The sequence below is a fragment of the Halobacteriovorax sp. RT-2-3 genome, assembly GCF_047085075.1.
Lineage (GTDB): Bacteria > Bdellovibrionota > Bacteriovoracia > Bacteriovoracales > Bacteriovoracaceae > Halobacteriovorax_A.
Map to the genome: position 1 here is coordinate 1,094,143 of NZ_JBKIYF010000001.1, position 56,515 is coordinate 1,150,657.

Here is a 56,515-nt window from a genome sequence, read left to right on the forward strand (position 1 = left end):
CAGAGACTGCAAAGACAGCTTTAGAACTCGTTAGAAAGAATGTAGAAAATCTACCTGTAACGGCCATTATTTTCACACACTCTCATCTTGATCACTTTGGTGGAGTCTATGGAATTGCCAGTAAACGCGAACTTGAAAGCGGCAAGATTCAAGTTATCGCTTCCAAGGATTTTGTCTATGAGTCAGTAAGTGAAAATGTCATTGCAGGAACGGCCATGAGTCGACGTGCAGAATATATGTATGCTCGAACATTAGACTTCGGGCCTCAAGGCTCTGTTGGGACAGGACTAGGAAGCTACACTGCTAATGGTGAATACGCCATTGCTAAACCCACAACAATAATTGATAGAGATAAAAGCTTAGTCGTAGACGGAGTAACTATTGAGTTCATGTTTACACCAGGAGCGGAAGCTCCAACAGAGATGATGGCCTACTTCCCAAGAGACAATGCACTTTGTGGAGCAGAAATCTTAAGCCATACAATGCATAATATACAAACCTTAAGAGGTGCACAGGTAAGAGATAGTCTAAAATGGTCAAAGCATATTCAAAGAGGGCTTGAAAAGTACAGTAAGGCCGAAGTCCTTTTTAATTCACATCACTGGCCGACCTTTGGAAATGATCGCGTCGTCTCACATATGGCCTCTCAAAGAGACTTGTACAAATTTATTCATGACCAGTCCGTAAACCGTTTAAACAAAGGTCTTTCTGGAACTGAGCTATCAGATAGTATTAAGTTAAATAGAAATCTCGCCAGAAACTTTGCCAATCGTGGCTACTACGGAAGCCTAAGCCATAACACGCGAGCAGTATATGATAAGTATCTTGGCTTCTTTGATGGTAATCCTGCTCACCTAAATCCGCTCCCAGAAGTAGAATCAGCAAAGAGAACAATTGCTTATATGGGAGGAGCTGGAGACGTCTTAGAAATGGCCATCAAAGATTATAAAATTGGGGAGTATCGCTTTGTTGCAGAAGTCTTAAATAAGCTTGTCTTTGCACAACCAAAAAATGTGAAAGCAAAGCAACTTCTGGCAGACACTTATGAACAATTGGCCTATCAATCCGAGAATGCGACTTGGAGAAATTTCTATGTTCAAGCAGCTCAAGAATTACGTTACGGAGTTGGTCGGCCAGCACCGGCAACGGCCTCACCTGCAATTTTATCTCAAATGGATACTGAATTACTCTTAGATTATCTCTCTGTTAGAGTTAATTCTGAAAAGGCCAATGGCACAGACTTAACACTTGAATTAAATATTACAGATAGGAATCAAAGGTACTACTTAACCCTTAGAAATAGTGTTCTTAACTATTCAAAGAAAAGACCTCAAGAACAAAATCGCCAGCTCGCTTCAGATGATAATGCATCAATTAACTTAAAGCATGGACAATTAGTTAAGCTTGCAATGGGAGCAGTTTCCTTTGCTGAGCTTGATGAGAAAAATATTAACTATAGTGGGGATAAGAAAGTTTTCGATGCCCTTAATGAAACATTAGATACTTTTCCTAATACATTTAATATCGTGACACCTTAAAAAAAAAGCCTCTGTTTTACAGAGGCTTTTTATATTCAACGACCATTTTTTCTTCTAGATCTTTATAACAAAAGTTTTCAGGTGTAATAGAAGGTAGAATAACTACTTTGATTTTTCTACGTTTTAAAAAATTCCAACGGATTCCTTTAAAAACACCTTTTCCAGAAAAAGAATAGAAACTTCCCCATAGACCTTTAATAACAATTGGAACGACTTGAGCATTCGTTTGCTCTACAACCTTCTTAATACCAGGCTGATACTTTCTAGGCTCACCATCACGAGTAATCCACCCCTCAGGAAAGAAGCCTACACAGCGCTCTTCATTTAGAGTGCTATTTAGTTTTGAATAAGCTTCATCAAGAACCCTTGGGTCCTCTCTTCTTGTAGCGATCGGAATCAAATGTCCTTGCATAAAGAATTGCTTAAGCCCTGGAATATTATAATAGCGGTGGTCAATTACCCAGCGAATAGGTCTTGGAGAAAGACTCATAACGACACCCCAATCGACAAACGAAGTGTGGTTGGCAGCAATAACAAGCCTTCCTTCTTTTGGAATATTTTCTTCACCTTCAATTTGAATATCATAAAGAAAAGTCGTTAAAAGCTGCACAAGAAAGCGCCACATTTCTTCATGGAAGAAGTAGTAGCAAATTCCTGCATAGATCAGATTAAGGCCACCAAGGATAAGTAAATTATCTAGAGCCGTTGCGCCAGCACTCTTAAGAAGAATAATTGAAACAGCTGCAACAACCATAAAGATAGCATTCCAAATATTATTGGCCGCGATTGTTCTCGCAAGCTTCTCAAGAGGTGCACTATGCTGCATAAAAGTTAATTGTGAGATATAGAAATTCCCACCAAATATTGTAATAAGTAGAAGATCAATAATTGCTCTTAGAGCAAGTGGTTGTGCAAAAAATTCAGCAGGTGGCATCAAAGCGCCTGTCACTGACATTGGCCACTGTGTAGAAACATAGTAAAGATCAAAAACAGCTAGCGACATCCCCACTGCTGCAACAGGAACCATTCCCACTTCAATTCTCTTACCAGATAGCTTTGAGCAAATCCAAGAACCAAGCCCCATCCCTACTGTAAATGTCGCCATAAAGATTGAGGCAACCATTTCACTTCCGTAGAAAACATTTTTAATAATGGCCGGCATAACTGAAAGAACAAATGAGCCTAGAAACCAGAACCATGAAACTCCCATCATTGCACGGAAAGAGTTCTTCTCTTTTACAGAGTTAATGAGAAGTTGAAATGTTGGTTTAACAAATGTGTAATCAATTTTTACATCATTATTAATATCGTTAATTTTATTTTGAAAACGTGCTGTAATAACACCAAGTACCGCAAATATTAGGATTGCAAAAGCGGCCGTATCAGTAGCATCAGGTGCTGCAGCGGCAAGCCCTCCAATGATTGTACCAATAAGAATTGCAATAAAAGTTCCTCCACCAATAAGTGCTGTTCCTGTCGTTAGCTCTTCATCTTTTAAAATTGTTCTTAAAGACGAGAACTTAACTGGTGAAAAGAATGACGACTGAGCACCCATTAAAAAGAGTGTAAACATTAACAGTCCGTAACTCTCTGTAACGAAACCAATCGCTCCACAAAGCATAAATGCAAGCTCAGTAAATTTTGTTACCTTAATAACTTGCGCCTTGTCGTAGTGATCTGAAATTTGACCAGATGTAGCAGAAAATAAAACATAAGGAAGAATGAAAGCACCACCAGCAAAAGCGACTAATGATTCTGCACCCAGTCCAAATAGTGAGACATTCTTATATGTAATTAAGATAATTAGAGCATTTTTAAATACGTTATCGTTTGCGGCACCAAGGAACATCGTCCAAAATAGAGGCCAAAATTTTCTTTCTTTATAGAGCATTGCTAATGACATTGTTTTTCCTTAAATAATTCTTAACAATATTGTACTATTATTTACTAATACGTAATGACGCATAAACCCGAAAGGAATTTATATGAAACTATATCACTATATCCATTGTCCATTTTGTGTAAGAGTTCGCATGGCACTTGGTTTCTTCGAAATCGAGTATGAATCAATTGTACTAGATTACAATGATGAGAAGACACCTGTCGAGCTTACTGGCACAAAGATGTTACCAATTATGGAAATTGATGGCGTCATTATGAACGAATCACTTGATATTATCAAGGCCCTTGCAATTCACAGCGATAAAGATTTGAATCTCTCAAAATTAGATAGCGAAAGCTTTAAGCTGCTTAATGATTACCTCGATCAACTTGGAAAAGATGTTCATAACTTATGCATGCCTTACTGGGCGTGGTCAAAAGAGTTCACTCCAGAGGCAAGAGAATACTTTATTAATAAAAAGTCTGCTAAGCGTGGCCCATTTCACTTACTTGCGCAAAATAAAGTAGAATACTTACATAGCTTTGAACAAACGCTGACTCAGCTTCCAGCAAAACTTTTACCTTACTATGAAAGCGACAAGTTTACGATTCTAGATATCCTTCTAGCATCACATATATGGGGAATGTACATCTTTCCAGAGTATCAATTTCCTCCGCAAATTCACATCTACCTTCAAAAGGTGAAAGAGCTAACAAACTTTAATTATCACGAAGATTTCTGGCGCAACTAGCGCTAGGACTTCTTACCTAGAAAAATCCAAATAGGTCCAATAAGAAGGAATTGAAGATCTTCAAAAAAAGAAGGCTTCTTTCCTTCTATTTTGTGACCAATAAACTGCCCAACCCAAGCAACAACAAAGACAACAATCCAAGTAATAAAAAAATATTCCGCTAAAAAATTAACAAGAAAGAATTGTGTTAAGAGCATAAATGGAATCACTAAGCTAAGAGCGACAGTGATGGCCTTTAAGTTTTTTAGTGAAAGATAAAAAAGACTAGCAAGAATAACAAAGGCCCATGCCCAATTAAAATAGCCAAAGAGTGCAGGCTTTGGAATCGCCCAAAGCATTCCTAATAGTGACCAAGTAATCAATGGAACACATACTTCGTGAATGCGTTGATTTGTTTTATTCTGATGAGATTCACCGTACATCTCAAGCCACGTTTCTAAACTTCTCATTGAGTATTCTCCAAAAAACAAAGGGAGACCATTTGGTCTCCCCTCATTATATCATAATTGATTTTTAAATTATGAAGCTGCTTCTTCTTTTTCTTCAGCTGCGTCAGCGTGAGTCTCAACAACCATTTCAGTTTCTTCAACTTCTGGCTCAACGACAACTTTCGGAAGGTGACAAGATACAACTGATGCAGTTGGATCGATTGACCAAGCTAGACCCGTTGGTAGAGAGAAGTGCTCAAGTGCCCAGTGTCCATCAAGCTCAAGACCAGTGATATCGAATTCTAAGAATTCTGGCATATCTTTTGGTAGACCTTCTACTTCAACTTCATGCATATTGAAGTTAACTAGACCACCTGCTTTCGTTCCAATAGCTTCACCTACAAAGTGGATTGGAAGAGAAATAACTACTTTCTCTTTTGCAGATACTTTATGGAATGAGCAATGTACAAAGTCTGTCCCGAGGTGACCTCTTTGAACATCTGCTAGAGTTACAAGGTGCTTCTTACCTTCAAACTCTACTTCAAATACCTTTCCAGAAGTATGTAGGAATTTTGAAAGACCTTGCTTTGGAACCATAAATTGAGCTCCTGCAAAACCTTTTCCATAAATAGTTCCTGGAATATATCCGTCTTTTCTCATTTGAGTTGTTGATCTTCCCGGTTTTCTTGTTTCAACTTTTAAAATACTAGTTGTTGACACATTTTCCTCCTGTGTTCCGTGGATTCAATAGATAGTATTCTATCGACCGTTCATAAAAAAAATTTAGAATAAACTTGAATAAAAACACACAATCACCTATTTTTCTCCTATGAAAACTGACTTAAACACACAACTACTAAACTCTTTTTATATCCCTGCAAGTGACATCACACCTACTAATGCCCAGAAGGTTATGATTATCTTACACGGGCTAGGCGATAGCCTTGAGTCTTACAAAATATTCACACAAGAAATAAATGTAACCGGTCTAAGTTACTTGCTCTTAAACGCGCCAAAGAAGTACTACTTCGGTTACAGTTGGTACGATATTCCACCTAATAATCCAGTGCCTGGTATTGAAAACAGCGTAAAAACTCTAACGAAGATTATTGATGAGATCGTAGAAAAAAATAGCAATATCGACTACTCGGACATCTTTATCGGTGGCTTTTCTCAAGGTGGTTGCGTCAGTCTTGAGACGGCCTATCAACTCGATCACAAACTAGGAGGAATTGTTCTAATGTCCCCTAGAATTTATCCAGAAAGAAGGCCTCAGCAATTGTCAAAATGCCTCAAAGAAACGGCCATTTTTTGCGCTCATGGAAGCCTTGATCCAGTAATTGATATTAATCAAACAAAGGCCGGAATTGATCATCTTGTAAGCCTAGGGGCCAATGCACAATTCCATGCCTATGAAATGGAGCATGAAATTGATATTGATGAAGTGATTCAGCTACGTAACTGGTTGAATGAACATCTATAATTTCTGACACTTGCCCTAAGCTATTTCCAAAACTACCATTATTAGGTAAGATAGGAGCAAATGAAACTCAGGAAATAAAGGAATCAATATGAGCGATAATCCATTCAACATTCTAGGTAAAGAATCTACTCCTATCAATCAAGGAGAAGCTGTTTCTGGTGCCGATAAATCAAAAGAACTAAATGAGCAAATCGAAGCACTAATTGGATCTGCTGACCTTTTCTTATTCATGAAAGGTACACCTGATATGCCAATGTGTGGTTTTTCAGCAAATACAATTGCAATGCTAAACTCTGTTGGTAAACCTTATAAGACTTTTAACATTTTAGAAGATATGGATATTAGAGAAGGTGTAAAAGTTTACTCTAACTGGCCAACTTACCCACAACTTTACTTCAAGGGTGAGCTTGTAGGTGGTAATGATATTATCACTGAGATGTTCCAATCTGGACAACTACAAGAAGTTCTAAATAGCTAATTGATTATTTAAGCATCGACGCTAGGCCTTACTATGTTTTGGCCTAGCGATATTGAAAACGTTGTATACTCAAAGTCTTTTTCAAAATCTAAAATCATATTATTTTCTAATGCTAACTTTTTCGAAATACTAAGGCCAAGACCTGTTCCTTCACCGACATCTTTCGTTGTGAAGAATGGAGTGAAGATATCTTTAGCAACATTATCTTTGATCCCATCACCACCATCCTGTACGTAGATAGTGAACTGATCTAACATTGACTCTTCAACCCAAATTTTTATCCAACATTTCTCAAGAGATTCAAATTGATGAACCGCCTGATAAGAGTTAGTGAGCAAGTTTAAAATGATTTGATAGAACTCATTTTTTTTACACGCTACTTCTAAGTCACTAAACGGATTTTTAAAATCAATATAAATTTCTCGACCAGTTTGGGCCTGAAATAATCCCAATGAATCCTGTATTAAGTTATCAAGGTTATGTATCTCTTTAGTAATTGAGTTTGAGGAGCGAGAGTAAATCTTTAAACTATTAGCAATATTTTCAATGCGATCCACTTGCTTAATAATACTCTCTAACTTTTTCATATAAGAAGGATCGGAATCCTTGATCTTACCAGCATAACGATCTTTCAACTGTTCGGCCTGAATGCGTATGATACATAATGGATTATTTATTTCGTGTGCAATTCCTGCAGACATTTGTCCAAGAGAGCGCCATCTTTCAAATTCTTCAAATTGCTTTTCTTGCATTTTCAAAGTTACGCGATTGATATGTTCTTGATGAACATCGCGAATTTGAACCATATAACGTCCAACACCTTGAATAACAATATAGGTTACACTAATACGACAAAATCTTTTTTTAGAACGACGCTTGCGATAAATAGGATGAGTAACTTTTAAGGCCACGCCGTCCAAACGTTTTGCTTGTTCAAAAGTATTTAAGAAGAACAAATACTCTTCATCATCAAAGATAACTTCTGAAAACTTGTTTCCCACAAGACTTTGCTTTGTTACCTTATTAATATCTAAGATCACAAGTTGATTATTAAGAATGAATAAATCATCATCGGTGGCGGTATAGAAATTTTTGAACAGAGTCGAGATAAAATTCTCAGCTCCGGCATTAATATTACGACTGTAAACCTCAATAAATGACGGGCTTGTCCCTGTAGCTGAATAACCTGGCTGTAGCCAAATCTCCCACTGATCTCTTTCGCCTAATAAATTGATTGATTCAGAAAAGAAGTGGCAAGCTTCACCATTCTTTACTCTTTCGACTTGTTCAAGAAAGAACCCCTTCTTTTCATCAGGAGTATATTGAAATAAATTAGTGCCAACAGTTAACCCATAACCGAGATATAAATCATTCACATAAATGCAATCTCCATCAAAATCGATGTGACAGTAATGGATATTCGAATTTAATAGCTCCTTGCGAAAGCTACTATTCGGTTTATTCACTTGGCGTCTCGTCTCAATCATAGCGATAATGATTGTTTTAAATCAACTTCTTCTAAATATAAAATCGCCTCTATTTTATTAGAGGCGATTTATGTAAAAAAATATTAATATGTATTTTCTGAAACAGAATTATCACTGTCATTAGAACTAGATGAAACATTTGACTCATCTGAACTTGCAACTTTTTCATATGTATCAGGAATAAGTGACCACTTACCGCCACCTTCTGAACGAATAATATAACCGTAATCATGAAGCTTTCTTCTTAGGTTATATAAGTGAACATCCACTGTTTTTGGGTGAACAGTTGTATCTCCCCAAACATTATCTAAGATATCATCGCGACTTACGATACGATGTGGAGAATTAATAAATAGCCCCAGTAGTTGTTTTTGTTTACTAGTTAAGTGCTCTACTTCTTTACCATCTAGCAGCATCGACTTGTGAGCAATTGGTTGAACCATTCTTCTTGGACTACCATTGAATACATTTTCAATCTTAACGATTAACTCATTTTTCTTAAATGGTTTTGTTAAGTAATCAAGTGCACCTTCCATAAAACAGAATCTCAGTGCATCAATATCATCGATACTTGAAACGATGATAAATGGAATCACCATTAAACGACGATCTTTTGAATGATTTAAGTAAGTCATGAAGTTACCATCATCAAGCATAAGATCTGCAATGATTAGTGCTGGATTCTTTTCAGTATTTGATAGAGCATTTTGAAACTCTTCAATAGAAGTAAAAAATCTTAAGTTGTTGTAGCGGTGAACGAGAGTTTGTTCGTAAACAAAACGACATCCCTCATCATCCTCTAAAATCCAAATTTCCTTGTCCGTTGCCATTGTCATAATTCAAACCTCACCGATAAATTGTTGTCCCCATCAAGAATTTCGTAATCCTTTCCCTTTGCTAAAAAGTTATGAATTCCGATGTATCTTCTTAATGATTTTTCGTTTTCGTCACCTAAGTTTAAGATGGAATCTAACTCTTGTCTTAAGTATTTGTTTAATTCTGACTTAATAAAAATTAATTTTCTTAACTCGTCTTTAATTTCTAAGGTGATATGGAATGTATCTCTTCCTTCTTTTTTTGCCAAAGTTGAGAATAAGTGGGCAAAAGAGAACAAGATTTCACATAAATCGTTAGCTTGTGAACCTTTTACGGTTACATCATTAGCAATATTCCAAGTTAAATCTGCAAAATGTTTCTTTAAGTAGATACGTGCTTGACCGAAGGCCCTAGTAGCGATTTTGCTAATTGGAACTTCTTCATCTAAGAAATAAGGTGTTGATTGCTTAAGAAGATTTAAATCATTCTCAAAGCGTTCAAGACCTTGATTTAATTTTTTAACAAATGGGTTATTTTCATCCTGATCCTGCATCAATTCATCAATACAAAACCTAATTAAATGCATATGACCCGAGTAATCATGGGATAAAACTCTTAGCGTTTCGTTAAAAGCTTCTCCTCTATCCAATTCATTATTCATAGAACCTGCGCTGTTTTTCAATATATATTTTGTTTACATACCAATAAATATTGCTTATTCATAGTAAAAAATCACGCGTATCAGTAAATCATTGAAATTAAAGAAGAAAGAAGGAGTATTTTTTATACTAGATTGGACAATATCCAAAAGATATTCTAGTTTCGCCACATGGAAAATAAATTTTTAAACGCTGGCAAAGACGAAGTTTTTGCAAAGAAAATTGAAAAGATATCAGATTTTGAATTCAATCAAGATGTGGCCTCTGTATTTGATGACATGGTATCGCGAAGTATTCCAAATTATCATGAGATTCATAAAATCATCATCGACCTAACAAGACGCTTCTATCAATCTGGAACAGTTTATGACTTTGGTTGTTCGACAGGAACGACGATGCTTTTAATGGCCGATTACTTTCGCCAAAACGACAAAGAGCTTCCACAGTTTATCGGTATTGATACTTCAAGACCGATGCTTGAAAAGGCAGCACAGAAGCTTAAGTCTCACGGTCTACAAGATAATGTTGAGTTATTAGAAGAGTCGATCACTGATGTAAAAATTGAAAATGCCGGTATGGCAATCATGAACTACACTCTTCAATTTCTACCAGTTGAAGAGCGCCTTAATGTTCTTAAAAATATCTATAACGGGCTTAATGATAATGGCTGTTTTATTTTGGCCGAAAAAATTATCTGCCAAGATGAGCAAATTGATAATCTTTTGATTGATCTTTATTATGATTTCAAACGTAGAAATGGATATAGTGAGATGGAGATTGCTCAAAAACGAGAGGCCCTAGAAAATGTCCTTAGGCCCTTAACTCCACAACAACAACTTAAAATGTTAGATGAAGCAGGCTTTAAGAAATCTGAAATGATTTTTAGATGGTATAATTTTGCTTGTTACCTATGTATCAAATAGGAAGAGAATGGATAGTTTAGAGTATTTAGAAAAATTTGGTAATCGTGTTGATATTGAATCTTTAAGACAACTTAAAGCAGACAAGCTTCAAATGTTTCGCACAAAATATCAAAAAGAATACAAAGAGATCTTTGATGTCATCCCATCTCTTCAAGAGAACTCGAGCGAAACCCTTGAGACTGCGACAAAGCTTATTCCATGGCGAAAAGGACCTTTTCAAGTTGGAGAGCTTGATATTGATGCCGAATGGCGCTCAGATAAAAAATGGGAAAGACTAAAAGAATCTCTTCCAAATTTAAAAGATAAGGTTGTTTTAGATGTAGGCTGTAATAACGGCTACTATATGTTTGAGATGGCCAAACAAGAACCAAAGTTAGTTCTTGGAATTGATCCTGTCTTACACAATCAGGCCCAATTTGAATTCATTAATCACTTTAAGAAATATGATAATTTAAAATTTGAATTATTTGGTATCGAAGATCTTCCAAACTTTAGATCATTCTTTGATGTTGTTTTCTCGATGGGCGTTCTCTATCATCACCGTCATCCACTTGAGCAATTAATCTCCATCAGAGAATCTCTTGTTCCAGGAGGAGAAATGATTATGGAAACAATTGGTATTCCAGGAGAGGAGACAATCTGCCTATTCCCAGAAGATCGTTACTCAAAGATGAGAAATGTATGGTTTCTTCCAACTCTAAGCTGTCTTAAGAATTGGATTAATCGAACAGGCTTCATTGATATGGAAGTTGTCTCTGTTTCAACGACAAATTTTGAAGAACAAAGACAAACGAAATGGTGTCCTCCACCACATCAATCCCTTGAGGACTTCTTAGATACTGAAGATCAAACGAAAACAGTAGAAGGCTATCCTGCTCCAGTAAGGTTTTGTATTAGAGCAAAGAAAAAGCCGAATTCACCAATAAAGACTTTTTAATGATTAATAAGAGCAGAAAGGCCATTTACCTTAGTTTCGGAATTGCATTTGTGATTCTTGCTTTTATTGGTATTTTTCTTCCTCTTATTCCAACAACTCCTTTTCTTCTTTTAAGTGCCTACTTCTTTTCGCAAAGTAATGAAAAGTACTATCAGTGGCTACTAGATCATAAGATTTTTGGCCCAATTATTACTGACTGGAATAAATATGGAGTTGTGAGTGTAAAATCTAAAATCATTGCCATCTCAATGATCGTAGCACTCTTTTCATATACGCTAATTTACGTTGAAGTGAATCCGACGATAAAAGTTATCGTTTCATTAATTGGTATTGGAGTTATTGTTTTCATGCTAACAAGACCGAGTAAAAGAAAGTTATAGTTTATATTTTTGGCCCTTTTCAAAAATATAGCACTCTCCATGAACAACAATTTCTTCATCAGTAACGACTAGGCCACTCCCATCAGGACAAGCATAAATTGGAAAACGAGAGAATATAGAATGTCTCTTTAACTCGTCATCGTAGCGTTTTGATTTACGATAATGAGGAAAAAACTCGAAATCAATAATATTCATGGCCTTAAAGTCTGTGACATCATCGTCATTATCATCACGATCCCATGGCGGAAATGATGCTGTCATAATATTTGGAGTCGTAATAATTGCACCAGCTGAAAGGCCTGTTAAAATTCCACCATTTTCGACATAATCGATGAGTTCTTCAAACATCCCACTTTCTTTTAAGTGCTTTAAGAAATAAAACGTATTACCTCCACCGAGATGAATCACGTCACTTTGAAGTGCCTCTTCTTTGAGAGTTCTGTCAAATTCATGATCAACAGGAAGATGGATAAACCTTTTAAAACCTATTTTCTTATAGGCCATAATTAAATCGATAAAATCTAATTCTGATTCGTAGGAACCTGCTGGAATAAAAGTTATACTTGGAGATTCACTATTACAAAGCTCTAAGATATGTTCGTCAATTTCGACATTATCACAAAAGTCGCCACCACCATATAATCCAATTTTCATTTCTTAGATGCCTTCTCTATAGTCTCTTACAATTTTAAGAAGTTCTTTTACAATTGGTTTTAAATGTTTTTTCTCGTTTGCCACACGATCACTCTTTGGACTTACATTATCAGGGTCAAACGTTTGGTGTTCTCTAAAGTCACGAACAACATTGAAGATAGTAAGTGGGTCAAATTTCTTATACTTCTTCATCATAGAATCGACGATACGAGCAATACTATCACCTGTTACTCTTTCAAACTTGTTTATAATCGATGAGCGCATAACAACTTCAAGAAGAATATCATCAAATCTCTTCTTAGATTTTTTAGCAACAAGATGTAATAATTCAATATAGGAATCTTGAAATGCATCGATTTTATTTGCACGATATGTATTAATCTCTAAATCAGATTGACTCGCATAACTAGACTTAGCGATATTGATAAATTCATCTCGTGTAATCCATTCACCACGGCTTAAAATAAGCTGAGGATATTCACGTAGAATATCTCGCATACTAAAAATGGCATCCCAGCAAATACCATCACTCACCTCATAAAGACCAAAGCTAGATTTTGCCTTTTCAAAGTAATAGAATGGCTTTTGTAAATCTTCAATCTTATGTGAGTGCTTCTTTACCAGCCAATCATGATACTTCGGAGAAATCCCAATTTTAGAAATTAGGTTATACTTCTTTTGAGTTTCAAAAATTTCATCAAATTGTTCAAGGTACTCACTAGTTGAAAAATCAGCTATCGCTTTCTTTTCTTTTGTTTCTAAAAAGTCCACAATTTGAATAAAGGACTGAACAATATACTTCGCCTTATCTTTTTGTTCTTTAATGGTAGTGGAATAACGTTGAACATCATCGAATCGGTATTCATGATGATAAAGACCAAACTGTCTAATTGATCCATAATCGATGATACCACCATTCATAAGAATATTATCGCCATCCCAATCAAGCCAACAAAAGATATAATCATCTTCAAAATTAGCAGCAAGCTTTGCAAATACTTCCACCTGTTTCTTTAAAAAATAACGATATCTTGCCTTCGCAGTTTTTGGGACTCTTTGCCATTCACCATTAAACTTTTGGCGATCAATATAGTAATTAACAATATTTTTTAAAGCATCATAATTGGCCTGCTTTAGATGATTAAACATATGAGAAGGTCTAATTAAGTTACTATTGGCCCTAACATTAATTGAAATATTGTCTTTAAATTTAATGATGGCCAAACATCTCTCTGTCTCATAGTTATTCTTTTGCATAACTTCAGAGAACATTAGAGTTGCTAGTCCTTCATCAAACTCAGAGTAGCCACATCCATACGAAATAGATGGATCACCTGTTTTAAAGTATTTATTTTGTATATGGGTTGCAGGTGATAACTTTGTTGCTCCAGTTCCCTGACTCGAGATATCCCAAGTAAGCCCATTGTGATCAACTGTACCATTCCAGATCGAGCGTCCATCACCTGAAGTCTTTCCCTGCTTATTTGGATGCTGTAGCTGCAAGTAGCGAGTAGCCATATAGCGATTTGGTAAAATCTCATCTTCTGGATACTCGATTCCATTTTCAATATCGTATTCATTGATAATCACAATCGAGAAAGTCTCAAGAATTCTTTGGGCCAAATCTTTAGTCAAAGTATTATCATGGCCTTCAGAAATTAAACCCATCTCTTTTGCCAATTCAAAATTAAAGTAAGCAACACTTCCCCCATGTCTTTTTCGGACTTGATACGTGATAAACGAATCCGGACAACTTTGCTGCAGAGGATGTTTTCCATTAATTTGACTAAATTTAGAATAATTTAAATTCGATTTACTAGATAACTTATTATTTGTTTTGCTACTTATCTTTAATGAGCCCATACCCAGATTATATCTTAACTAAATCAGCAAATTCTTCCCTACGAAGAATTTGCTATTTATAAATGCTATATCTGAGTATTCTGGTTTGTTTTAAGGATTAAGGTAGGACGTAAACCTTCTTAATCTCAATATTTGAAGCTGGAAGATTTTGAAATGGACCATTTCTTCCAGTTTTTGACTTCTTGATTCTATTAACAACTGCCATTCCACTAACAACCTTTCCAAATACAGCGTAACCATACTGAGATGGAGTCGGCCCTGAGTGATCCAGGAAGTTATTATCTTTTACGTTAATAAAGAATTGAGAAGTTGCAGAATTAATCACAGAAGTTCTTGCCATTGCAATTGTTCCAAGAACATTACTTAGGCCATTTGTTGCTTCGTTCTTAATTGGCTTTTCTGTTTTTTTCTTCTTAAGACTTGTATCGTATCCCCCACCTTGAATCATGAATCCGTCAATAACACGGTGAAAAATAGTTCCATTGTAGAATCCAGAATTAACGTAGCTTAAAAAGTTTTTTACTGTTTCGGGTGCCTTTTTATCATACAGCTTAATAGTGATGTCCCCATAATTTGTCTGCATCATAACCTTAGTGTCTGCATGAACGCTTAGGCCAATTAAGATAATAAAAAGTAGTTTTAATTTCAATTTCATTTTTCTTCCTCGAAGAATTTTTTAAAGTTAATAAATTCTTCGTGTTCATTATAATCTAAAAATTTATTTTTAGCGAGAAAGTCTATATTGTGGTTCCCCCAATAAAAATCATCGTCAACTTCAAATGTTGGAACACCAAAGACGCCTTTATCAAACGCTTCATTGATAACAAGCTTTAATTCTTTCTTCAAATTACGATCACTATCTAAACGTTCATACTCTTCTAGTGTCAAACATTTTTCAGTAATAAATTCTTTAAACTGATCATAGTCATTAAAATCATGACCGTATTTCCAACCAAAATGAAATGTATTAAGAATAAAGTTTGCCTGTTTTAATTTATCATCCCTAAGTCCAAGGGCCATTCTTAAGTAAGGTAAAGAATTGAACGGAAGCATTTTTGGTGAAGTAAGTTTTACTTCCATTTTATCCGCTGTCCTTAACGCCTCTTTAAATAAGTAGAGTGCTTTATTCTTAGTTTGTGCAGGAGCACTCATCTCATTTAATGCAAATAGCCTTCCCACCATCACTGGACAGAAGTTAATTTCATATTTCTCAGAAAGAAGCCCTGCGTCTAACTGCAGCATACTTAAGTATGAGTAAGGAGATGTAAAATCAAAGTAGAAATTTAAGTTTTTTTTCATTTATATACACAATTGTTATTTAAAGATTGGTTCAAAAAAATTATACTCTCTTCGTGATCAAGTTCATTTATCGTTTCTTATTATTGCTTCTTCTTTTCATTCCAGCAAAAGAAATTCTCGCTACAGAGTCAATTGTACAAATTAATAAAGAGACTTTCAAAGATCAAAATCATAATATTTCAAAATATGTTGAATATAAGCTATCTGATAATAAAGAATACACACCAGATGGATTCACGACGAACGATAAAAGTGTTTTAAACTTAGAATACACAAATAAAAATATTTATCTACGCGTTCAATTTAAAAACTCACTCGAGCATTCTGTACATAAAGAGCTGTATTTTAATACTCACACTTTTAGATTAAATGAAGTTTACTTTCTCAATCAAGACAGTAAGCAACTTTCTAATTTTCCTAAAGATAAAATCAATTCAAAAACGACACTCCATAAATCGCTAAGTATCGATCTAAATCCAGGAGAGAAAAAAACGATTGTTATCAAAACTCATAGTCTTCATAAGTTTGATACAAAGGCCTTGCTTGCTGATACTAAATATATTCAAAAGACAGAGCAAACCAGGATCATTAGCTTATCTATTTATCTAGGCTTTATGTGTACGTTATTAATATATAACCTGATTCTTGGAATGATAAATAAAGAATCAATCTATATTGTCTACTCAGTCTTTATCTTTTTTATGATTAACTCTGTCTTAGCATTATCTGGATACACACAAGGAGTTCTTTCCTTAGACAACCATATTAAATACCTTGGTGTCTATGCCATGATTTCTTGTAACTACTTATATAAGTTTACAAAAGATCTCTTGAGTATCGACTTCTTTAAGAAGCCTATTATTAAGAAGACAGAAAAAGTTTATGCTCTGATATCAATTACTCTAATCACCTCAATCGTCTTCTCTTTCTTTGATTCTTATAATTTTATCATTGGACCACTTGTCGATATTTACATCTTAACACTTGTGATCTTCATTATTTATATTTCGATATATACAAATATTACAAACCCAACGATTGAATCAAAAGTCTATCTTCTTTCATGGCTCATCATGAACGTTGGAATCTTTGCTTACTTTGCGACTATCTATGGATTCTTTACCGATAATGACTTCACTCAAAACTCTATCCTCTTAGGAAATATGGTTGAATCATTTACTCTTTCAATTGCCTTAAGCCTTAAGATAAACAGGCTACAAAAAGAGAATGAAATTAGCTTTATAAAGAATCTAGATAAGCAGAAATATATTCGCTTACTAAGAGTTCTTTCACACGATATTGCAAATTCTTTATTTGTTATCATTGGTTATTCAAGCCGTTATATTCGACGTGGTTACGTTGAAGAAGCTAGAGCGTGGCCAAAAGTCTATTCGGCCTGTATGCACATTAAAGATATTCTCGATAACGTTAAGGCCGAACAGGAATTAATTAATAATGAGCCACAGCTTGATTATGTAGAGATTAAGAGTTTACTGGATAATATTCAAACTATCTTTACACCTCAATGTGAACGAAAGAAAATCTCAATCGAGGTTCCTGAGATTAAACAAGAGCTTAGAGTTTATTCAAATCTCGCCATCCTTACTCATCAGATTCTTGGAAATATCATCTCCAACTCAATAAAATTTACTCAAAACGAAGGAATGATAAAGATCTCATGTACGCAAGTGGATCAAGCTTTAAAGCTAGAAATACAAGACAACGGTATAGGGATAAGTAAAAAGAAGCTTGAACAAATCTATAATAAGATTGATACGGGAATAAGTTTTGGAACTTTAGGAGAAAAAGGTTCCGGTTTTGGTTACTTCATTATTCGCTCATATTGCGAATTACTTAAGATAAAGTTCACAATTGAGCGAAAACCCGTAGGTACTCTAGTCGCACTTTATATCCCCCTTAATAGTCCACAGAAGCTATAAGTTCAGATAGTTGTATAAATTCCTAATTCACCATAAAATTAAATTAATAGACTTTATTATTAGTTTTAATGAAATAGGATTTATGAATTACTACCCTCTAAGAATCACAACGATTGAGCCAGAAAGCGTTATACCGTTTGATTTGTATATTTACTTCAAAGAGACTTATCTTAAATATCAAGATGCTGGTACGGCCATATCACAAGAGAAGCTTGAAAAGCTAAATAAACAACAAGTAGCAAAGTTCTATATTCTTGAAAATGAAGTTGATAAATATCAGCAATATATTAATGATCTTCTTGATTCAAAAGTTCAAGACTTTGATCTTCCTCTAGAAGAGAAAGTTGAAATTGTAGATGGTGCTTGTAAAACAGCGATTGAGCAGTCACTCAATGCACCAGAAAAAGAAGAAAATTACCAAATGACTGAGATAGCGGCAGCACAGCTTAAAAAAGTTCTCTCATCTGGCCCTGATGCTTTGAAGAAGTTCTTCGAAAAGAAAACAATCGATTCAAATTTAATTATCGAACACTCAATGAATGTTGCGACTCTTGCAACGAGACTTGCAATAAGAGTTGGTTGTAATGATAGTGACATCTCAAATATAGCCACAGCTAGCCTACTACACGATGTTGGTATCACGCGATTAAATAGCCAAGACCAAGAGCTATTTAAGAAACCAAAAGATGAACTCAGCGATGATGAAAAAAGAGTTTATGGCCTTCACGTAAAAGATGCAGTTAGTGCATTGAAAGACAAACCATGGGTAACAAAAGGTGTTCTTGATCTAATCGTAAACCACGAAGAAGTAAAAGATGGTTCAGGACCAAATAAACTTAAGACATTGAGTTTGCCGATCATGATTATCTCACTCGTAAATACATACGACAAAATGGTTACAGTAAGTAAAATGAATGCTCGAGACGCACTTACAGAACTTACAATGAATCAACTTAATCACTATGAGCATGATGTGATTAATAAATTTAAGGATGTCTTAATTGATGAAGGTATTGTCTAGTCTATTCGTTTTAGTTCTTCTTCTCTCATCTTGCGACACAAAAGTCGTCGATGAGAATACTTGTGATATTGAGTCGATGAAATGCTATCGCGGTTATCCTCAATCATGTGACTTTATAAAAAAATGTAGTGGAATAAAGCACAAATTTACAAAAGCAGTATGTTCTAATGCTTTCAATGAACTCTTTAGAGGAGCAAATTCTAAAGATGTAATAAAAAAATACTCCCCTAAGATTCTTCATTGTTTCAACGATAAAGAGTTTCACAACTTCAATATCGATATGAAGCTAAGACCTAAAGATTGAATCTCTAAGTCTTTTAAATAGTGATCGCTGAGTTTTGATACGAGTTCTCGACTTGAGCATATTTTTAGATGAATCTAAATTAACAAATTCTTTTTCACGATTTTCAATATACTGATTAATCTCTAACTCTTTTTGTGCACTTGTGAAATTCTGACGAAGCTCTTTTGCGTGCAATTCATTTTTAGCAGTTATTTCTCTAGCTCTTTTTACGGCCTGATTAGCAACAGAACTCTTTTGGGCCTGAAATTTTCCGTCCCAAGGCCTTTGCTGCTTCTCTAATACTTCCTCAACGGCCGAAACAACTTCAACTTTCTTGGCCTGCTTCTTAGCTGTAATATCATTTAAACCAATGGCCATAATTAAAACCTATTACTTAAATTTCCAAAGTTAGCTTGCCCAAGTCCACCAAAAACTCTTGCCTGATGGGCCGGAAGTTCCTCTTGCTCAGACTTTCTAGTGTGATAGTTCGAAATCGCATGATGAATTTGCTTAAATAGCTCGACTGTATCTTTTGCAATGGGCTTTCCTGCTGCATGTTCCGCAATTGAAAGATTAAGGGCCATTGCCTCTTCAGCAGATACAGACTCTTTAATACCAACAGTCGTACAGCCTGCAACATTCTGATAGTACCAATTTAGAATATCGTTACTAAGTTTCTTATTCGTAGAATACTTAGTTGGAACAAAAATTGATTCAAAATCGAGTCTCATTTCATCTTTAAATTCTTTTAAAAAGTGAGAGAAAACTCTGAAGTTTCTAAAATTATTAATTTTACATTCAAGTGGGGAAACAAGAGCATCACTTGCTACAAGAGCATTAGTTGTCAGCTTGTTCCAGTTTGGTGAACAGTCCATAATCACAAGATCAAAGTGTTCTTTTAAAGGATCGATAACTCTTTCCTTTAACCAAAATTCACGACGGTTAATATTATTAAGAGAGTCGTTTAAGGCAACAAGCTCAGGCGTCTCAGGAATAATAAAAAGATTTGGTAATCCAAGCTGAACAATGACTTCATCAAGAGTTGCCTCACCAGAGAAGTAATCACAAAGACCTTTTGTTTGATCTAATTTTTGAATTAATTCATCAAGGCTACCACTGTCATCAGACTCAGTGTCATAACCAAGTGACGTCGTCACATCTCCTTGAATATCAAGGCCTACGACACAAACGCGCTGTCCGTGAAGAGCAGCTGTGCGTGCAAGATTTAGTGCTAGAGTCGACTTAAGAACTCCACCTTTTGTTGTGAATACACAAACAGAAGTAGGCTTATCAAATTTTTTGAAATAACCAATTTGTTCACCAATTTGTGGAAGTAAATTAACCGGCCAACCTTTTCTAAAAATTGCTCCACTTCTATACTTGCGAGAAGCTGGAATTTGCCCCGAAGATTCAAGATCTTGAATATCAAATTTTAGATTTGGGTCACCATATATATCGGCCACTTTTTTAAGTGGGTAGAAATTATCCATTATTAAGTCTCCTCCATAAGTACTTTACTTATAATTTTACGCATTTAGTGGAGGCTGTGTCAAAAAAATCATACTCACAAATAAAGCTATGATACTATTTGGATGTGGAAGCTCTAGCTCTTGATCATATTTACGACTTTAAAGGACACAAGGCGCAGATTCGCGAGATTAGTCCATTTGACAAGAAAATGCTTCTTGAAGGTCTGCACGAGATGGAGCCCAAGTCTATCTATCATCGTTTCTTTGGTGCAAAGAAAGGTTTAACAGCAAAAGAGCTTATCAATTTAACTGAATTTGATAAGAGATTTCATTATGCCATTGGCGTGGCAACGATTACTTCCCCTGCTCATCCAATGGGGGTTGCCCGTTTTGATATTCACCGAGATAATTCAAAAGTTGCAGAATTTGCGATAACAATCATTGATAAGTATCAAGGACTTGGTATTGGAAAGGAGCTACTAGGTTTATTAATCTTAGAAGCAAAGTCTCGAGGGATTAAAATTCTTGAAGGTGAAATGTTAAATACGAATACGAAGATGATTGCCTTGGCCCAATCCATGACAAAGACGCATGGATGTGAGCTCAAGTTATCACGAAGTGAGCAGGGAGTTCAGACCATAAGCCTGATCCTTCCCTCTTAATCACCTACTGGCGGTTACGCCCTTTAAGAACTTCTTTTCCGCCCATATATGCTCTAAGTTTTTCAGGAACATAAACAGATCCATCTTCTTGTTGATGATTTTCAATAAATGGAACAAGAATTCTTGGCGTAGCAACCATTGTATTATTTAGCGTGAATACGTGCTTAACGTTTCCATCTGCATCTCTGTAGCGAGTATTTGTTCTTCTTGCTTGCCAGTCATGAAGTGCTGAACATGAGTGTGTCTCACGGTACTTTTCTTCACTTGGTACCCAACATTCAATATCGTACATACGGAATTTACCTGCACCCATATCACCCGTACAAACTTCAAGGATTTGATATGGAAGCTCAAGCGCCTTACAGAATTCTTCTGCTGCTTCAAGAAGTGACTTGTGCCATTTTTCAGACTCTGCTTCATCACCTTTACAGATTACGAATTGTTCTGTTTTTTGGAATTGGTGTACACGGATTAGGCCCTTTACATCCTTTCCATAACTTCCTGCTTCCCCTCTAAAACATGGAGAGAAACCTGCATATAAAATTGGAAGATCTGATTCACTTAGAATCTCACCACCGTGTAGACTATTTAATTGAACTTCAGCTGTTCCTGAAAGATAGATATCGTGCTCAGGAATATAGTAAGCATCTTCTCTTCCTGTCGGGAAGTGACCTGTACCATATAGTGCATCTTCTCTTGCCATCGATGGAGATGAAACAAGTGTAAATCCCTTTTCAGTTAGCATATCTAGAGCAAGACGGTGCATGGCCATCTCTAAAAGAACCATGTCATTTCTAAGAGAGTAAGAACGTGAACCACAAACTTTTGCGATATTTTTAAACTCTGCCCACTCATTCATTTCTAAAATTTCAACGTGGTGTCTTGGTGCAAATGAGAAATTTGGTTTATCACCTTCAACACGACTAACTACGTTTTCACTATCGTCTTTACCAACTGGTGCATCTTTTGATGGAACCATTGGAACAACGTACATCAGTGCCTTAAGTTTTTCTTCAAGATCACTAATTTCTGGATTCATTTCCTTAAGCTCGTTGGCAATTTCCTTACCTTCAGCAATAAGTTTTGGCCTGTCTTCGTTAGATGCCTGAGGGATTAATTTTGAGTGAGCATTTCTCTTCTCTTGTAAATCCTGCTGCTTTGTCTTTAATTCAGAGAGTTTCGAGTCAATTGTCAGTAGCTCATCTAGGTCTAGACCGATACGCTTATTTGCAATTACCTCTTTCATTAAATCAACATTTTCTCTGATAAATTTGATATCTAACACTATGCACTCCAGTTTATTTTTATAGTTGTTAGAATAACCTAAAACCACTAAAATTGACACTCTAAATTGCTTTAAAATCAGGGAGTTACTCATGGCATCATGTCGTTATTGTGGAAAGGAAATTACTTGGATGAAAGATGGGCGTAAAAACGTTCCAGTCGAAGGAGACGGTGCTGTCCACAAGTGTGAGAATATGATCAATGCCCGTAAGAGCTTCCGCAAAATCACTCCAACAGAGATCGATCCAGAACTACTTAAGCAGTATGAGAACGCGATAAATGAGAAGGCCAAAAAATAATAGCGGCCCCAATCAAAATCATTGCTAGACAATAGAATTGTCCCACAGAAAACAGGTTAAAGAAGAGCCCAATTTGTGGATCAGGAGTTCTAAAGAACTCAACAATGAAGCGACCAATTCCATAAATGATAAGAAAAAGGCCAGAGTTTAAAGCTGGTCTTTTTAAATTCTTTTTCAAAGTAAATAAAATGATAAATAGGACAAATCCCTCGAGGAAGGCTTCATAAAGCTGTGAAGGATGGCGAGGGCTTGAGTCGTAAAGTCTTGGAAAAATCACTGCCCAAGAAACATCTGTCACTCTCCCCGCAAGTTCTCCATTGATAAAATTTGCGATTCGCCCAAACATAATGGCCGGGCCTACACTTGTTAGGACAATATCTGTTAGGGCAAAGAATTTAAGTCCGTGCTTTTTAGCGTAATAATATGTCCAAAGAGCTCCACCAATAAGTGCACCATGAAAGCTCATGCCACCTTGCCAAAAATAGAAAACGCGCTTTAAGTCTTGTGCATAGTAATTAAAATTATAAAAGAAGATATAAAAGAGCTTTCCACCTGCAAGCATCATAAAGAAGCCAGTGAATAAATAATTTAGATAGTGATAAAAAGAGACACTTAGTCCCTCTCTTTTTATGAGGTATTTTCCTAAATAAAGTGTCCAGAAGTAGCCAAAGAAGTAGGCCAACCAATACCAAGCAATCTTAACTCCCAAAAAATCGATAGCAATTGGATTAAGATTGTGGACATAGTATTGCATTAATTAACCGTGAGATTTGTGATTAGCTTATTACACTCGTTAGTTAAATTATCCATGTGTTTGTCTTCAATTGCAAATCTCTCTTTATCTTGTGAGAAACGCTCTTGTTTTGATAGCTCTTTTCGAGATTGGTGAGTTGGGAAATGTTTAATTTCCTCATACATTGAAAAGATAATCGGATACTCTTCGTTTTCAACAAAGTCCACGCGGTCAATAAGCATTCTTAAACGAATACAGGCTTCACTTGCCTCACATTGTTTTTGAACAAAGGCACGAGCAATTGTAATAAGACTATCGCGCACGAATGCCTGGCGCTCTTTTTCCTTTGCTTCCATCTTGTCATGTTCAGCAATGCGCTTTCTCGTCTCTTCTTTAAGCTTAATATAGAAAAAGCCTACCCCCATTGAAAGGATAAATACTAAAACTGATAAAATGATAAATGCGATATTGTACTGTTCTTGAGTCATGGCCAATTTATACTGCTAAATCCTACATATGTGAAGGTTTTGGTGGATATGTTCCCTCTGGAGCTTCAACAAACCACTGCTTAACCTGCTGAATTATCGTGGACTGATCTTGAGGAAGACTCCCTCCAATTGGATACATATTTGAGACGTGATTAATTCTAAGTAAAATTTCTCGAGAGGCTTTTATCCCAGAGAGAATGTCGTGCATCTCCCCTAGTATCTCCTTAGTCGTAAGCATTTCAAAGCCTCGTTGTACCATTCGGTAATACGGAGTCCCCTCAACCGCCATTGTCGTAAGAAATGACAGGTAATCTGGTGAAATTTCAGAAAGAACTCTCGCCGTCTCGGCCACATGGGTCTCTGTATGTTTCTTCCCACCAAGCCCAAGCATGGCAATCACCGATAATTTCATCCCTGCATCCATGACTTTTTTTGATCCATCAATCATATCTTGGGCGCTATTGCCCTTAACCGTCATATGGAGAACCTTGTCACAACCAGACTCCATCCCAAGATAAGCGATTCCAAGCCCTGCTTCCTTTAGGTAACGAAGCTCATCTTCTGATTTATCCAGCATATTCTGAGCTGTTGCGTAGACACCGACGCGAATATCCCCAAACTCCTCGCCAATTGCCAAAAGACTTTTGTAGAGGTCTTCAGTTGGTGCCCCAAGCGCATCTCCATCACATAAAAATACTTTAGAGGGACGCATCTCAAATCGACGATAGTAAGCTGCCGCCTTTCTGATATCCTCGATTACCTCGACGCTGTTTCTCTCTTTATAAGTCTTAGATCGATACATATTGCAATATGTACATTTATTATTGGAGCAACCAATGGTTTGTTGTATAAGGAGAGAACGCCCTTCAGATGGAGGACGGAAAACAGGTTCGTGATATTTTATCGGGAAATCGTAAAACATGGCGCTACCTTAATCGATTTGGATTATTTATGAAAGAATATATCATTGAATCATATGCAGAGAAATACCTAGTTACTTCTAATATTGAACCTGAGTTCAATATTCTTTGTGATACGAAGTCGATTGCTCACCACCTGGCCCTATCTCTTAATTTAGGAACAATGGAGACTCCACTTCAAGGCCCTGAGCTTTTCACATTAATTGGAAATGTTCGCGGTATAAAAACATATAGCCTATCTCTTGTTTCACCAAACCTTAGAATTGATGAAGAGGCCGATATTAATGACTGTTGCCAGAGTGGATGCAGCGGTTGTCCTTACTTTAACGGATATTAATTTATGACTAAATTTAGCATTACGGCCAAGGCCAATACAGATACAACAGCAGCGGACCTACTTGCAGAAAAATGTGCGAAGTCAGGAATTGAGCTTTCAAAAATTAAGATCAAAAATCTTATGAAACAAGGTGCTTGTTGGACAAAGACTGCAAAGCCAGAACGTATTCGCAAGGCCAAGACAGAAATAAAGCGCGGCCAAACAATTAAATTATATGTCGATCCAAATATCGGTGAATTCGATATGAGTTCAGTTCAATGTATGCATGAAACTCACCACTATGGCGTTTACTTCAAACCTGCTGGACTTCTATGTCAGGGGACAAAGTATGGCGATGAATACACAATTCTTCGCGAAGTTCACAAGCGCACTGGTCGCGAACCTTTTCTCATTCACAGGCTAGATAAAGAAACAGCAGGCCTTATGATGATTGCATATACAAAGAAAGCTGCTCGAGCGTTTTCTGATCAAATTAAGAATCACAAAATTCAAAAGACGTATCAGGCCGAAGTCAAAGGGAAGCCAGAAAAAGTTAAGCGTCTTGAGAGTGTTATTGATGGAAAAGATGCTGTTCTAGAATATGAAGTGAAGAAATACCTCGATAAAACTGCTCTTGTAGAAGTTAATCTTATCACAGGCCGTAAACACCAGATTCGTATCCAATTTACTGAACTTGGTTTTCCAGTTATGGGAGATAATCGTTATGGTAAAGGTAATGGAAACGACACAGGTCTTGCCCTTATCGCTTCAAAATTAGTTTTTGATGATCCGTGGAGAAGTGGAAATTTAGTGACTGTTGAGCTTCCTGAAGAAAAGAGATTATTTTAATTACTTCTTTGTATTTTTAATACTATCTAACGAGATATTCTTAACTTTCAAGTTAAGCTCTTTCGCAATTGATTTTTTAACGAGTTCATTTTTATAGTCGACGATTGGATTCTTACTTCTTCTATTGATTGGAAATAAGTATTGGTCTTTTTCAAAAAATGCGATGTCGATTCTTCCGGCTTTCATACGCCAAAACTTAACATAGATTAAACTGACGTGCATCTATTACTTAGACTTATGCTACGTGTTCATTTTTAGAATGTAATATCAAGCTATTGAACATTGAATTCTAAATCAACTTTGTCGTGAATAACCTTATCTGCCACAGTGCCCAATAAAGATGATCGATATTTAATGCCAAATTTTGTTCGGTCAAAGCTAACTTTCCCCGTGGCCTTCTTGCCATCGTAGATCATATCGAATGTTAGTGGACGTGTAATTTTCTTAATCTTAAAGTCAGCAACGACTTTATATTTATTCTTTGCAATCTTTGTAATTGATTTTGTTTCCATCATCGCCGTTGGATATTTTTCGATCTCAAAGAAGTCACTTTGGCGAAGATGATTTTGTAGCTTATCCTTCCACTCACCTTCAAGATCACGCACATCGATTGTATTCATCTGCACAGTAAAAATTCCCTTAACAGGTTCTCCTTTATCATTGTGCTCAATCGTTCCTTTTTGAAATTTAACATGGCCCCAGTGCTTGCCACCAACTTTACTTGCATGCCATTTCAAAAAGCTTTTATCTGTATCGATCTCTTTAGCGAACGCAAGAATAGAAAGTAAAATACAAAAACCGATAATCAGCAACTTCATTCACTATCCTCCAAAAACATAACAACGTTAATAGTTGTAAGTATTCTAAGAGAAAACGAGATACGCTAATAACTAAGTTTTCTTAAAGTTTGGTTAAACCGGTAAAAGAAAGGCATTCTCAAGATCAATAGCTAGTTTAACTTGTGAGCCAATGCTCACTTTAGAAGAGTCGGCCAATTGGAATCTTAGAATTTTTGCATTCATTGTCGCAACTTCAACAAAGTCATACTCTCCGTGCCTAATTATCGACTTAACTCGTCCTTTTAGTTGTCCCTCACCTTCAACAAGCTTTAGGTATTTTGGACGAAAGGCCAGATAAACAAATTGATTATTTGTTTTGAGATTATCAGTTACTTCAAATTGCCCGAAGTCGTTTTTGACGACTACGCGATCACCTTTTCTTTCAACGATTGGCCCTGCAACGAGATTAATCATTCCCCCGAAGCGAGCAGCATCAATTGAGAGTGGCCTGTCATAAAAGTCTTGAGGCCTTTGATATGTTTGAAGTTTTGCTCCACTAAGATAAATAATTCGATCACTTAATGAATAAGCTTCTTTCAAGTTGTGAGTGACAAAAAGTAATGAGATTTCATTTTCTTTGAAAATTTCAAAAATTTCATGGCACAAGGTAGCCTTTAGAAATTCATCAATATTAGAAAATGGTTCATCTAATAAAAGAACGTCTGGTGCGACAACCATTGATCTCGCAAAAAGAAGTCTTTGCAATTGTCCCGCCGAAAGTTGATCGAGCTTCTTATGATCTTTATATTCAAGGCCAAAGATTTCAATCATATCACGTACGCGATTCGTATCAGCACTTGGCTCATGGGCCAGTAAATGACTTTCAATATTTTCAAAAACCGTTAGGTCCCAGTTAAGATTATCAACACCTGAAACCATCTCAATTTTTAAGTTCTCGGCCTTCTCAACTTCTCCACTTAAGGGAGTTAGCTTTCCCGTAAGAATATTAAATAAAGTCGTCTTGCCTGTTCCAGAAGGACCAAGAAGTGTTAAAACCTCACCCTTATGGAGATCGAAAGAGATCTTATCAAACTGACAAATTGATTTTTGATCAAAATTATAAGTTAAATTATTTACCGCTAATACTTTCATTAACCCTAGACTCTCCCAATGAAGACAATCTGTAAATACAGGGTTTAAGCAGAATTTAAGAAATCTTTGTTCAAAAGAAAAAATGTTGCCTACGACAAGTAAATTAAACCCCTAAGGAGTCTTTATGAATTTTGACAAGGATCTGATTATTGAATCATTTGCGAGAATTGAGCCCAATTTAAAAAATTTCACAAATGCTTTCTTTGATAATGTCGTTATTCTCGAACCAGGTATGCAGAAAGTATTTGCTCATGCTGATCGAGAGCAACTAAAGGCATCCTTTATTAGGGCCCTAAGTATAACAATAAATAATTTAAAGAACCCGGAATACCTGAAATACTACCTGCAGGGACTTGGCGGAAACCAGATTAAATACGAAGTTTCAGAGACTTATTTTCCAATATTTGAAGAAGCCTTCATTCAAACATTAATGCTTTTTCATATGAATTCTTGGACTCCTAAACTAGAGACAGCATGGCGCGATTGTTTCTACTATATAGCAGAGTATATTTCTGACGGCATGGTGGATGCGACCCTGCGTAGAGAGTTTGAAGAATTTTTAGAGAAGAAAGAACATGTCGACTCTTTTAAAAAGGCAGCCTAACTACTTTCTAAAAAGTGTTGATTTGATTGTTAAATAATCACTACCTTCTTGCCAAGTTTCACTTACTTCAACTTCATCTTCTGCAACGAAGTAGAAACGTAAAGTAAAGCCGTCTTCTTTTGAATAAATTGTAAGCTCGTCATTGTTAATGAAGCCAGAAACCTCTCCTTTGTAATAAAGAAGCGGCCCTCTTACCTCAAAGACAGAATAGGGATATTCAGCACTAAGGCCATTACAATTATATCCACCCTCTTGTATTTTAAATTTCGAAGCATCGTAAAAAAGCTTAAAATAGATTTGAGAACATTTTTGAGTTGATTTTGGAGTTTTTGCAACACCTTCACCAATCCATTTCCCACCAATACTAGCAAATGATAATTGAGTAAATAAAAAGAGAGTGATTAATTTCATGAGTTAATTATCTCTAGCTCTTGCCCTATAGTCAAAGGCCAACGACTTAAATATAATAATTGCTATGAATAAATTATTCCTTACCACGCTAATTTTTATTTTAACTTCTTGTGGCAGTTCAAAAACATTTTTGGGCCAAAAACAAGGAAGTGTATACTCTTCGACAATATTAAAGAGAAACCCTAGTGATGGTGCAGAAGTTGCTTTAAAAGCACGAATTCATAAGAAGCTCAAAAATAACTACTACCTCGTTCAAGACCAAGAGGGCATGATTCTCGTGAGAATTCCTGAGAAGTTATTTGGCCTAGATACTGACTATAATTATCAAACCCTCTTTCTACTGAAGGGTGAAACAGATAACGAATCAAAGCACTTCTATGTTGAAATAGAAGAGCTTGAAGTCATTAAGCCTTAGTCAGCTATTTGCCTACTAATCCTCTGAGCGACAAATATCATCTCCGTAGCGACGACATTCACCATCTGAAGCACGAGAGTCGCAATAAGGAGTACAGGCCGCATTGATTCCACAGAAATCTTCTTTATACCTACGACATTCGCCATCAGAAGTTCTTGAAGCACAATGGGCAACGCATCGCCACTGACGATCCTGAGGTGGCCTGCCATCTTCAGTACAATAATAACGAGTACCATCCACAACGACAGTTACATCTGCACTCACATTGGAGGCTAAAAAGAATAGAAATGTAATAAGAATGAGATTTTTCATCCATCCATTAACTCACAACCCTGACATTTTGTTTAGACTGGCCGCACATAAAGTTATGAATGACACTTTAGCTCAGGCATTTTATATTGAGCGAAACAATAAGGAGATCACATGGTTTCAGATATTTTTGACCCAAGTGCTTGGAAAGAAGTTGAAGGCTTCGATTTCAAGGACATTACATACCACCGCGCTGTAGATCAAGGGACAGTTAGGATTGCATTCAATCGTCCAGAGTGTCGCAACGCATTTAGGCCTCAAACTGTTGATGAGCTTTACCGCGCCTTAGATCACGCAAGAATGTGGAGTGATGTTGGTGTTGTTCTTATTACAGGAAACGGACCATCACCAAAAGATGGTGGTTGGGCATTCTGCTCAGGTGGCGATCAAAGAATTCGTGGAAAAGACGGATATAAATATGTTGATGGTGACGGAACTCCAGACCCAGCAAAACTTGGAAGACTTCACATCCTTGAGGTGCAAAGACTAATTCGTTTTATGCCAAAAGTAGTTGTTGCAGTAGTTCCTGGTTGGGCAGTTGGTGGTGGACATTCACTTCACGTAGTTTGTGACATGACGATCGCTTCAAAAGAGCATGCAATCTTTAAACAAACGGATCCAGACGTTGCTTCATTTGACTCTGGTTACGGTTCAGCATATCTTGCTCGTCAATGTGGACAAAAACGTGCACGTGAAATCTTCTTCTGTGGTTTCAACTATAGCGCCGAAGAAGCATTTCAAATGGGTATGGTAAATAAAGTTGTTCCTCATGCAGACCTTGAGAAGGTTGCGCTTGAGTGGGCCAAAGAGATGAATTCAAAGTCACCAACAGCAATGCGTATGCTTAAATTTGGATTCAATCTTCTTGATGATGGTTTAGTTGGTCAACAGCTTTTTGCTGGTGAAGCAACTCGCCTAGCTTACGGAACTGCTGAAGCACAAGAAGGCCGTGATGCTTTCGTTGAAAAGCGTGAAAAAGACTTCTCACAATTTCCTTGGCATTACTAAAATAAAACGGGGGCCTCCATGCCCCCTCGTTCTCTCTACTTCCATGAGAAAATTGTTGATAAATATTCTTTTGTTGCATTTTGACCTCGATCAATTATTGTCACCCCTATTTGATAGAAACCTTCAAGATCATATTTTCTTTTAAAAAAATTCTCGCTGAAATGACTTGATACAGTAAATTCATCGATCGTTTTACGGTCCAATATTTCGGATTCATTTTCACCAGAGAGGATCACTTGATAAAGAGTGTACTTATAAAATAGTTTATCAGCACTCACACAATTATCATCGGCATCTTTAAAGTGGAATTTTGGTAATTGTTTTCTAAATAATGGTGAATAATCAATTCGAGCAACTTCTTTTTCATCAGGAGGGGTAAAATCAAAACGTATAGGATTTGTCTCGATAATGACTGATTTTCGATTCCTCTTATCAACTGATTGAAAGTATACTTGAACCTCTTCACACTCTTTATAACCTAATCTAATTAAATCATGGCCATCAAGAAGTAGTTGATTTGTATTTTGCGGGAGTTTCTTCCATTCAACTTGTAGATAACTTTCTTTAGAGTAGTATCCGTAGTAAATCTCATTTACCTCTGATTTGTATTGATGATTCCAATAAAACCTTAACGGAGCCACCTTTGAGCCCCAGTTAGGAACCGGAGATTCATGAATAAAGCGATATGGAAATGCGACGGAGTAACTATAGTTAACATCAATCACCTGCTTTGCACCTTGATAACTTTCAAAGAGATTTACTTCATAAATTTCATATTGATTTCTAGAAAGCATATGAGAACTAGAGTTGATCATCGAGTAATGTCCATTAAGACAATTTACCTGTTCAACATTTTCATTGCTCACATCAAGTAAGCGAACATAGCTCCCTTGAGAACAGTCGCCTTCGATTAGATGATCCATCGAAAAGATATCAATTCCCTTAGGGGCAAGTCTAATATCATCTGAAGGAATATAATCAAATGAAGTTGAAAAATTATTTGTTTTATAATCAATATAGAAGTCATGGCATTCTGCAAAGATGGTTGTCTCCCCCTCAAGATCATATTCTTCAGGATAAACAATAAATGCGCCATCATCTTGTCTTAGAGGGATGTTATGGCCATTAAGAATAATATTCTCTGATTTTTTTGTGTATAACCTTACATGACCATTGAGATAAGAGCGACCACAGGTCCCACTGATAATATGACGACCTCTTGCCCCTTCATCGTACTTTCCTTTAGGAGCAATAAAGTGAGGTGAAGTTTCGGCTTGCTTAAAATAATAAAACAACATTCTAAGATTTGATCGAAAGTCCCCATTTAACCCTTCGATAGGAACCTGGTAAAGCATTTGTCCAGACTTCTTTCGTGCCAAAATATCAAGTTTATAACTGAAGTTTCCATTGAGACAGTCAATAATATTCCCATCAACACTAACGCGATCAAAACCTTTACAAGTACCGATGATATCGAGGTTATCATCAAAGACACCGACGATAGTCTCACTTAGAAAAATTGAATGATCATCATTTCTAAATTTAATTGGCCTAACAGTAAAATCAGAACTGTTACCATATTCATCAACTTGATTAATATAAAGATAAGTCTCAATACTTTCGGCATTGATTTTTGAAAAATAGATTGGCGCAAGAAATATACCGTTAGAACAACCTGCAGTTTTCACAAAGTCTGCAATATAGCTACCTCTTATAAAGACTGTTCCTTTTTTCTTACATCGACCAGAAACGTAAATAGTACGCCCGTAGTAATATCCGGCCATCGGCGTATCAACGACAACTTTTCCAGGCTTCTTTGTCACCACATTAGGAATTGAAATGGTAATTGAATAACCATCTTGAGTAATAAAAACGTCCTGGCGACCTTCGATATTATCTTGAAAGAATAAAACCTTGCGATACTTGTCATCAAAGCATTGAGAAGTGTATGCCTGATCTCTTGCCAAGTTATTTGAAAAAAAAGATATCAAAAGATTATTTGTACATTCCCCTTCAATAACAACTCTTTGTCCATTTAATCTTCTAGAGACTAAATGTGCTGTAAGGGATCCTTTTACAAGTTGCTGAGTAGTGTTGACAGAACTAATCGTACGACTACGTTCTTGGCAGCCTTCAAGAAGAAAGATGAGAATAAGAATGGTGTAAATATACTTATATTCCACACCATTCTTATCGAGATTACGTCATTTTATCGAACTTAAAATTGATTAAAAATTGCCGTTAAAATTAATACGATAATTAAGTTACCAAAGAAAATTATATCTCTGAGGCTTATCGTTAAATTCAAGGCCTTAACAATCTCACTTTTTGAAGGAGATTTACCATTCTTTAACTGAAGTTGTTTAAATAGCTTTGATTCGATTTTCTTTTTAAAGTGCTGATCTTTAAAAAAAGCGATCCTGAGTCCAATTATAAGACAAACAAAGTATAACCACAGATTAGAAATCCCTAAATCTTTAGCAAAAATGTAAGTAATAATCATTGGTATTTGAACTACGATCAAATAAACAAAGAGAGTTAGAATATTATTTTGTATGCCAATAGTGAGCATTACATTAGCCTTTTAACGACTTCTAAAAATAAAAGCCAAGTCTTTTCAACTGAAGCAATTGAAACTTGCTCATCAGGAGAATGGGCACCAGTAATCGTCGGGCCAAAGCTAATGATGTCTACATCTGGCATCGCTTTAGAAAGGATTCCACATTCAAGGCCTGCGTGAATAGATGAAATCTTAGGAGCTTTACCTCTTAAGTCTTTAAAGACCTCTCCTGTAATTGAAAGAATCTTAGATTCTGGATTTGGTTTCCATCCAGGATATGCTCCTTCAAGAATGGCCTTCCCATCGAGATCTTTTTGAGCTGAAATCATTTCTTGAGCAAAGTTATCTCTCGCCTCTTCACTCGCACTACGAATGAGATTTGCCATATTAAACTTTCCAGCTTCAAGAGTGATAACACCTAAGTTTGTCGATGTCTCCACGACACCTTCAAAGTGTTGATCCCAAGCTTTTACACCGTGTTGACAATTACTAATTGCAGATAGGACTAGCTTAGAGTCCTCAATTGAAAGAGCATTTGCTTCTTCATTTAAAGTGGCCAATTCAAATTTTAGGCCACCTTCTGCATGTTGATTTTTCTCCCAAAGTGATTCAAAGTTTTCACGAATCTTTGGAAGGTTCACTTCGCTTGTATAGAAATCAACAAAAGCTTCTCTTGCAATAGCATTTCTTAAAGAGCCGCCCTTTATTGATACAAGTTGGATATCATCAACGCCTGCAAAAACATTTGGGATTAACTTATTTGCATTAAGACGGCCACGGTGAATATCAATTCCAGAGTGTCCACCTTTTAAACCTTTAATTGCAATTCTTTGACGTACGCCTTTAGCAGCTATTTGATTAAATTCTTTTTCAAAAATTAAATCAACACCACCGGCACATCCAATAATTAGCTCATCTTCTTCTTCGGTATCAAGATTAAGCATAATCTTACCTTCGAAGTGATCACCCTTTAGCCCAATTGCTCCATGCATTCCTGCTTCTTCACAAGCTGTAAAAACACATTCTAATGGAGGGTGTGCAATATCTTTACTTTCAAGAAGTCCCATCGCAAAGGCACAACCAATACCATTATCCGCACCTAGAGTTGTTCCATTTGCACGTACCCAATCACCATCGATAATCGTCGTGATAGGATCTATTTTGAAATCATGTGAGTTACCTTCATTTTTTTGAGCAACCATATCAAGATGGCCTTGAAGGATAATAGGAGCCGAGTTCTCCCCCCCTAGCTGACCAGGCTTTTTGATAATGACATTGTTTACTTCGTCACGATATGTTTCTAAACCTAAACTCTTTCCAAATAGAAGTAATAAAGTTTGTACTGCCTCTTCGTGGTAGCTAGGCCTAGGAGTATCTAGTAATTTTTGAAAATTTGACCAAACATATTTTGGACTTAATTGATCGACACGTGATTGATTCATAAAATAACCTACTTGTTATGTTTATAAACAATCTACTATGAAGATCAATTTTAGCAAAGCCCAAAAGCTATGCTGCTTCTTCGCCATCATCTTCCTGTGAAAAAGGAAAATGTGGAAATTGAGGGTGATTTTGCGCTTCTTCAATTAAGTACTTATCGACAATATGTGGACGCCAACTCAAGTAAACACCATCAAATTTATCGAGACTTAAGTTTTCATCGTAATGGGGGCTTCTCTTAACATCCATATGATAGATATCGATACTGCCTTCTTTTTCAAAGTAATTTCTAAGGTTAGAGCCTCGAGATAAGTAGAGTTTGCGCACCGTCGACACGTCTGCAGCAGATTCAATATTCAAAATGATATTATAATGGCGATAATCCACTGCTAGATTGATCGAATTACACTTTAAATCTGGCTTATAGTCATATCTTTTACAATCACTTGTCCCCAAATTATGAATGAGCAATACTTTTTCAAAGATTGCTCCACCATGCTTTTGTGCTGCTCTTGCGCGAGATTTCGAAATCGTTATGGAAGCGGCCCCTTTATAGCGCAAAAAGTCAAAATCAATTCCTGCAACAAAACCTGGTCGCAAGACATCATTAAGTAAGAGAGTAAAATCACTCTCATCTGACATGGCCACTAAGTGAGACAACTTAGAAGTGCTTATGGCCAAGTAGCGTTTTTGGCCATAGATATTCTTTAGCTCAACAATCGCCTTTGTCCCTGCATAAACTTCAATCCAATTTACTTGTTTTCTTGTTTGAAGCGCAATGTCACCAAAGATACCTGAATCAGGCCCTCCCATTAGGACATTACAGCCAAGACTTTTCATTAAGAGCTTAGAAAAATGCTGCACATAAGATTTATGTACATTTATATATTCTAACAACTCCTCTTTAAAAAAGATTTGTTCACATAATTTTTCCAACTCTAATTCGAATTCTTGCTTTTTCATGTCTGACCTATCGTCTTCCAAACGATACGCACTGAGTTAAAAAAAGTTAATTTAGTCAAGCCTCCTTAAAGCTGATAACGACTAGCAAAAGGCCCGAAAAGATGATAAAAAAGCATGTATAAATCAAATACAAAAAACTGAATTTAACTCAAAAAGTCGAGGATCTATGTCTAATTTTCTAGAAGATTATCACGCACATGTTGAGGAAAGGGCCAAAGAAGGTATTCCTCCATTAGCATTAACAAAAGAACAAGCAACAGAAGTTGTAAAACTTCTTGAATCTGAGCCAACTCAGGAGCTTTTAGATCTTTTAAAAGATCGTATCAATCCAGGTGTTGACCCTGCTGCACAAGTAAAGGCAAGCTTTCTAATTGGTATTACAAAAGGTGCACACACTTGTTCACTAATTTCAAAAGAATATGCAGTTGAATTATTAGGTACAATGGTTGGTGGTTTCAACCTTCAAGGCCTAACTGATATCGTAGCAGGAAGTGATGAAGCACTTGCAAAGCTTGCTGCTAAAGAATTAAAAAACCTTCCTCTTGCAGTAAACGTTTTTGATGACGTAAAAAAACTAGCAGATGGTGGAAATGCTATTGCTAAAGAGATCATCGAATCTTGGGCAAATGCAGAATGGTTTACTAATAAGCCACAAGTTGATGAGTCAATCAAAACTGTCGTTTACAAAGTAGACGGTGAAATCAATACAGATGACTTCTCTCCTGCTCCATTTGCATTTACAAGAGCGGATATCCCTCTTCACGCAAATGTTATGGGTGGATCACTTTTCCCAGAAGGTCCAAAGCAAATCTCAGACCTTAAAGAAAAGTTTAACCTTCCTGTTACTTTCGTTGGTGACGTTGTTGGTACAGGTTCTTCTAGAAAGTCAGCAATCAACTCTCTTCTATGGTGTATTGGTGACGATATTCCTTTCGTACCTAACAAGAGACGTGGTGGTGTTATTATCGGTCAAACAATTGCTCCGATCTTCTTTAACACTGCTCAAGACTCTGGTGCTCTTCCAATCCACGGATTTGATGTATCAGCGCTTACAACAGGAACAGTAATTGAAGTTCGTCCACTTGAAGGAAAGATCCTTGATGAGAAAGGTAGCGAACTTGCAAAGTACGATGTTGCTCCAGAAACAATTCTAGATGAGTATAGAGCTGGTGGTCGTGTTCCTCTAATTATCGGAAAAATGCTAACAGATAAAGCAAGAGCGTCTCTTGGACAAGGAACTGCTGATGATTCAGGAATCTTTGCTAAGCCACACACAACTCTTGCACACGAAGGTCAAGGTTATACTCTTGCTCAAAAAATGGTTGGGAAAGCATGTGGAGTGACAGGAATTCTTCCAGGTACTTCATGTCTTCCAAAAATGACAACAGTTGGTTCACAAGATACAACTGGGCCAATGACAAGAGATGAGATGACTGAGCTTGCATGTCTAAAGTTCAATGCTGATCTTGTAATGCAATCATTCTGTCACACAGCTGCTTATCCAAAGCCAAGTGACGTTATCACTCACGCAACTCTTCCAGAATATATCAGAAACAGAGAAGGTGTAGCACTAAGACCAGGTGATGGTATTATCCACTCTTGGCTTAACCGTCTTCTAATTCCAGATACTGTTGGTACTGGTGGTGACTCTCACACTCGCTTCCCTCTTGGAATTTCATTCCCAGCAGGATCAGGGCTTGTCGCATTTGCTGCGGCACTTGGTGTTATGCCACTTGATATGCCAGAATCAGTTCTTGTACGTTTCACAGGAAAGTTACAACCAGGTATCACTCTTCGTGACGTTGTTAACATGATTCCTTACCAAGCAATTCAAGAAGGCCTACTAACTGTAGAAAAGAAAGGTAAGAAAAATATTTTTGCTGGTCGTATTCTAGAAATGGAAGGTCTTCCAGATCTTAAACTTGAGCAAGCATTCGAACTTACTGATGCAACTGCAGAAAGAAGTGCTGCTGGTTCAACAATTAAACTAAGCCGTGAAACAGTAGTTGAATACTTAAGATCAAACGTTGCTCTTATGCAGTCAATGATCGCAAACGGTTTTGGACACGTTGGAACACTAGAGAGACGTATCGCAGAAGTTAATGATTGGATTGAAAATGGTGAGCTAATGGAAGCGGATGCAAACGCTGAGTACGCTGCTGTTATCGAAATCAATCTTGATGAAATGAAAGAGCCAATCGTTGCTTGTCCAAACGATCCAGATGACGTTAAGAAACTAAGCGATGTTCAAGGTGATAAAATTGATGAAGTATTCATCGGTTCTTGTATGACAAATATCGGTCACTTCAGAGCGGCAGCAACTGTTCTTGAAGGTCAAGGTCAAGCTGATGCAAGACTTTGGATTTGTCCTCCAACAAAAATGGATCAAGATCAACTAACAAGAGAAGGTTTCTACGCGAAGTTCGCTGCTGCTGGTGCTAGACTTGAAATGCCAGGTTGTTCACTATGTATGGGTAACCAAGCACGTGTTAAAGATGGTGTAACAGTGTTCTCAACTTCAACTCGTAACTTCAATAACCGTATGGGTAAAGATGCTCGTGTTTACTTAGGATCTGCTGAGCTTGCTGCTATCGCTGCAAAACTTGGTTACCTACCAAAACCAGATGAGTACCTAGAGATGATGCAACCACTTCAAGGTAAGGACGATTCAATCTATCGTTACCTAAACTTTGATCAGATGGAAAATTTCTCAATTGATGAAGCTTAATAAAAGCAACATAGATAAAAAAGAAAGGGAGCTTAATAGCTCCCTTTTTTTTATTCGCAAAATTCTTTAATTACTTTCTTAACTCTTTTGATCTCAACTTTCCTTCCCGTGTACGGAGCAAACTCTCCATACCAACGATTATAGTGAAAGAATTTATCTCCATAATTGTAGCGAACCTTTTGCAGCTCTCCAGGAAAATTACTATCAACTGCATAAAGAGTATAACCTGTTCTCGTCTTCTTCATATCCACAACAAGCCAAGCGTGAGCATCGATTCCCTTAATTTGTAATTTCTGATAAGTCACATCACCTTGATTAACAACGCGATCATAAAGTCCATCCATCATCTTTCTCATACCATTTTCGCTTCGCTTAGCTGTTCCAAGTAAACCAATCACCCACTGCTGATTAATAAACCCATCAGTTCTTTGCCAGGCCTCAAGTTCATTTTGAATTAAGTGATCATTATCAATTGAGAACTCTCTTAAGTTTCGATAACCAGGAATCTCAACGACACTACGGCCTCGACGAATTGCTTTTATGATAGTCTTCGCTTCATCTTCTGATGGTTTCGAATACTCTGGCCTAAAGATTCCAAGATAAAGGGCATTACGATGAAAGCGCGAGTGCCACCAACAAACACCACCATTAAGAAGGCCTCCGTAATTTCTAAAGCCCATGTGAGCACTTATCTTTGTCATCATCTGATTCCTAACAAAGTGCTTATTTTCTCTTTCTTTACAGAATTTCTGCTTAGTCGTTTGGGCCATGGCAGAATGTGCGCTAAATGTTGTTAACGCTATCAAAAGTGATAGATAAATAGATCTCATAGAATCGTCCCGTGTTTTTGTTCTAGATGGATTTTTATAACGCATCGCCACTAAACTCAAGGGAGCCTATAAAATCTTCTGTAAAACCATGGGAGTCTTTTGTAATTACGACTACTTAGATTGTTTGCTTTGACAAATCTTCGCTTTCGGATTCATTTCACAAAGAGCTTGCTTAAGCATCTGATTCTCTTCTTCAAGCTTTTTAGTTCTGGCCTCAAGAGAAGCAATATCTCTTCCCTGATCCTTTGAAATAGAAAATAAACTCTTAACAGCTTCAATAAGCGGCGCAACTAATTTTGCGTAAGCAACACTTAAATAACCATTCTCATCTCTTGATACGGCCTCAGGAAATACCTTCTCTACGTTTTGAGCAATAACACCGATATCTCTTCCTTCTTTAAAGTTCTTTTGAGGAAATTCATCTTTTCTCCACTCGAAATAAACTCCATCTAGAAGAGAGAGCTTATCTAAAATTGAGATTTCACTAGAGATCGATGTCACTTTCTTTTTGAGACGCTCATCAGATGTTGAGTCAAAGGCTGCTGTCCCTCTAACTGATCCATTTACATCTAAGGCAAAGGACCCACTTGGCGTAGTTGTAAGAATCCCTACGTTTCCATTTGTTCCGTTTACATTTAGCACATCAGTAAGAATGGCATCCCCAACTGATAGATTAATGTCTCCAGCAAATGCATGCATGCGCATTCCATTAGCTGTTTCAGGTGCTGAGTGAAATAGCATGACATCAGACCATGAAGCATCAGGAAAATCTGCGGCCCAGTCATAATTTGAATTAAGAAGCGCAAAACCGGCTTCTGAACCATCCGCAAGGAGTGTGAAGTTTACTTCAGAAGAAATTCCAACATTAGAATCTTGAATTTTCATTTCCGCATGAGAGTCCGAAATATGAAGATCGGCCGCTGGTGTATTTGTTCCGATCCCAACATTACCACCAAGGTTTACATAGAGACCTTCATCTAGACCAGAATAAGAAATATAATTGGCCCCAATTTGAAAGTTCTGCGTGGCCATGTGACTTCCAAGATCATCACCAGATACTGTAAGATCCGCAGGTTCCCACTCAGAAAAAGTACCATTCCAAGTTAAGACTTGTCCGTTAGAAGGAGGATTTGGAGATACACTTCTAGATTGTAATGTCGTATCACTTGCAGGAAGATTATACAAGTTTGTTGCATCTAAGGAAGGCAGCTTACCATCTAATTCAAGACGAAGTAACTCTCCACCCGCATTTGATGTTAATAGAGTTATATCGTAATAGTCACCAACATCAGAAATACTAAAGTCAGTGCTAAAGTTAAAACCTTTAAATTGAAGTTCGCTACCATTCTTTTGTGCAAATACCCCGTAAGAACCACCGAGATTACTGGCCGTATTGACTTCACCTGCGGCAGCAATACCTGTTAATTGTGAACCATCGATAGCAGGTAGTCGTCCAGAAGCATCAAGACGTAGTAATTGGTTTGCTCCATTAGAAGTATTAACTCCCACTTGAACATCATTTACATTTTCAGTAATAGCAAGGTCACTCGTTACTGTCAGACCTTTTAATTCAAGATCAACACCTGTCTTTTGTTTAAATAAGCTAGCACCACCGACACTAGAAATCGTATTAGACTCCCCACCTGCTCCCGCACTTATTGTTTGCGGCTCCCATTGAGAAGCAGTGTTATTCCACACAAGGGCCTGCCCATCAGTAGGAGCAGTAGAAGCAACGGCACGAGATTGAATTGTATTATCCGATGTAGCAATACCAGTTAACTGTGAACCATCAACAGCAGGTAAACGTCCAAAAGCATCAAGTCTTAGAAGTTCGTTGGCCGCATTTGCAGTTGTTACATTAATTTGAACATCATTAGTATTACCTGTCAGAGTAATATCACTTCCACCAGTTAAACCTTTAAAGACGAGATTCGTTCCAACTTTTGCTTGGAATAAACCTTCTCCTCCAGCACTAGAAGCAGTATTGGCTTCACCACCGGCACCACCAGTAACAATTGTAGTTGGCTCCCATTGAGAGCTTGTACTATTCCATAAAAGAGCTTGTCCATTGGCAGGAGCAACAGCAGATACTGTACGAGATTGAATTGCTGTTGCATCAGAGCTTCCACCAGCAATCCCTGTTAGAAGAGATCCATCAATCGCAGGTAGACGACCAGAGGCATCCAGTCTTAAAAGTTGATTTGCACCATTTGATGTATTGATCTGTAGATCAACAGTATTCGTACTACCAGAAACAGTGAAGTCTGTAGATCCTTGAAGACCTTTAAGAATTAAATCAACACCCGATTTTTGCTTGAAAAGTGAAACTCCTCCAGCACTTGAGATTGTGTTATTCTCACCAGACCCACCACCAGAAATAATCGTTTGTGGCTCCCACTGTGAAGTTCCGTTATTCCAAACAAGCGCCTGTCCATCGGCAGGAGCAGTTGTCGCAACATTGCGAGTCTGAAGAGTTGTCGCATCAGAGCTTGCAGCTGCAAGTGTTTGAGGCTCCCACTCTGAAACAGAATTATTCCAAGTAAGAACCTGGCCATCAGTTGGCGCAGTTGATGAAATATCTCTCGTTTGTAAGCTAACAGCATCACCTGATGCAGAAGCCGCAATACCAGTTAAAAGAGATCCATCTAGTGCAGGAAGACGTCCGAAAGAGTCAAGACGAAGAATCTGTCCCGCTCCATTTGAAGTATTTATTCCGATTTGAATATCATTTGCATTTCCTGTTAAAGAAATATCAGTAGTATTTGATAGCCCTTTAAAGACTAAGTTTGAGCCTACTTTATTTTGATAAATTGCTTCGCCACCTGCACTTGAGGCCGTATTAACTTCACCACCAGCACCTCCAGCAGTAATAGTGGCAGGCTCCCACTGCTGACTTACATCATTCCATAAAAGTGCCTGACCATTTGTAGGTGCGGCAGCAGAAACATCTCGTGATTGTAAAGTTGTATCCCCACCACCTGCTGCGATTCCAGTTAGCAAAGAACCGTCGAGTGCCGGAAGACGACCAGAAGAATCTAATCTTAGAAGTTGATTGGCACCGTTGGCCGTATTGATTTGAAAATCAACTGTATTTGTACTCTCATTAATAACGAAATCAGATGAACCTAAAATACCACGCATAACAAAGTCCACACCAGACTTCTGCTTAAAGATAGAAGCACCAGATGCTGTCGACATCGTGTTAGTTTCACCACTTCCACCACCTCCACCAGAGATGCCTGTTAACTGGGAACCATCAAGAGCAGGTAGTCTTCCAAGAGAATCAAGTCTTAGAAGTTGGTTTGCACCATTTGCTGTGCTTATTTGAAGACCAAGAGAGTTTGATCCTTCAGTAATATTAATATCAGAAGATGGAGAAAGACCTTTAAACTGAAGCTGACTACCAACTTTTTGTTTGAAGATTGAAGTTCCACCAGTTGAGTAAACTGTATTGGCCTCTCCAGTTCCACCTCCACCACCGCTTGCGATAGTTGAAGGAACCCAAGAAGAATTACTACTGCTCCAAACAAGTGCCTGGCCATCAGTAGGAGTGATATTCGAAACGAGTCGATTGTGAATTGAAGTTGCATTTGTTGAAGAACCACCTTCATCTGTACCAATAACCCAATTTGTTCCATTGAACTTTAAAATAGAGCCTGAGATTGCTCCACTTGTATCTGTATCGTAAAGATCATCAACTGTGAGATTAACCGCACCTAACTTTCCATTAACAGAGGTAACGCTAGAAGTTGGTTGATTAGCAGGTGCCCACTTTCTTGTGATGGCATTGTATTGGAGTATCTGCCCATGAGAAGCACCAAGATCTGGAAGATCAACATTAATCGTAAACGTGCTTGCACCATTTGCACTTTGCAAAGTCATCGTAAGAATTTGATTTAGAGGAAGAAGAGTATTTGAAAGAGCATCTGCAATGATTTCTCCCTCATTTTGCGATCCAATTGAAAAGTCTGAAGTCGTCCCACTCTTATCAGTGATGCGAATATTTTCAACCTTATGAAGACTTGAACCTACAATTCTAAGCTTATCACCTTGAACACTAATATTGCTTACCTGAACTTCTCCACGTGAATTTTCACGACGTTGAATCTCAGGCACACAACTAGTAACCAGTAGCTGTAGGCATAAAATATGAATGTATGATTTCTTAAATATCTTCATCATTTCGCCTCTTTATCGACGAGCTCAATTAAATTCGTATGAGAATTTTAATACAAATTAAAAATCGGCAAATAAAGTACTGAAATGATAAGAGGTAGACTAAAAAGATGGGGCATTGCTGCCCCAAAAATACGGCATTTTAAATACTTATAAAATTATGAATTTGTACAAAGACGCTCTTCCACAATGAGATGAGAAATATTGTACTTAGCTAAAATTTTCTCGCGGTAGTATTCACTCCCCTTCAAATTACAATTGTAAATCATCACTTCACAAGCATGAGCATTTGGAGCAATTCTCCAGAGGTGAAGGTCTGCTATTTCTATATCATCATCGTGAGAGAAAAGTTTTCTAATCTCTTCCTCATCAAATAATTTAGAGTTCCCATCAAGTAGTTCCCAGACTGTATCTTTAGCAAGTCCCCATGCCCATTTTAAGATAACGATGGCACCTAGAATTCCAATAATAGGATCGGCCCAGTTCCAACCAAAATACTTTCCAGCAAAGAGTGCCGCAATGGCCATGACAGAAGTTAGAGCATCGGCAATAACATGAAGAAGTGCTGAGCGGTGGTTGTGGTCATGAACATGGTTATGGCCATGACTGTGATCGTGACTGTGACCGTGATCATGTCCATGATGATGGTCATGGGAGTCCCATAGAAGAACTGCACTTAGGATATTTACAATTAAACCAATGATGGCCACAAGGATGGCCGTTTCAAATTTAATTTCCATTGGATTTAAAAAGCGGCCAATAGATTCAACTCCCATCACAATAGCAACAATTCCCAACATAAGCGCACTTGTGTAGCCTCCCAAAGGAATCATCTTACCTGCACCAAAGCTAAGCTTTTCATTTATTTTTTCAGAACGTGCCAAGCGGTAAACGATAACAGTTATCCCAAGTGCACCAACGTGAGAGCCCATATGCCAGCCATCAGCAAGTAAGGCCATTGACCCCGTAAAATAACCATAGCCAATCTCTGCTACCATCGTGACAAATGTTAAAAGAATAACAAGCATCGTTCTCTTTTCATTTGAGCCTAGACGATCATCTTCTAGGACATAATTATGTGGTTCTAAATGTTCTTTATGTTTCATACTTTACTTCCAATAAGTTTTTATTAAATTTACTAATTCAATTGCAGCTTCATCCTGAGGAGTCTTTGGGTCAAGTGGTGAAACCATCACATGGTTCTTCACATGTTCTTCAATCAACTCTCCAGTTAGGCCATTAAGTCCACCGCGACACGCGGCCAGAGTTTGTAGAATGCTGTAGCAATCCTTATCTTCTTCAAGAGCACGCTCAACCGCTTCAAGTTGTCCCTTGATACGTCTTATTCGCGTGATAATTTTTTTCTTATTTTGATGAATATGGGCCATCGTTAACCTCCGCTCACTATACTATACCCCAGTATAATATATAAAGATAGAGCGAAGGAATACCCTGTGAAATCAACTACTTAAAAAGTATTATTAATCAAAGCTTTGTCTAAAGTATGAACGAGGAAATTTTAAAAGCTCAAGTTTAGGAATATTGAAGTCCCCAATTTTTGTATCATTGAGTGTTACGGCATAGAACTCATTCTTGCCTTCTTTTCCAATAACGAAAACATTTAACTCCTCACCTTGCATGAAGAGCTTGTGTTCACCAAACTTACGGTATTCACCAAAGGTAGTCTTTTGATCTTCAAGTGGAAGTGTTTCCGGTCCTAAAGGTAGACGAAAACGATAACTACTAACAAGGTTTCCAGCAACAATCATGGCATTACCGCGATTAAGTTTCGTTGTGGCCTTGTTAATGAAGTAATCCATAATATAAGCGATAAGATCGACATCTTTTAAATTAAGGTCATAAATCTTTTGTTCGTTACCTTCTAAACGAGACTGACGATTTAAAATCACTTGTGAAATAAAAACATTTCCTGAAGGATGTAAAATACGAACCGTATTACCTTGATCCTTTGAAATATCCCAGGCCCATTCTGTTGTTGGAAAAAGTGGTGTTAGTGTTACAGTTTTTGAATTCATATTTGGATCCTAATCACATTGTTCCAAGTAGTAAAGATCTTGGTAAGTTTCTCGCTTTCTTATTAAACGATTTTTATCGCCATCAACAAGCAACTCACATGCTCTTGGTCTTGAATTATAATTACTAGACATCGTAAAGCCATAAGCTCCACAAGAGCGAATTGCTAACAACTCTCCCTCACTTAGTTCAAGCTCCCTATCTTTTGCAAGATAATCCCCTGTCTCACATACTGGGCCAACGATATCAAAATTTTCTTTTATTCCTCTAATTGATTGATCGACTTTGATGACTTCTTGCCATGCTTGATAAAGGGCCGGTCGCATTAAATCATTCATTGCCGCATCAACAATAGCAAAATGCTTCCCCTCATTTTCCTTAATGTACTCAAGCTTTGTCACAAGTATTCCCGCATTAGCAGCAATCGCTCGACCAGGTTCAAAGATAAGTTCTAACTCAGGATAGTCCTCAAGGCTCTTAATTACTTGAGCAAGATATTCACTTGGATGAGGAGGAACTTCATCACGGTATTTAACTCCTAATCCCCCTCCTAGATCAATATGTTTAAGGGGCGTACCGTTTTTTCTTAGAGTATCAACTAATTGTTTTAGCCTCTCTAATGCCTCTAGAAAAGGACCGATATTAGTAAGCTGCGAACCAATGTGGCAGTCAATGCCTTCGACACTGATCGAGTCTAATGAATGTGCGATGTCATAGACTTCTTGCGCTTTTTGAAATGAAATACCAAATTTATTTTCTTTTAAACCTGTTGCAATATATGGGTGCGTTTTAGCATCGACATCTGGATTAACTCTAATTGAAACCGGTGCCTTCTTTTTCATTTTTTTAGCAACTTCATTAATTCTTCTAAGCTCAGCTACTGATTCGACATTTAAGCATTTAATACCTTTTTCAAGTGCAAACTCAATTTCATCATAAGACTTTCCTACCCCAGAAAAAACCGTCTTTGATGCTTGTCCACCTGCTGCCAATACTCTTTCAAGTTCACCACGAGAAACGATATCAAAACCACTGCCCATTGCGGCCAGTTCTTTTAAGATATTAATATTTGAATTCGCCTTAACTGCATAACAAATTAAATGACGATGCTCTTTTAAAGGTTCTTGAAAAGCTAGAAAGTGTCTCTTAAATGTTTTCAAAGAATAGATATAAAGTGGAGTTCCATACTTTTGAACAAGATCGGCTACTTTATTATCCTCTGCAAATAATTCATTTTCTCTATAATTGAAAAAATCCATTTTAGTCCTTATCTACTTCTCTAGTTATTAAGCTGCATTCATACAGCATTCCTAATCCGCCATTAAATGATATTTTTAAGAAACCTTGGCCTTCTTCTTTTAATTTAAAACCGTACTTCTCATGCATCTTAATAGAGGTTTTATTTTTTGCATTAACAACATAATAAGCTTTCGTTGAAATTTGCCCAATGTGTTTAAGTCGCTCTTGAGTTAAGAGATCACCAATACCACGGCCACGATATTCTGGAAGAACAGTAAGTCCCATAAGATACCAACCGACAGGTGCTTTGTACTTATACTGATTGACCATTTCTTGTGTATAGAGAATTGATCTTCCATAACCAACTATTTCTTCATCAAGAATGGCAACAATCAGATGAAAACCTTTTAAGTTTCCACCACGGGCCAACTCTTTTTTCGTTCTTTCAAAAAAGAAAGAATAATCAAGGTTCGGATCAATATTATTTTCATTAATAATACGAGCAATGGCCTGAGCATCATCATACCTAGCATATCGTGTTTTTATTTCGTCAGGTACAGGCCTAGACTTGTGATCCACAATATAAGGACAGTATGAATTATACTCTTTATATGTTTTAGACGATGACTTCAATGTTTGAGTAATTAACTTTTTAAACATAATTTAATCTATTATAGCTCATCCATAAAAGTGGTGGAGATTATTAATTCAATTAATAAAGTTTTTATTTTAGATGATGTTCTTATGTGTTTTAATTGTGACAAATACAAACTATTTAACAATGACCGACCAATTTACTCATGAAAAAAATATATAAAAAGATATTCATAGGCTTGGCCCTTACTTTCATCACTGGCCTAGTCATTCTTATCCTAAATTATAAATGGGTGATCAAAAAGTCTCTTGCCATGGCGGGAGTAAGAATAGAGCAAGTTGAAAAAATCAGTATAGGCCATTGGGCCCTCCATAACTTGAGCTATCAAATAGATGAAAAGAATATATTAAAAATCAAAACTGTTAATATCGACTTTTTAGAAATTGATGTCGATGCAAAAAATATCGATCGCTATTTGCAGGCGCTAAATTCCAAAATAAAAGTGAGGGCACAAGAAATTCAATTACAAAAATTCAAACTTAAAAGTATGAATTGCTTTGTTCATAAGAAAGAAGGGACAATAATTGAAGTAAGCCAAATTTTTATTCCTGACTTTGGTTCTAAGAATCGAGGTAACCTAACTTTTAACTTAGTAAATCTAGAAGATATTCGTTTCAAATATAACGATCTTGATATTAACAATGTCATTAAATACTTTGATGCATCTTTAGGGCTCTCTGGATTAATTAACATCAATGCACAAGTGAATGGTGATATCAAAGCAAGTGTTTCAGGAAAGAACTTAGTCTTAAAAGGCTTTAGGGTTGATGATGTTATTACAAATTTTTTAGACACTCGCAATATTGGAATCATCGACGCCGCGGCCGTCTTGGCCTTAGGACCAATAGGCCTTCTCTATACAAGTGCGGCCAGCCTTGGACAAACGATTGGAGGTTTTCGAGGAGGAGACACAAACCTTAAGCAAGTCAATGCTGCAATAACACTTACGGGAGATCTTATAATCTTTGAAGATGTTGCAGTGGCAACACAAGAGCACTTAATCATTGCTCAAGGTGGAGCCAATATTGAGAAGCAAACTTTTAAAGATCTCGTTGTTTCAGTAATTGATGAAAAATATTGCCCGGAACTGCAACAGATAATTAAGGGAACATTTTCAAAACCAGAAATTTCAAAAACCAAGGCCTTCCTCGACACGGCCACGGCCCCAGTCTCAAGTGTAACTAGTTCAACATTCCAATTTGTCGGCGTTGGAAAATGTAAGCCAATCTATAAAGGCGTTGTTAAGCATCCTGAGCTAGAGTGAACAGTTTGCAAAGAGCGCAAAATTTAAAATGACACATTACACATAGTGAGAAAAATCATGGAGGAAAGCGGCTCCTTGAGGTATATTTGATTCTAATTGTTAAACTTAAACGAGGATAAGACTATTAGCGTTATATCTGTACTTATTTTTCTCTTTCTTTTTGGTATTGCCTCAATGGGCTATGTCTACGCTTACCGTGGAACAGAAAGATATGAGAGCTTAAACTTCTATCTCCGCAAAGGCTGGCCAATTTTTGCACCACTTAACTGCCTACTTTATATGTTCACTAAGAAGAGAGCAGCTAAGCCAATAATGAATCTTGCAGACTTTCCAGAGTTAAAACTAGTTCAAGATAACTGGGAAACAATTCGCGATGAGGCGGTGAACCTTAGAGAAAATGGATATTTTGATAAAGTAAAAGATCCAACTTCAAGTGCATATTACGACATTGGTTTTAGAACTTTTTATAAATACGGTTGGTCTAAATTTTATCTTACTTGGTATGGAACGACTTTAAAGTCAGCAAAAGAGCTGTGTCCAAAAACAGTTGAACTTGTTTCTAAAGTTCCTGGTGTAAACGGTGCCATGTACTCAATTCTTCCAGTAGGATCAAAACTAACAAAGCACTTAGATCCAGTTGCCACTTCACTTCGCTACCACTTAGGTTTAAAAACACCTAACGATGATCGTTGTTATATTAATATTGATGGAACTGACTATTCTTGGCGCGATGGAGAGGCCCTACTATTTGATGAGACCTATCTTCACTTTGCTTTCAACAATTCTGAAAATGAAAGAATCATCCTTATGCTTGAAGTTGATCGCCCAACGAATATCATAGGAAAAATCATTAACTTTATCTTTAAGCTGATTATGAGAATTACTCTCGTTCCAAATGTTCCGGGAGATCAAAGAGGACTAGTTAATGCCATCTTTGGAGCAGTAACACCTACTCTTTTAAAAGTAAGAACTCTAAAAGAAACAAACCTGGCGCTATATAAAATTATTAAACATACAGTAAATCTAACATTACTAGCAATTGCATTTGGTTTAATTTACTTAGTGCTAACTTTTATTCAATCGTTATTTTGAAAAACTAGAAGCAACATAAGCGGCGACGTATTCTTCAAAGTCTACGTCGTCTAATTTCTCAAAGTCCACCTGACGCTGCATCGATGCATTCTTCTCAAGCTCTAATTCTTCTTGAAATACATGATTTACTTCTACAGCGGCCAGCTCCTTACGATGCTCTAGCGCAAGATCCTTCATCGCCTGAATATGACCTTTCTTTGAAACAAGATCAAATACTTTTTGTGAAAGAGTGTTAGCAGGATCAATTAACTTACGTTGCTCTTCAATAGCAAAAAGTAATGCTTTCTTACGCTCACCATCTGATATAGCATCAATGACTTCGGCCATTTGATTAAAGAATGTTGCTAGATATTCTTGGTAATTTCTTTTCTCACCATCAACGCTAATTTCTAGGCCAGGCTTTCTTCCCTGCCTAACAATAAGCTGATTATTATCCTCAATCTCATTATAAATTTCACGATTGCATCTATCCGCTCGCAAGAATAAGCACGACAATAAGAATGCATCTAAGAAGTCCATTTGAACTTTGGTAATTCCATTCTTTGCAAATGGGTTAAGATCGAGAAGTCTAACCTCAATATATTCAATCCCCTTGCTTCTTAGGCTAGCAAGAGCACTCTTGCCAGGAGGAGCAATTCTTTTAGGTCTAATGATTGAATAGAATTCATTTTCAATTTGTAGAATGTGAGTGCTAATTTGCTGAAGCTCTCCTTTCTCATTCCTTAAACCAATCTTATCAAAATCTGCAAAATTCATTTGCAGAGCTTCTTCTAAACTATCGCAATAACTATCAAGACCGTTGTAACAAATTCGAATACCGTTTTGAGAAGCACCTGTATAACCAAGTCCCCCCATCCTTAAGCATGTCCCTTCTTTCGAGCCAAAAGTTTTGCCATATTTCTCATCTTCATGAATCACATCTAGTGAATGTTTCTTACCACTAAGGAAGGACTCATGAACAGAAACAGAGTTTCCAAAAAGATATAAGAGAATATTTGAATAACTTCTAAAGTTTCGACAAAGATTTAAGTATTCCTCATTAATAAAAAGTTGAAGCGATAAAGAGCTTCCACTTAACTCATGCCAATTTTTCCAAAATTCATCTGTCATTGAAAAATTGTAATGAAGTCCCGCAATCGCCTGCATTGATCTTCCATAGCGAAGGCCAAGACCAGAGCGATAAAGAGTCTTTAAACGGCCAGAGTTACTCTCTCCGTAGTAAGCAAGCTTAATATCTTTATCTTCCGGTAAGATACAAGGCATTGATGATGGCCAAATGACTTCACTTGAATCTTGTTCTAAAACATAGTGTTGAAGATTTCCCAGAGTTTTTAAAGTTTCATCATTTGATTTTGAAACAGGAGTGATGAACTCAAGAAGACTTTCTGCAAAGTCGGTAGTTATCCATTTATGAAGAAGTTTTGAACCAAATTTTGGGTCATGATCGGAACTTGCAAGCTTGCCATCTTCAACCATTACACGAAGGCCCTCTTTCTCAAGTCCTTTATTTACATTAAGGATTGAATCACTTCCGTATTTTTCTTGATAGTTTTTGAGTGCTTGCTTATTAATTTTAACCGTCATAAATCGTCCTATATTTCGCATCTATAGTACGCTTTCAGCATTACGCAAGCAAGCTAATCTTAACCTAGTTAAGATTCCCAATACTTATTGGCAGCTCATAATTTATTCCAAAGGCAAAGTCATCATTCTTCGTTTGCCCTAGCATTAGAGCGAAGTTAGACGCGCTATCAGCATAGAAATGAAATAATGCAGGATATAGATTTAAACGAACCCTAAAGTCTTCAGAACTGTTCATTAATAGTGACGCGGCTTGTCTTCCCATGGTTTCAAGAAAGTAACCATAAGCAAAGCGCCCCTTCTGCTCTAGTGGATCAGTAAAGGCCATCCCCGCAGCAACAGAATGAGAAAGATCTCCGTTATCGTAAGTAAGCCCTACTAGATTCATCATTCCCATATAAAGGAGCGGCCTAAACTTATTAAAGTGTAGAAGCTTAGGACGCATAATATAATTTAGACCAACGTTAAAAAAGTCCTCATGCTCAACATCATAGACTGGCATAAAGTGCCAAGTTGTCATCCCCATTTCATCAACCATGAAATTCATAAATGGATCATTTAATCCAAGTAGAAATGCCGCCACGTCATAGATATATAAGTCTGCAATATGATCAAGTGCAGATACTTCAGGTTGAGTTGTTTCATTGGCCTCATTACCAAAGTGCATCGCATAGGTCACAATAAACGAAAAAGTCTTGGCCCATTTAATTCCATAGTAATCAGAATATTCCATGAGCTTCTTAGTCTCGTAAGCTCCACCGAATGTATGTAAAAAAATATTAGGTAGGACGCGATTACTTAGAAACTCTTCCTTTAATAAAGTATCAAGGCCACCATTCTTCTTAATCGAATGAATAGGATCTTTTACCTTGTTCCAAACAATCTTATGTTTCTCAAAATAGTCCTTCTGATTGAACCAGTAAGGATTTTGAATGACATCAAATGAACCGTTAATATAGAGCTGAATAGGAAACCAAGGACCATCGGTTTTCTCATTAAAAATAAGATAATTTGAGTTTCGAGCTATAACTTGAACAGAGGTAAATAAAATTATTAAAGAATAGATTAATTTTTTCATATTTATGATTAACTGGCTTAATTATCGCAATGTATTATTGGCCATAATGTAGCTTAATTTATATAAGAACACATCGTGAAAAGCTTTATTATTTCTATATCTTTTACATTACTTGCCCTGTCACTGCAAAGAACTTCTTTTGCAAAAACAGAGTATTTCTACCAAGATCGAGACCATACTAAAGAAGAAATTTTTAAAGATGTTGGATTCGTCTTTGGTATCTCTTTAATCGCTTATCCACTAACTCAATGGGATACAGTAAGAGAAGAAGGTTCATGGGATGTTTACCGAAGTAATTTTGGAAAAATAGTTTTTGATCGTGATGAGCCTTTTTGGAACTATATGGTTCACCCTTACACAGGCTCTCAAATGTTTCTTTACTATCGTGCCCGAAATTATCGATACGCTGATGCTCTGGCACTAACTTTTGTATCAAGCACAATCTTTGAGTTTCTCATCGAAGTTTATACTGAACCAGCTTCTGTTCAAGACCTTTATCAAACACCTGTACTAGGTGCGGTTATGGGCTATGGATTCGAAAAACTATCAATGCAACTCCTTAACGGAGATAGTAAAGTTGGGCATTTCTTTGGTCACCTTATTAACCCGATGACTTTATTTCCTTCAATTTTTGAAGGGACATCATACGCAGTCATTGCGCCAAATATTGATAAGAAATCAATTGGATATTACTTTCATGCAGAATTTTAAACTGATCATAATATTCATACTTTCTATAACTTCTGCCTATGCACAAAAAGGACCTTATGAGTTTTATCTAAGAGCAGGGGTAACTTTTCAAAATACTATCTTTAACGAGCTAGATGACGATCAGTACGAAAATAAATACGATATCGAAGACCGTGAAGAATCAAAAGCGCTTGGAATGTATACACAATTTTCATTTCGCTTAGAAAGAATTGAGATTGGACTTGAGTCACATACAACATTTGGGCGAGGACGAGACTTACGTTTCGCATACGAGAATAGAGTTCTTGAAGGCGAAGGAAATTTTAGATCCTTTAATATCACTCCTACGATACGAATTAACTCAGATGTTTACGAAATTGATTTTTTAGACTTTATTGGATTCAAAACTTTCAAAGCATATATCAAATTTGGCCCTAGCTGGCTTCTAAACTCACTTGACCTAGATGACTTTAATATTAATACTAATGGTAAGTCACTTAAGATTAATTATGATTCATTTGGTGGAGCACTTGCGATCGGCGTTGAACAAGTAAAGACAGTTGATCACTTTCCATTCTTTGCAGAAGTTTCAGTTGCCGCTTATCGATCTTACAAGGCTACTTTAGTCGATCGTACAAACCGAACGAAAGTAGAAATTCTGCAAGAACAAAGTGCACGAGAAGATATTAATTCATTCTCAATTTTTTACACAATAGGAGCATCTCTATTTTGAGCACACAAGTAACTGATAAAGATATTGAACAAATTGAAGCTTTTCTAAAAAGAGAGGCCAGAGGTATTCTTGAGGTTTCAGCAAGAACAGCTGATGCAAGGCCTGCTTCAATAAAGGTTACTCCAGTTGTTGATAAGGTTCCATTTCCAACAATCTACTGGCTAGTTGATCCTGTTGTTTACAAGGCCATTAGTCAGATTGAGGGACAAGGATTTACAAAAGAACTTCAAGCAATGATTGATGCAGATGAAGAACTTAAAGAGAAAGTTAAAGCTATTCATGAATCATATCGTGATGAAAGAGTAAAACTCTTTAAAGAAATGAATCTCGAATTACCAGATAATATGATGCCGATGATTACAGATACTGGAATCGGAGGACTTAGAGACTTTTATCACCTTAGGTGTCTTCATATGTTTTACGCCTACCACTTAGTTCGCCCTCACGTAATTGGTGAAATGGTTGATCGTAAGCTAAAACAGTCTTAATTCAATTTAACGATTTGCTGTTATGTGATGGTAAGTAAAGCCAATACTCCACACTAAAGATACTCCTAGGTGGATATAGGCCGACCATTGCCTTAAAAGATCATTATCACTTACCTGAATTAGATAACCCGATAAACTCATAGCAACAAAGAGTCCTATAAGAAAAATTCCTGATGTACGAGATTTTTTATAACCACTTAGAATTCTTTTGTAGATATGATTTGAAAAGATTGTACCGACAAAGAATAGTAGAAAAGGTACCGACAAGATATGTAGTTTTTGCATCCAAATAGAAAGAGGATGAGTTTCAACTCCCCACTCTCCTTGAATCTCCATAAAGTACTTGGCCACAAAATAGATTGTACCAGTTACAACAATGAAGTAATTTGAGGTAAATAGGTTATTCTTTTCTGAAGGAGTCATAGCTTAAACTAGATTATATCTTTTTGGAGATATAGCGACAACCATACTAAAAATTTTGTACTATTTGAAGAAAGCGTTGCCCCCGAAACAATATCAATTGAATCAGGCTTCTGAGATTTAAATCGAGATAGCCAATTTGATTTCACCTTATATTCTGAAGGCTCTTCAAATTTAACAATCGCTAAACTTTCAATATTATTTTTAACCACGTGAACATGGAGAACTTGATTCTTCGTTCGAACAGTATCTGTAAAGACGAAGTCATAAGACGTTTCATTCTTACATTCTCTCTTAAAAAACGAGTAAAAACGACGAATATCACGTGTAGGATACTTCGATTTGATTGTTTCAAACTCTTTATCTGTTAAGAATTTAGACTTCTCAACAAACGAACAATCAGGATACTTCTTTGAAAGAGTTTCCTTGATTCCAGCAAAAGCTTCTCCCTTCGCCAGAAATAAAAAAACAGTAAAGAGGAAAATCCCCTTTACTGCCTTTATATTGAATAGATTTGAAAATCTTAGTATTCCCATCCGATCCCGAAGTTTACTTCTTCTGATTCACCTGCATTAGATGCATTGTTTAGTTTTGTGAAATCAGCTTTGAAAGAAACTTTATCAAGTGGCTTATACATAATACCAGCTGTGATATTTTCTTTATCGTTTGCTTTATCAGCTACACCAACAGATGAGTCAACTTCATCTTGAGTGTTATAACTTTCGTATCTTACATATGGCATAATTGAGTAAGTTTTACCATGAGTAATATTGTAAGCTAGATCAACATAGTAACCTTGCATTACGTCAGCTACAACTTTTGATGTCGCTGCTGAGAATTCTTTACCATCAAGAGTTGAGTAAACATATAATGCCTTCACTGTTAGGCCTTTGTAGTTATATGCTAAATGAACATCGTAGATATTGTGCTCACCTTGTGCTGCACCGTTAGTTGTACCTACATAGATTGATGTCCCTAGATCTAGACCAAAGTCAAAACCATAGTCAACTCTAGCAACGTGTGACCAGTGACCAGCAAGAGCTTGAGCACCTTTTTGACGTCCACCACGTACACCTGTCTCAGAGAAACCATTCGTTCCATCCCAAGACTTTAGAGAGTTCATGATATAGTACTTATATTCAAGATTATTCCAAGTACCGTAGATCCCTAGACCGTTTTCACGCATTGTTGTTGGAATAATTGCATTTTCAAGTCTTGGACGCTTAACACCAATAAAACGAGTTGGCTCGTGCTCAGTGTTTACGATACCGATTGGAGTAAGTAAAAGACCTGCTTTAAAATTTAAAAGATCAGAGTGAGCATAACGAATTTCTGCAAATTCAGTATAGATTTCGTCAGCGTGCTCAATTTCGATCTCAGTCATGAAAGACCACTTATCACTAAATTGGTAACCTACGTAAAGAACATTTCTTAACGTATCCCACTGTGCCGTACCTTCACTATTGTCAGTGTAGATAATCTCACCGTAACCACCAAGGCTAACCTTTGACGAAAGGCCCTTAGCTTGCATGCTTTGCACTTCTTTTGAAAGAATATCAATTCTTCTTTCTAGCTCTTGTGTTGTAGCAGCACTAACTGTAGTTGCTGCAATTAAAGCGATAAACAACTTCTTCATTTATTCTCCTATTAAACTTTTTGTTTGAATTATCAAACGGATGTTAATGAGAATTAAATAAAAGGTCAAGTCACTAAACTAGACAATATTTTTAGTTGTTTCTATTCGCGCTACGCTCGAGAATGAAGACAAACAAGAAGCCGATGACAATTAGCGCAACAGCAAGAATATCTTCTGTTGTCAGGGCCGTTGGAAAATAAAGGCTCTCTGATAAGACCTTCGTCTTGCCACGAATCACAACAGACTTTGTCACTTCTCTCCAAGGCCAAACCTTAGATAAAGTTCCAAGAAGAATCCCTACTAAAAATGCCATTGTGCGCTCGCGGAAATTCTTCATAAAGAAGTTTAAAACCTTAGAAAAGCTCACAAGACCAGTTAAACAGCCAAG

At 36.8% G+C, this 56,515-nt stretch carries 61 protein-coding genes (2 of these 61 running past the window's edge); 23 read left to right on the forward strand and 38 right to left on the reverse strand.

The window, feature by feature from the left end:
- Positions 1-1,538: the 3' portion of an alkyl/aryl-sulfatase gene (locus tag ACMAYX_RS05085; protein ID WP_412471639.1), read on the forward strand. 463 nt of this gene lie to the left of the window's left edge; 1,538 of the gene's 2,001 nt are visible here — the last part of the coding sequence; the start codon falls outside the window, past its left edge; the stop codon is at positions 1,536-1,538.
- A gap of 16 nt (positions 1,539-1,554) precedes the next feature.
- On the opposite strand, the gene ACMAYX_RS05090 is transcribed toward ACMAYX_RS05085, so the two are convergent.
- Positions 1,555-3,441, reverse strand: coding sequence for an MFS transporter (locus tag ACMAYX_RS05090; protein WP_412471640.1), 1,887 nt, complete (start codon positions 3,439-3,441; stop codon positions 1,555-1,557).
- Between the two features lie 82 nt (positions 3,442-3,523).
- Between ACMAYX_RS05090 and grxB the strand changes: the two genes are divergently transcribed.
- The gene (gene grxB / locus ACMAYX_RS05095; protein WP_412471641.1) at positions 3,524-4,171 is read left to right on the forward strand and encodes a glutaredoxin 2; all 648 of its coding nucleotides are present in this window, start codon (positions 3,524-3,526) and stop codon (positions 4,169-4,171) included.
- Positions 4,172-4,173: 2 nt separating this feature from the next.
- On the opposite strand, the gene ACMAYX_RS05100 is transcribed toward grxB, so the two are convergent.
- Together ACMAYX_RS05100 and ACMAYX_RS05105 are read right to left on the reverse strand one after the other, a co-directional pair.
- Entirely contained in the window at positions 4,174-4,620 is a 447-nt protein-coding gene (locus tag ACMAYX_RS05100; RefSeq protein ID WP_103216596.1) for a DUF962 domain-containing protein, read from the reverse strand.
- 69 nt (positions 4,621-4,689) lie between these two features.
- Positions 4,690-5,319, reverse strand: coding sequence for a 50S ribosomal protein L25 (locus ACMAYX_RS05105; protein ID WP_103216595.1), 630 nt, complete (start codon positions 5,317-5,319; stop codon positions 4,690-4,692).
- A 109-nt stretch (positions 5,320-5,428) separates the two neighbouring features.
- Between ACMAYX_RS05105 and ACMAYX_RS05110 the strand changes: the two genes are divergently transcribed.
- Both ACMAYX_RS05110 and grxD read left to right on the forward strand, forming a co-directional pair.
- Positions 5,429-6,082, forward strand: coding sequence for an alpha/beta hydrolase (locus tag ACMAYX_RS05110; RefSeq protein ID WP_392991145.1), 654 nt, complete (start codon positions 5,429-5,431; stop codon positions 6,080-6,082).
- A gap of 88 nt (positions 6,083-6,170) precedes the next feature.
- A complete protein-coding gene (gene grxD / locus ACMAYX_RS05115) occupies positions 6,171-6,560 on the forward strand; it encodes a Grx4 family monothiol glutaredoxin (protein ID WP_103216593.1) in 390 nt (129 codons plus the stop codon).
- An 8-nt stretch (positions 6,561-6,568) separates the two neighbouring features.
- Here the strand turns inward: grxD and ACMAYX_RS05120 are convergent, their stop codons facing one another.
- The 3 genes from ACMAYX_RS05120 to ACMAYX_RS05130 form a co-directional block, all read right to left on the reverse strand.
- Positions 6,569-8,026 carry a two-component system sensor histidine kinase NtrB gene (locus tag ACMAYX_RS05120; RefSeq protein ID WP_158246767.1) on the reverse strand — a complete coding sequence of 486 codons (1,458 nt, stop codon included), beginning with the start codon at positions 8,024-8,026 and terminating at the stop codon, positions 6,569-6,571.
- A gap of 104 nt (positions 8,027-8,130) precedes the next feature.
- Positions 8,131-8,883: a response regulator transcription factor gene (locus ACMAYX_RS05125; protein WP_103216591.1), complete on the reverse strand. Its 753-nt coding sequence runs from the start codon at positions 8,881-8,883 to the stop codon at positions 8,131-8,133.
- The gene (locus ACMAYX_RS05130; RefSeq protein ID WP_412471642.1) at positions 8,880-9,545 is read right to left on the reverse strand and encodes a hypothetical protein; all 666 of its coding nucleotides are present in this window, start codon (positions 9,543-9,545) and stop codon (positions 8,880-8,882) included. The genes ACMAYX_RS05125 and ACMAYX_RS05130 overlap by 4 nt, the downstream gene beginning before the upstream one ends.
- A gap of 147 nt (positions 9,546-9,692) precedes the next feature.
- On the opposite strand from ACMAYX_RS05130, the gene cmoA reads away from it, so the two are divergent.
- From cmoA to ACMAYX_RS05145, 3 genes are read left to right on the forward strand one after another with little or no spacing between them, the layout of a single operon-like run.
- Positions 9,693-10,445 (forward strand): carboxy-S-adenosyl-L-methionine synthase CmoA, encoded by a 753-nt coding sequence (cmoA, locus tag ACMAYX_RS05135; RefSeq protein ID WP_103216589.1) that lies wholly within the window; start codon positions 9,693-9,695, stop codon positions 10,443-10,445.
- A gap of 7 nt (positions 10,446-10,452) precedes the next feature.
- Positions 10,453-11,382 (forward strand): tRNA 5-methoxyuridine(34)/uridine 5-oxyacetic acid(34) synthase CmoB, encoded by a 930-nt coding sequence (gene cmoB, locus ACMAYX_RS05140; protein WP_103216588.1) that lies wholly within the window; start codon positions 10,453-10,455, stop codon positions 11,380-11,382.
- Positions 11,382-11,762, forward strand: coding sequence for a YbaN family protein (locus tag ACMAYX_RS05145; RefSeq protein WP_412471643.1), 381 nt, complete (start codon positions 11,382-11,384; stop codon positions 11,760-11,762). The genes cmoB and ACMAYX_RS05145 overlap by 1 nt, the downstream gene beginning before the upstream one ends.
- On the opposite strand, the gene ACMAYX_RS05150 is transcribed toward ACMAYX_RS05145, so the two are convergent.
- The 4 genes from ACMAYX_RS05150 to ACMAYX_RS05165 form a co-directional block, all read right to left on the reverse strand.
- Positions 11,757-12,416 carry a Type 1 glutamine amidotransferase-like domain-containing protein gene (locus ACMAYX_RS05150; RefSeq protein WP_103216586.1) on the reverse strand — a complete coding sequence of 220 codons (660 nt, stop codon included), beginning with the start codon at positions 12,414-12,416 and terminating at the stop codon, positions 11,757-11,759. The genes ACMAYX_RS05145 and ACMAYX_RS05150 overlap by 6 nt on opposite strands.
- A gap of 3 nt (positions 12,417-12,419) precedes the next feature.
- Positions 12,420-14,279, reverse strand: a complete 1,860-nt coding sequence (locus tag ACMAYX_RS05155) for a hypothetical protein (protein WP_412471644.1) — start codon at positions 14,277-14,279, stop codon at positions 12,420-12,422.
- Between the two features lie 97 nt (positions 14,280-14,376).
- The gene (locus tag ACMAYX_RS05160) at positions 14,377-14,934 is read right to left on the reverse strand and encodes a peptidylprolyl isomerase (RefSeq protein ID WP_103216584.1); all 558 of its coding nucleotides are present in this window, start codon (positions 14,932-14,934) and stop codon (positions 14,377-14,379) included.
- Entirely contained in the window at positions 14,931-15,578 is a 648-nt protein-coding gene (locus tag ACMAYX_RS05165; RefSeq protein WP_103216583.1) for a DsbA family protein, read from the reverse strand. The genes ACMAYX_RS05160 and ACMAYX_RS05165 overlap by 4 nt, the downstream gene beginning before the upstream one ends.
- Positions 15,579-15,631: 53 nt before the next feature.
- Here ACMAYX_RS05165 and ACMAYX_RS05170 point away from each other — a divergent pair, with 53 nt between their 5' ends.
- The 3 genes from ACMAYX_RS05170 to ACMAYX_RS05180 all read left to right on the forward strand — a co-directional run bounded on the left by ACMAYX_RS05170 (position 15,632) and on the right by ACMAYX_RS05180 (position 18,843).
- The gene (locus ACMAYX_RS05170; RefSeq protein ID WP_412471645.1) at positions 15,632-17,518 is read left to right on the forward strand and encodes a 7TM diverse intracellular signaling domain-containing protein; all 1,887 of its coding nucleotides are present in this window, start codon (positions 15,632-15,634) and stop codon (positions 17,516-17,518) included.
- 82 nt (positions 17,519-17,600) lie between these two features.
- A complete protein-coding gene (locus ACMAYX_RS05175) occupies positions 17,601-18,539 on the forward strand; it encodes an HD-GYP domain-containing protein (protein WP_412471646.1) in 939 nt (312 codons plus the stop codon).
- Entirely contained in the window at positions 18,520-18,843 is a 324-nt protein-coding gene (locus ACMAYX_RS05180; protein ID WP_146037752.1) for a hypothetical protein, read from the forward strand. The genes ACMAYX_RS05175 and ACMAYX_RS05180 overlap by 20 nt, the downstream gene beginning before the upstream one ends.
- On the opposite strand, the gene ACMAYX_RS05185 is transcribed toward ACMAYX_RS05180, so the two are convergent.
- Both ACMAYX_RS05185 and ACMAYX_RS05190 read right to left on the reverse strand, forming a co-directional pair.
- Positions 18,826-19,200, reverse strand: coding sequence for a hypothetical protein (locus ACMAYX_RS05185; protein WP_103216579.1), 375 nt, complete (start codon positions 19,198-19,200; stop codon positions 18,826-18,828). The two genes, ACMAYX_RS05180 and ACMAYX_RS05185, sit on opposite strands and share 18 nt — an antisense overlap.
- A 2-nt stretch (positions 19,201-19,202) precedes the next feature.
- Entirely contained in the window at positions 19,203-20,312 is a 1,110-nt protein-coding gene (locus ACMAYX_RS05190; RefSeq protein ID WP_392991130.1) for a ParA family protein, read from the reverse strand.
- A gap of 104 nt (positions 20,313-20,416) precedes the next feature.
- Between ACMAYX_RS05190 and ACMAYX_RS05195 the strand changes: the two genes are divergently transcribed.
- Positions 20,417-20,953 carry a GNAT family N-acetyltransferase gene (locus tag ACMAYX_RS05195; RefSeq protein WP_146037751.1) on the forward strand — a complete coding sequence of 179 codons (537 nt, stop codon included), beginning with the start codon at positions 20,417-20,419 and terminating at the stop codon, positions 20,951-20,953.
- 4 nt (positions 20,954-20,957) lie between these two features.
- Here the strand turns inward: ACMAYX_RS05195 and serS are convergent, their stop codons facing one another.
- The gene (serS, locus tag ACMAYX_RS05200; RefSeq protein ID WP_392991126.1) at positions 20,958-22,238 is read right to left on the reverse strand and encodes a serine--tRNA ligase; all 1,281 of its coding nucleotides are present in this window, start codon (positions 22,236-22,238) and stop codon (positions 20,958-20,960) included.
- A 91-nt stretch (positions 22,239-22,329) separates the two neighbouring features.
- On the opposite strand from serS, the gene ACMAYX_RS05205 reads away from it, so the two are divergent.
- Complete coding sequence (locus ACMAYX_RS05205; RefSeq protein ID WP_103216575.1) at positions 22,330-22,536, forward strand: hypothetical protein; 207 nt, start codon at positions 22,330-22,332, stop codon at positions 22,534-22,536.
- Here ACMAYX_RS05205 and lgt read toward each other — a convergent pair.
- The 3 genes from lgt to ACMAYX_RS05220 are packed head-to-tail and all read right to left on the reverse strand — an operon-like array spanning position 22,493 to position 24,679.
- On the reverse strand, positions 22,493-23,290 hold the full coding sequence (gene lgt, locus ACMAYX_RS05210; protein ID WP_412471647.1) for a prolipoprotein diacylglyceryl transferase: 798 nt from the start codon (positions 23,288-23,290) through the stop codon (positions 22,493-22,495). The two genes, ACMAYX_RS05205 and lgt, sit on opposite strands and share 44 nt — an antisense overlap.
- Positions 23,290-23,757, reverse strand: coding sequence for a DUF2489 domain-containing protein (locus ACMAYX_RS05215; protein ID WP_103216573.1), 468 nt, complete (start codon positions 23,755-23,757; stop codon positions 23,290-23,292). The genes lgt and ACMAYX_RS05215 overlap by 1 nt, the downstream gene beginning before the upstream one ends.
- 22 nt (positions 23,758-23,779) lie before the next feature.
- Positions 23,780-24,679, reverse strand: coding sequence for a radical SAM protein (locus ACMAYX_RS05220; protein WP_103216572.1), 900 nt, complete (start codon positions 24,677-24,679; stop codon positions 23,780-23,782).
- On the opposite strand from ACMAYX_RS05220, the gene ACMAYX_RS05225 reads away from it, so the two are divergent.
- A complete protein-coding gene (locus tag ACMAYX_RS05225; protein ID WP_103216571.1) occupies positions 24,628-25,014 on the forward strand; it encodes a hypothetical protein in 387 nt (128 codons plus the stop codon). The two genes, ACMAYX_RS05220 and ACMAYX_RS05225, sit on opposite strands and share 52 nt — an antisense overlap.
- A gap of 3 nt (positions 25,015-25,017) precedes the next feature.
- On the forward strand, positions 25,018-25,842 hold the full coding sequence (locus ACMAYX_RS05230) for an RluA family pseudouridine synthase (protein WP_103216570.1): 825 nt from the start codon (positions 25,018-25,020) through the stop codon (positions 25,840-25,842).
- On the opposite strand, the gene ACMAYX_RS05235 is transcribed toward ACMAYX_RS05230, so the two are convergent.
- From ACMAYX_RS05235 to ACMAYX_RS05245, 3 genes are all read right to left on the reverse strand, one after another.
- Positions 25,843-26,064, reverse strand: coding sequence for a hypothetical protein (locus tag ACMAYX_RS05235; protein WP_103216569.1), 222 nt, complete (start codon positions 26,062-26,064; stop codon positions 25,843-25,845). It abuts the gene before it with no gap.
- Between the two features lie 50 nt (positions 26,065-26,114).
- Entirely contained in the window at positions 26,115-26,660 is a 546-nt protein-coding gene (locus ACMAYX_RS05240; RefSeq protein WP_103216568.1) for a YceI family protein, read from the reverse strand.
- A 93-nt stretch (positions 26,661-26,753) separates the two neighbouring features.
- On the reverse strand, positions 26,754-27,773 hold the full coding sequence (locus ACMAYX_RS05245; protein WP_412471648.1) for an ABC transporter ATP-binding protein: 1,020 nt from the start codon (positions 27,771-27,773) through the stop codon (positions 26,754-26,756).
- A 124-nt stretch (positions 27,774-27,897) separates the two neighbouring features.
- On the opposite strand from ACMAYX_RS05245, the gene ACMAYX_RS05250 reads away from it, so the two are divergent.
- Positions 27,898-28,377 carry a globin domain-containing protein gene (locus ACMAYX_RS05250; RefSeq protein WP_103216566.1) on the forward strand — a complete coding sequence of 160 codons (480 nt, stop codon included), beginning with the start codon at positions 27,898-27,900 and terminating at the stop codon, positions 28,375-28,377.
- Here ACMAYX_RS05250 and ACMAYX_RS05255 read toward each other — a convergent pair whose 3' ends face one another.
- Complete coding sequence (locus tag ACMAYX_RS05255) at positions 28,378-28,788, reverse strand: hypothetical protein (RefSeq protein ID WP_103216565.1); 411 nt, start codon at positions 28,786-28,788, stop codon at positions 28,378-28,380.
- 64 nt (positions 28,789-28,852) lie between these two features.
- On the opposite strand from ACMAYX_RS05255, the gene ACMAYX_RS05260 reads away from it, so the two are divergent.
- A complete protein-coding gene (locus ACMAYX_RS05260; RefSeq protein ID WP_103216564.1) occupies positions 28,853-29,203 on the forward strand; it encodes a NirD/YgiW/YdeI family stress tolerance protein in 351 nt (116 codons plus the stop codon).
- 15 nt (positions 29,204-29,218) lie between these two features.
- Here ACMAYX_RS05260 and ACMAYX_RS05265 read toward each other — a convergent pair whose 3' ends face one another.
- The gene (locus ACMAYX_RS05265) at positions 29,219-29,515 is read right to left on the reverse strand and encodes a hypothetical protein (protein WP_103216563.1); all 297 of its coding nucleotides are present in this window, start codon (positions 29,513-29,515) and stop codon (positions 29,219-29,221) included.
- Between the two features lie 111 nt (positions 29,516-29,626).
- Here ACMAYX_RS05265 and ACMAYX_RS05270 point away from each other — a divergent pair, with 111 nt between their 5' ends.
- Positions 29,627-30,520 carry a 1,4-dihydroxy-2-naphthoyl-CoA synthase gene (locus tag ACMAYX_RS05270; RefSeq protein ID WP_103216562.1) on the forward strand — a complete coding sequence of 298 codons (894 nt, stop codon included), beginning with the start codon at positions 29,627-29,629 and terminating at the stop codon, positions 30,518-30,520.
- A 35-nt stretch (positions 30,521-30,555) separates the two neighbouring features.
- Here ACMAYX_RS05270 and ACMAYX_RS05275 read toward each other — a convergent pair whose 3' ends face one another.
- The 4 genes from ACMAYX_RS05275 to ACMAYX_RS05290 all read right to left on the reverse strand — a co-directional run bounded on the left by ACMAYX_RS05275 (position 30,556) and on the right by ACMAYX_RS05290 (position 35,483).
- On the reverse strand, positions 30,556-32,703 hold the full coding sequence (locus ACMAYX_RS05275; RefSeq protein WP_103216561.1) for a hypothetical protein: 2,148 nt from the start codon (positions 32,701-32,703) through the stop codon (positions 30,556-30,558).
- Positions 32,704-32,738: 35 nt separating this feature from the next.
- Positions 32,739-33,092 (reverse strand): hypothetical protein, encoded by a 354-nt coding sequence (locus ACMAYX_RS05280; RefSeq protein ID WP_103216560.1) that lies wholly within the window; start codon positions 33,090-33,092, stop codon positions 32,739-32,741.
- A complete protein-coding gene (gene pepD, locus ACMAYX_RS05285) occupies positions 33,092-34,522 on the reverse strand; it encodes a beta-Ala-His dipeptidase (RefSeq protein WP_103216559.1) in 1,431 nt (476 codons plus the stop codon). Before pepD ends, ACMAYX_RS05280 begins: the two co-directional genes overlap by 1 nt.
- A 67-nt stretch (positions 34,523-34,589) precedes the next feature.
- A complete protein-coding gene (locus ACMAYX_RS05290) occupies positions 34,590-35,483 on the reverse strand; it encodes a hypothetical protein (RefSeq protein ID WP_103216558.1) in 894 nt (297 codons plus the stop codon).
- Between the two features lie 166 nt (positions 35,484-35,649).
- Here ACMAYX_RS05290 and acnB point away from each other — a divergent pair, with 166 nt between their 5' ends.
- A complete protein-coding gene (gene acnB, locus ACMAYX_RS05295) occupies positions 35,650-38,211 on the forward strand; it encodes a bifunctional aconitate hydratase 2/2-methylisocitrate dehydratase (RefSeq protein ID WP_103216557.1) in 2,562 nt (853 codons plus the stop codon).
- A gap of 50 nt (positions 38,212-38,261) precedes the next feature.
- On the opposite strand, the gene ACMAYX_RS05300 is transcribed toward acnB, so the two are convergent.
- The 7 genes from ACMAYX_RS05300 to ACMAYX_RS05330 all read right to left on the reverse strand — a co-directional run bounded on the left by ACMAYX_RS05300 (position 38,262) and on the right by ACMAYX_RS05330 (position 47,150).
- Positions 38,262-39,041, reverse strand: coding sequence for a hypothetical protein (locus ACMAYX_RS05300; protein WP_103216556.1), 780 nt, complete (start codon positions 39,039-39,041; stop codon positions 38,262-38,264).
- 111 nt (positions 39,042-39,152) lie between these two features.
- Positions 39,153-43,223: a tail fiber domain-containing protein gene (locus ACMAYX_RS05305; protein WP_103216555.1), complete on the reverse strand. Its 4,071-nt coding sequence runs from the start codon at positions 43,221-43,223 to the stop codon at positions 39,153-39,155.
- A gap of 152 nt (positions 43,224-43,375) precedes the next feature.
- Complete coding sequence (dmeF, locus tag ACMAYX_RS05310; RefSeq protein ID WP_103216554.1) at positions 43,376-44,323, reverse strand: CDF family Co(II)/Ni(II) efflux transporter DmeF; 948 nt, start codon at positions 44,321-44,323, stop codon at positions 43,376-43,378.
- 3 nt (positions 44,324-44,326) lie between these two features.
- Positions 44,327-44,605 (reverse strand): metal/formaldehyde-sensitive transcriptional repressor, encoded by a 279-nt coding sequence (locus ACMAYX_RS05315; protein WP_103216553.1) that lies wholly within the window; start codon positions 44,603-44,605, stop codon positions 44,327-44,329.
- 93 nt (positions 44,606-44,698) lie between these two features.
- Complete coding sequence (locus ACMAYX_RS05320; RefSeq protein WP_103216551.1) at positions 44,699-45,253, reverse strand: hypothetical protein; 555 nt, start codon at positions 45,251-45,253, stop codon at positions 44,699-44,701.
- A gap of 9 nt (positions 45,254-45,262) precedes the next feature.
- Positions 45,263-46,510: a diaminopimelate decarboxylase gene (lysA, locus tag ACMAYX_RS05325; RefSeq protein WP_392991102.1), complete on the reverse strand. Its 1,248-nt coding sequence runs from the start codon at positions 46,508-46,510 to the stop codon at positions 45,263-45,265.
- 1 nt (position 46,511) lies between these two features.
- Positions 46,512-47,150, reverse strand: coding sequence for a GNAT family N-acetyltransferase (locus ACMAYX_RS05330; RefSeq protein WP_103216549.1), 639 nt, complete (start codon positions 47,148-47,150; stop codon positions 46,512-46,514).
- 140 nt (positions 47,151-47,290) lie between these two features.
- Between ACMAYX_RS05330 and ACMAYX_RS05335 the strand changes: the two genes are divergently transcribed.
- Entirely contained in the window at positions 47,291-48,409 is a 1,119-nt protein-coding gene (locus ACMAYX_RS05335) for a hypothetical protein (protein ID WP_412469832.1), read from the forward strand.
- A 96-nt stretch (positions 48,410-48,505) separates the two neighbouring features.
- Entirely contained in the window at positions 48,506-49,501 is a 996-nt protein-coding gene (locus tag ACMAYX_RS05340) for an aspartyl/asparaginyl beta-hydroxylase domain-containing protein (protein ID WP_199177502.1), read from the forward strand.
- Here ACMAYX_RS05340 and gshA read toward each other — a convergent pair.
- Together gshA and ACMAYX_RS05350 are read right to left on the reverse strand one after the other, a co-directional pair.
- Complete coding sequence (gene gshA, locus ACMAYX_RS05345) at positions 49,493-51,085, reverse strand: glutamate--cysteine ligase (protein WP_412469834.1); 1,593 nt, start codon at positions 51,083-51,085, stop codon at positions 49,493-49,495. The two genes, ACMAYX_RS05340 and gshA, sit on opposite strands and share 9 nt — an antisense overlap.
- A gap of 64 nt (positions 51,086-51,149) precedes the next feature.
- A complete protein-coding gene (locus ACMAYX_RS05350; RefSeq protein ID WP_412471649.1) occupies positions 51,150-52,160 on the reverse strand; it encodes a hypothetical protein in 1,011 nt (336 codons plus the stop codon).
- A gap of 75 nt (positions 52,161-52,235) precedes the next feature.
- Here ACMAYX_RS05350 and ACMAYX_RS05355 point away from each other — a divergent pair, with 75 nt between their 5' ends.
- The 3 genes from ACMAYX_RS05355 to ACMAYX_RS05365 are packed head-to-tail and all read left to right on the forward strand — an operon-like array spanning position 52,236 to position 54,071.
- Positions 52,236-52,871: a DUF3943 domain-containing protein gene (locus ACMAYX_RS05355; RefSeq protein ID WP_392991094.1), complete on the forward strand. Its 636-nt coding sequence runs from the start codon at positions 52,236-52,238 to the stop codon at positions 52,869-52,871.
- The gene (locus ACMAYX_RS05360; RefSeq protein ID WP_392991092.1) at positions 52,858-53,583 is read left to right on the forward strand and encodes a hypothetical protein; all 726 of its coding nucleotides are present in this window, start codon (positions 52,858-52,860) and stop codon (positions 53,581-53,583) included. Before ACMAYX_RS05355 ends, ACMAYX_RS05360 begins: the two co-directional genes overlap by 14 nt.
- A complete protein-coding gene (locus ACMAYX_RS05365; RefSeq protein ID WP_412470842.1) occupies positions 53,580-54,071 on the forward strand; it encodes a DUF501 domain-containing protein in 492 nt (163 codons plus the stop codon). Before ACMAYX_RS05360 ends, ACMAYX_RS05365 begins: the two co-directional genes overlap by 4 nt.
- Before the next feature lie 6 nt (positions 54,072-54,077).
- Here the strand turns inward: ACMAYX_RS05365 and ACMAYX_RS05370 are convergent, their stop codons facing one another.
- From ACMAYX_RS05370 to ACMAYX_RS05385, 4 genes are all read right to left on the reverse strand, one after another.
- Positions 54,078-54,494 (reverse strand): hypothetical protein, encoded by a 417-nt coding sequence (locus tag ACMAYX_RS05370; RefSeq protein WP_103216542.1) that lies wholly within the window; start codon positions 54,492-54,494, stop codon positions 54,078-54,080.
- Between the two features lie 8 nt (positions 54,495-54,502).
- A complete protein-coding gene (locus ACMAYX_RS05375; RefSeq protein WP_412462902.1) occupies positions 54,503-55,027 on the reverse strand; it encodes an FMN-binding protein in 525 nt (174 codons plus the stop codon).
- Positions 55,015-56,127 (reverse strand): hypothetical protein, encoded by a 1,113-nt coding sequence (locus tag ACMAYX_RS05380; RefSeq protein WP_103216540.1) that lies wholly within the window; start codon positions 56,125-56,127, stop codon positions 55,015-55,017. The genes ACMAYX_RS05375 and ACMAYX_RS05380 overlap by 13 nt, the downstream gene beginning before the upstream one ends.
- Before the next feature lie 91 nt (positions 56,128-56,218).
- A protein-coding gene (locus tag ACMAYX_RS05385) for a DUF368 domain-containing protein (RefSeq protein WP_412471650.1) crosses the window boundary here: on the reverse strand, positions 56,219-56,515 show its 3' portion. 624 nt of this gene lie beyond the right edge of the window; only the last 297 of its 921 coding nucleotides appear in the window; its start codon lies off the right edge, out of view — the gene reads right to left on this strand; the stop codon is at positions 56,219-56,221.

Excerpts from the sequence above, each read along its gene's own strand:
- ACMAYX_RS05090 (WP_412471640.1), bottom strand. The coding sequence starts at position 3,441 with ATGTCATTAGCAATGCTCTATAAAGAAAGAAAATTTTGGCCTCTATTT.
- grxB (WP_412471641.1), top strand. The coding sequence starts at position 3,524 with ATGAAACTATATCACTATATCCATTGTCCATTTTGTGTAAGAGTTCGC.
- ACMAYX_RS05100 (WP_103216596.1), bottom strand. The coding sequence starts at position 4,620 with ATGAGAAGTTTAGAAACGTGGCTTGAGATGTACGGTGAATCTCATCAG.
- ACMAYX_RS05110 (WP_392991145.1), top strand. The coding sequence starts at position 5,429 with ATGAAAACTGACTTAAACACACAACTACTAAACTCTTTTTATATCCCT.
- grxD (WP_103216593.1), top strand. The coding sequence starts at position 6,171 with ATGAGCGATAATCCATTCAACATTCTAGGTAAAGAATCTACTCCTATC.
- ACMAYX_RS05125 (WP_103216591.1), bottom strand. The coding sequence starts at position 8,883 with ATGACAATGGCAACGGACAAGGAAATTTGGATTTTAGAGGATGATGAG.
- cmoA (WP_103216589.1), top strand. The coding sequence starts at position 9,693 with ATGGAAAATAAATTTTTAAACGCTGGCAAAGACGAAGTTTTTGCAAAG.
- cmoB (WP_103216588.1), top strand. The coding sequence starts at position 10,453 with ATGGATAGTTTAGAGTATTTAGAAAAATTTGGTAATCGTGTTGATATT.
- ACMAYX_RS05145 (WP_412471643.1), top strand. The coding sequence starts at position 11,382 with ATGATTAATAAGAGCAGAAAGGCCATTTACCTTAGTTTCGGAATTGCA.
- ACMAYX_RS05150 (WP_103216586.1), bottom strand. The coding sequence starts at position 12,416 with ATGAAAATTGGATTATATGGTGGTGGCGACTTTTGTGATAATGTCGAA.
- ACMAYX_RS05155 (WP_412471644.1), bottom strand. The coding sequence starts at position 14,279 with ATGGGCTCATTAAAGATAAGTAGCAAAACAAATAATAAGTTATCTAGT.
- ACMAYX_RS05160 (WP_103216584.1), bottom strand. The coding sequence starts at position 14,934 with ATGAAATTGAAATTAAAACTACTTTTTATTATCTTAATTGGCCTAAGC.
- ACMAYX_RS05165 (WP_103216583.1), bottom strand. The coding sequence starts at position 15,578 with ATGAAAAAAAACTTAAATTTCTACTTTGATTTTACATCTCCTTACTCA.
- ACMAYX_RS05175 (WP_412471646.1), top strand. The coding sequence starts at position 17,601 with ATGAATTACTACCCTCTAAGAATCACAACGATTGAGCCAGAAAGCGTT.
- ACMAYX_RS05185 (WP_103216579.1), bottom strand. The coding sequence starts at position 19,200 with ATGGCCATTGGTTTAAATGATATTACAGCTAAGAAGCAGGCCAAGAAA.
- ACMAYX_RS05190 (WP_392991130.1), bottom strand. The coding sequence starts at position 20,312 with ATGGATAATTTCTACCCACTTAAAAAAGTGGCCGATATATATGGTGAC.
- ACMAYX_RS05205 (WP_103216575.1), top strand. The coding sequence starts at position 22,330 with ATGGCATCATGTCGTTATTGTGGAAAGGAAATTACTTGGATGAAAGAT.
- lgt (WP_412471647.1), bottom strand. The coding sequence starts at position 23,290 with ATGCAATACTATGTCCACAATCTTAATCCAATTGCTATCGATTTTTTG.
- ACMAYX_RS05215 (WP_103216573.1), bottom strand. The coding sequence starts at position 23,757 with ATGACTCAAGAACAGTACAATATCGCATTTATCATTTTATCAGTTTTA.
- ACMAYX_RS05225 (WP_103216571.1), top strand. The coding sequence starts at position 24,628 with ATGGAGGACGGAAAACAGGTTCGTGATATTTTATCGGGAAATCGTAAA.
- ACMAYX_RS05220 (WP_103216572.1), bottom strand. The coding sequence starts at position 24,679 with ATGTTTTACGATTTCCCGATAAAATATCACGAACCTGTTTTCCGTCCT.
- ACMAYX_RS05230 (WP_103216570.1), top strand. The coding sequence starts at position 25,018 with ATGACTAAATTTAGCATTACGGCCAAGGCCAATACAGATACAACAGCA.
- ACMAYX_RS05235 (WP_103216569.1), bottom strand. The coding sequence starts at position 26,064 with ATGCACGTCAGTTTAATCTATGTTAAGTTTTGGCGTATGAAAGCCGGA.
- ACMAYX_RS05240 (WP_103216568.1), bottom strand. The coding sequence starts at position 26,660 with ATGAAGTTGCTGATTATCGGTTTTTGTATTTTACTTTCTATTCTTGCG.
- ACMAYX_RS05245 (WP_412471648.1), bottom strand. The coding sequence starts at position 27,773 with ATGAAAGTATTAGCGGTAAATAATTTAACTTATAATTTTGATCAAAAA.
- ACMAYX_RS05250 (WP_103216566.1), top strand. The coding sequence starts at position 27,898 with ATGAATTTTGACAAGGATCTGATTATTGAATCATTTGCGAGAATTGAG.
- ACMAYX_RS05255 (WP_103216565.1), bottom strand. The coding sequence starts at position 28,788 with ATGAAATTAATCACTCTCTTTTTATTTACTCAATTATCATTTGCTAGT.
- ACMAYX_RS05260 (WP_103216564.1), top strand. The coding sequence starts at position 28,853 with ATGAATAAATTATTCCTTACCACGCTAATTTTTATTTTAACTTCTTGT.
- ACMAYX_RS05265 (WP_103216563.1), bottom strand. The coding sequence starts at position 29,515 with ATGAAAAATCTCATTCTTATTACATTTCTATTCTTTTTAGCCTCCAAT.
- ACMAYX_RS05270 (WP_103216562.1), top strand. The coding sequence starts at position 29,627 with ATGGTTTCAGATATTTTTGACCCAAGTGCTTGGAAAGAAGTTGAAGGC.
- ACMAYX_RS05280 (WP_103216560.1), bottom strand. The coding sequence starts at position 33,092 with ATGCTCACTATTGGCATACAAAATAATATTCTAACTCTCTTTGTTTAT.
- pepD (WP_103216559.1), bottom strand. The coding sequence starts at position 34,522 with ATGAATCAATCACGTGTCGATCAATTAAGTCCAAAATATGTTTGGTCA.
- ACMAYX_RS05290 (WP_103216558.1), bottom strand. The coding sequence starts at position 35,483 with ATGAAAAAGCAAGAATTCGAATTAGAGTTGGAAAAATTATGTGAACAA.
- acnB (WP_103216557.1), top strand. The coding sequence starts at position 35,650 with ATGTCTAATTTTCTAGAAGATTATCACGCACATGTTGAGGAAAGGGCC.
- ACMAYX_RS05300 (WP_103216556.1), bottom strand. The coding sequence starts at position 39,041 with ATGAGATCTATTTATCTATCACTTTTGATAGCGTTAACAACATTTAGC.
- ACMAYX_RS05305 (WP_103216555.1), bottom strand. The coding sequence starts at position 43,223 with ATGATGAAGATATTTAAGAAATCATACATTCATATTTTATGCCTACAG.
- dmeF (WP_103216554.1), bottom strand. The coding sequence starts at position 44,323 with ATGAAACATAAAGAACATTTAGAACCACATAATTATGTCCTAGAAGAT.
- ACMAYX_RS05315 (WP_103216553.1), bottom strand. The coding sequence starts at position 44,605 with ATGGCCCATATTCATCAAAATAAGAAAAAAATTATCACGCGAATAAGA.
- ACMAYX_RS05320 (WP_103216551.1), bottom strand. The coding sequence starts at position 45,253 with ATGAATTCAAAAACTGTAACACTAACACCACTTTTTCCAACAACAGAA.
- lysA (WP_392991102.1), bottom strand. The coding sequence starts at position 46,510 with ATGGATTTTTTCAATTATAGAGAAAATGAATTATTTGCAGAGGATAAT.
- ACMAYX_RS05330 (WP_103216549.1), bottom strand. The coding sequence starts at position 47,150 with ATGTTTAAAAAGTTAATTACTCAAACATTGAAGTCATCGTCTAAAACA.
- ACMAYX_RS05335 (WP_412469832.1), top strand. The coding sequence starts at position 47,291 with ATGAAAAAAATATATAAAAAGATATTCATAGGCTTGGCCCTTACTTTC.
- gshA (WP_412469834.1), bottom strand. The coding sequence starts at position 51,085 with ATGACGGTTAAAATTAATAAGCAAGCACTCAAAAACTATCAAGAAAAA.
- ACMAYX_RS05350 (WP_412471649.1), bottom strand. The coding sequence starts at position 52,160 with ATGAAAAAATTAATCTATTCTTTAATAATTTTATTTACCTCTGTTCAA.
- ACMAYX_RS05360 (WP_392991092.1), top strand. The coding sequence starts at position 52,858 with ATGCAGAATTTTAAACTGATCATAATATTCATACTTTCTATAACTTCT.
- ACMAYX_RS05370 (WP_103216542.1), bottom strand. The coding sequence starts at position 54,494 with ATGACTCCTTCAGAAAAGAATAACCTATTTACCTCAAATTACTTCATT.
- ACMAYX_RS05375 (WP_412462902.1), bottom strand. The coding sequence starts at position 55,027 with ATGGGAATACTAAGATTTTCAAATCTATTCAATATAAAGGCAGTAAAG.
- ACMAYX_RS05380 (WP_103216540.1), bottom strand. The coding sequence starts at position 56,127 with ATGAAGAAGTTGTTTATCGCTTTAATTGCAGCAACTACAGTTAGTGCT.